61 protein-coding genes and 1 pseudogene (2 of these 62 cut by a window edge) are annotated in these 56,756 nt (G+C 46.4%); 41 read left to right on the top strand and 21 right to left on the bottom strand.

The genetic code is table 11. From position 1 onward, the window contains the following. The 5 genes from UF05_RS23540 to UF05_RS23520 form a co-directional block, all read right to left on the bottom strand. Positions 1–1,004, bottom strand: partial view of an ABC transporter permease gene (locus tag UF05_RS23540; protein ID WP_045545204.1) — the 5' portion only. Its footprint begins 148 nt before the window's first position; the window shows 1,004 of its 1,152 coding nt (coding positions 1–1,004); its start codon is at positions 1,002–1,004; the stop codon falls past the left edge of the window. After that, entirely contained in the window at positions 1,001–2,167 is a 1,167-nt protein-coding gene (locus UF05_RS23535) for an ABC transporter permease (RefSeq protein ID WP_045545203.1), read from the bottom strand. Before UF05_RS23535 ends, UF05_RS23540 begins: the two co-directional genes overlap by 4 nt. A gap of 20 nt (positions 2,168–2,187) precedes the next feature. Continuing rightward, entirely contained in the window at positions 2,188–3,168 is a 981-nt protein-coding gene (locus UF05_RS23530) for an HlyD family secretion protein (RefSeq protein WP_005500450.1), read from the bottom strand. Between the two features lie 3 nt (positions 3,169–3,171). Beyond that, the gene (locus UF05_RS23525) at positions 3,172–4,587 is read right to left on the bottom strand and encodes a TolC family protein (RefSeq protein WP_045545202.1); all 1,416 of its coding nucleotides are present in this window, start codon (positions 4,585–4,587) and stop codon (positions 3,172–3,174) included. A 134-nt stretch (positions 4,588–4,721) separates the two neighbouring features. Continuing rightward, on the bottom strand, positions 4,722–4,949 hold the full coding sequence (locus tag UF05_RS23520; protein ID WP_005500455.1) for a hypothetical protein: 228 nt from the start codon (positions 4,947–4,949) through the stop codon (positions 4,722–4,724). 495 nt (positions 4,950–5,444) lie between these two features. Between UF05_RS23520 and UF05_RS23515 the strand changes: the two genes are divergently transcribed. From UF05_RS23515 to UF05_RS23490, 6 genes are all read left to right on the top strand, one after another. Then, positions 5,445–7,064: an ATP-binding protein gene (locus UF05_RS23515; RefSeq protein ID WP_025508073.1), complete on the top strand. Its 1,620-nt coding sequence runs from the start codon at positions 5,445–5,447 to the stop codon at positions 7,062–7,064. Then, the gene (locus UF05_RS23510; RefSeq protein WP_020838957.1) at positions 7,061–7,747 is read left to right on the top strand and encodes a response regulator; all 687 of its coding nucleotides are present in this window, start codon (positions 7,061–7,063) and stop codon (positions 7,745–7,747) included. Before UF05_RS23515 ends, UF05_RS23510 begins: the two co-directional genes overlap by 4 nt. Positions 7,748–8,401: 654 nt before the next feature. After that, positions 8,402–9,904: a glucose-6-phosphate dehydrogenase gene (gene zwf / locus UF05_RS23505; protein ID WP_005500460.1), complete on the top strand. Its 1,503-nt coding sequence runs from the start codon at positions 8,402–8,404 to the stop codon at positions 9,902–9,904. After that, positions 9,901–10,617 carry a 6-phosphogluconolactonase gene (gene pgl, locus UF05_RS23500; protein ID WP_017448949.1) on the top strand — a complete coding sequence of 239 codons (717 nt, stop codon included), beginning with the start codon at positions 9,901–9,903 and terminating at the stop codon, positions 10,615–10,617. The genes zwf and pgl overlap by 4 nt, the downstream gene beginning before the upstream one ends. Positions 10,618–10,656: 39 nt before the next feature. After that, complete coding sequence (gnd, locus tag UF05_RS23495; RefSeq protein ID WP_015296824.1) at positions 10,657–12,105, top strand: decarboxylating NADP(+)-dependent phosphogluconate dehydrogenase; 1,449 nt, start codon at positions 10,657–10,659, stop codon at positions 12,103–12,105. Positions 12,106–12,335: 230 nt separating this feature from the next. Beyond that, the gene (locus tag UF05_RS23490) at positions 12,336–12,863 is read left to right on the top strand and encodes a hypothetical protein (RefSeq protein ID WP_031810517.1); all 528 of its coding nucleotides are present in this window, start codon (positions 12,336–12,338) and stop codon (positions 12,861–12,863) included. A 10-nt stretch (positions 12,864–12,873) separates the two neighbouring features. Here UF05_RS23490 and UF05_RS23485 read toward each other — a convergent pair whose 3' ends face one another. Then, positions 12,874–13,077 carry a hypothetical protein gene (locus UF05_RS23485; RefSeq protein ID WP_025795131.1) on the bottom strand — a complete coding sequence of 68 codons (204 nt, stop codon included), beginning with the start codon at positions 13,075–13,077 and terminating at the stop codon, positions 12,874–12,876. A gap of 579 nt (positions 13,078–13,656) precedes the next feature. Here UF05_RS23485 and UF05_RS26405 point away from each other — a divergent pair. Next, complete coding sequence (locus UF05_RS26405; protein ID WP_005464410.1) at positions 13,657–13,794, top strand: hypothetical protein; 138 nt, start codon at positions 13,657–13,659, stop codon at positions 13,792–13,794. Between the two features lie 60 nt (positions 13,795–13,854). On the opposite strand, the gene UF05_RS23480 is transcribed toward UF05_RS26405, so the two are convergent. Beyond that, positions 13,855–15,615: a sigma-54-dependent Fis family transcriptional regulator gene (locus tag UF05_RS23480; RefSeq protein ID WP_045545201.1), complete on the bottom strand. Its 1,761-nt coding sequence runs from the start codon at positions 15,613–15,615 to the stop codon at positions 13,855–13,857. Between the two features lie 235 nt (positions 15,616–15,850). On the opposite strand from UF05_RS23480, the gene exaC reads away from it, so the two are divergent. After that, positions 15,851–17,371, top strand: coding sequence for an acetaldehyde dehydrogenase ExaC (gene exaC, locus UF05_RS23475; protein ID WP_045545200.1), 1,521 nt, complete (start codon positions 15,851–15,853; stop codon positions 17,369–17,371). Between the two features lie 108 nt (positions 17,372–17,479). On the opposite strand, the gene exsE2 is transcribed toward exaC, so the two are convergent. Then, entirely contained in the window at positions 17,480–17,791 is a 312-nt protein-coding gene (exsE2, locus tag UF05_RS23470) for a T3SS regulon translocated regulator ExsE2 (RefSeq protein ID WP_017448952.1), read from the bottom strand. 7 nt (positions 17,792–17,798) lie between these two features. After that, a complete protein-coding gene (gene exsC, locus UF05_RS23465; RefSeq protein WP_020840558.1) occupies positions 17,799–18,245 on the bottom strand; it encodes a type III secretion system regulatory chaperone ExsC in 447 nt (148 codons plus the stop codon). A gap of 388 nt (positions 18,246–18,633) precedes the next feature. On the opposite strand from exsC, the gene UF05_RS23460 reads away from it, so the two are divergent. The 20 genes and pseudogenes from UF05_RS23460 (at position 18,634) to vopQ (ending at position 34,757) form a co-directional block, all read left to right on the top strand. Then, positions 18,634–19,050: a YscW family type III secretion system pilotin gene (locus UF05_RS23460; protein WP_045545199.1), complete on the top strand. Its 417-nt coding sequence runs from the start codon at positions 18,634–18,636 to the stop codon at positions 19,048–19,050. Between the two features lie 622 nt (positions 19,051–19,672). Then, positions 19,673–20,533, top strand: a complete 861-nt coding sequence (gene exsA, locus UF05_RS23455; RefSeq protein ID WP_005500472.1) for a type III secretion system transcriptional regulator ExsA — start codon at positions 19,673–19,675, stop codon at positions 20,531–20,533. 131 nt (positions 20,534–20,664) lie between these two features. Next, positions 20,665–21,663 (top strand): type III secretion system regulon anti-activator ExsD, encoded by a 999-nt coding sequence (esxD, locus tag UF05_RS23450; RefSeq protein WP_079400735.1) that lies wholly within the window; start codon positions 20,665–20,667, stop codon positions 21,661–21,663. A gap of 12 nt (positions 21,664–21,675) precedes the next feature. Continuing rightward, the gene (gene vscB, locus UF05_RS23445; RefSeq protein WP_045545198.1) at positions 21,676–22,104 is read left to right on the top strand and encodes a YscB family type III secretion system chaperone VscB; all 429 of its coding nucleotides are present in this window, start codon (positions 21,676–21,678) and stop codon (positions 22,102–22,104) included. Between the two features lie 92 nt (positions 22,105–22,196). Then, a pseudogene (gene vscC / locus UF05_RS23440) lies at positions 22,197–23,990 on the top strand (SctC family type III secretion system outer membrane ring subunit VscC); the annotation flags it as partial. Between the two features lie 5 nt (positions 23,991–23,995). Beyond that, on the top strand, positions 23,996–25,297 hold the full coding sequence (vscD, locus tag UF05_RS23435; protein ID WP_029837453.1) for a SctD family type III secretion system inner membrane ring subunit VscD: 1,302 nt from the start codon (positions 23,996–23,998) through the stop codon (positions 25,295–25,297). Beyond that, on the top strand, positions 25,284–25,493 hold the full coding sequence (locus UF05_RS23430) for an EscE/YscE/SsaE family type III secretion system needle protein co-chaperone (protein ID WP_015296814.1): 210 nt from the start codon (positions 25,284–25,286) through the stop codon (positions 25,491–25,493). The genes vscD and UF05_RS23430 overlap by 14 nt, the downstream gene beginning before the upstream one ends. Before the next feature lie 11 nt (positions 25,494–25,504). Then, positions 25,505–25,753: a type III secretion system needle filament protein VscF gene (vscF, locus tag UF05_RS23425; protein WP_005464566.1), complete on the top strand. Its 249-nt coding sequence runs from the start codon at positions 25,505–25,507 to the stop codon at positions 25,751–25,753. A 3-nt stretch (positions 25,754–25,756) separates the two neighbouring features. Then, positions 25,757–26,116, top strand: coding sequence for a YscG family type III secretion system chaperone VscG (gene vscG, locus UF05_RS23420; RefSeq protein WP_005477707.1), 360 nt, complete (start codon positions 25,757–25,759; stop codon positions 26,114–26,116). Next, a complete protein-coding gene (gene vscH, locus UF05_RS23415; RefSeq protein WP_045545196.1) occupies positions 26,113–26,739 on the top strand; it encodes a YopR family T3SS polymerization control protein VscH in 627 nt (208 codons plus the stop codon). Before vscG ends, vscH begins: the two co-directional genes overlap by 4 nt. A gap of 8 nt (positions 26,740–26,747) precedes the next feature. Then, positions 26,748–27,092: a SctI family type III secretion system inner rod subunit VscI gene (gene vscI, locus UF05_RS23410; protein WP_005464519.1), complete on the top strand. Its 345-nt coding sequence runs from the start codon at positions 26,748–26,750 to the stop codon at positions 27,090–27,092. Beyond that, positions 27,092–27,838 carry a SctJ family type III secretion inner membrane ring lipoprotein Vsc gene (gene vscJ, locus UF05_RS23405; protein WP_005500485.1) on the top strand — a complete coding sequence of 249 codons (747 nt, stop codon included), beginning with the start codon at positions 27,092–27,094 and terminating at the stop codon, positions 27,836–27,838. Before vscI ends, vscJ begins: the two co-directional genes overlap by 1 nt. After that, on the top strand, positions 27,831–28,496 hold the full coding sequence (gene vscK / locus UF05_RS23400; RefSeq protein ID WP_045545195.1) for a SctK family type III secretion system sorting platform protein VscK: 666 nt from the start codon (positions 27,831–27,833) through the stop codon (positions 28,494–28,496). The genes vscJ and vscK overlap by 8 nt, the downstream gene beginning before the upstream one ends. After that, positions 28,475–29,113: a SctL family type III secretion system stator protein VscL gene (vscL, locus tag UF05_RS23395; RefSeq protein WP_005464499.1), complete on the top strand. Its 639-nt coding sequence runs from the start codon at positions 28,475–28,477 to the stop codon at positions 29,111–29,113. The genes vscK and vscL overlap by 22 nt, the downstream gene beginning before the upstream one ends. Positions 29,114–29,325: 212 nt before the next feature. After that, on the top strand, positions 29,326–29,754 hold the full coding sequence (locus UF05_RS23390) for a CesT family type III secretion system chaperone (protein WP_025499831.1): 429 nt from the start codon (positions 29,326–29,328) through the stop codon (positions 29,752–29,754). Positions 29,755–29,757: 3 nt separating this feature from the next. Continuing rightward, positions 29,758–30,921 (top strand): T3SS effector adenosine monophosphate-protein transferase VopS, encoded by a 1,164-nt coding sequence (vopS, locus tag UF05_RS23385; RefSeq protein ID WP_020840565.1) that lies wholly within the window; start codon positions 29,758–29,760, stop codon positions 30,919–30,921. A 224-nt stretch (positions 30,922–31,145) separates the two neighbouring features. Further along, complete coding sequence (locus UF05_RS23380) at positions 31,146–31,595, top strand: type III secretion system chaperone (protein ID WP_045545194.1); 450 nt, start codon at positions 31,146–31,148, stop codon at positions 31,593–31,595. 10 nt (positions 31,596–31,605) lie between these two features. Next, positions 31,606–32,583, top strand: coding sequence for a type III secretion system effector VopR (gene vopR, locus UF05_RS23375; RefSeq protein ID WP_045545193.1), 978 nt, complete (start codon positions 31,606–31,608; stop codon positions 32,581–32,583). 227 nt (positions 32,584–32,810) lie between these two features. Next, positions 32,811–33,269 carry a CesT family type III secretion system chaperone gene (locus UF05_RS23370; protein WP_045545192.1) on the top strand — a complete coding sequence of 153 codons (459 nt, stop codon included), beginning with the start codon at positions 32,811–32,813 and terminating at the stop codon, positions 33,267–33,269. Between the two features lie 9 nt (positions 33,270–33,278). Continuing rightward, the gene (gene vopQ / locus UF05_RS23365) at positions 33,279–34,757 is read left to right on the top strand and encodes a type III secretion system effector VopQ (RefSeq protein ID WP_045545191.1); all 1,479 of its coding nucleotides are present in this window, start codon (positions 33,279–33,281) and stop codon (positions 34,755–34,757) included. Positions 34,758–35,176: 419 nt separating this feature from the next. Here vopQ and vscU read toward each other — a convergent pair whose 3' ends face one another. From vscU to vscN, 8 genes are read right to left on the bottom strand one after another with little or no spacing between them, the layout of a single operon-like run. Then, complete coding sequence (gene vscU / locus UF05_RS23360) at positions 35,177–36,232, bottom strand: SctU family type III secretion system export apparatus subunit VscU (protein WP_045545190.1); 1,056 nt, start codon at positions 36,230–36,232, stop codon at positions 35,177–35,179. 15 nt (positions 36,233–36,247) lie between these two features. Beyond that, positions 36,248–37,033, bottom strand: a complete 786-nt coding sequence (gene vscT / locus UF05_RS23355; protein ID WP_045545189.1) for a SctT family type III secretion system export apparatus subunit VscT — start codon at positions 37,031–37,033, stop codon at positions 36,248–36,250. Beyond that, positions 37,030–37,296, bottom strand: coding sequence for a SctS family type III secretion system export apparatus subunit VscS (vscS, locus tag UF05_RS23350; protein ID WP_005464497.1), 267 nt, complete (start codon positions 37,294–37,296; stop codon positions 37,030–37,032). Before vscS ends, vscT begins: the two co-directional genes overlap by 4 nt. 13 nt (positions 37,297–37,309) lie before the next feature. Then, on the bottom strand, positions 37,310–37,960 hold the full coding sequence (vscR, locus tag UF05_RS23345) for a SctR family type III secretion system export apparatus subunit VscR (RefSeq protein WP_005377232.1): 651 nt from the start codon (positions 37,958–37,960) through the stop codon (positions 37,310–37,312). Further along, positions 37,957–38,943, bottom strand: coding sequence for a SctQ family type III secretion system cytoplasmic ring protein VscQ (vscQ, locus tag UF05_RS23340; protein WP_079854902.1), 987 nt, complete (start codon positions 38,941–38,943; stop codon positions 37,957–37,959). Before vscQ ends, vscR begins: the two co-directional genes overlap by 4 nt. Beyond that, positions 38,919–40,259, bottom strand: a complete 1,341-nt coding sequence (gene vscP, locus UF05_RS23335) for a type III secretion system needle length determinant VscP (protein WP_045545187.1) — start codon at positions 40,257–40,259, stop codon at positions 38,919–38,921. Before vscP ends, vscQ begins: the two co-directional genes overlap by 25 nt. A 9-nt stretch (positions 40,260–40,268) precedes the next feature. Next, positions 40,269–40,730, bottom strand: a complete 462-nt coding sequence (gene vscO, locus UF05_RS23330) for a type III secretion system central stalk protein VscO (protein ID WP_005464592.1) — start codon at positions 40,728–40,730, stop codon at positions 40,269–40,271. Next, positions 40,727–42,049 (bottom strand): SctN family type III secretion system ATPase VscN, encoded by a 1,323-nt coding sequence (gene vscN / locus UF05_RS23325; RefSeq protein ID WP_045545186.1) that lies wholly within the window; start codon positions 42,047–42,049, stop codon positions 40,727–40,729. The genes vscO and vscN overlap by 4 nt, the downstream gene beginning before the upstream one ends. Before the next feature lie 186 nt (positions 42,050–42,235). On the opposite strand from vscN, the gene vopN reads away from it, so the two are divergent. The 13 genes from vopN (at position 42,236) to UF05_RS23260 (ending at position 53,188) form a co-directional block, all read left to right on the top strand. After that, a complete protein-coding gene (vopN, locus tag UF05_RS23320) occupies positions 42,236–43,129 on the top strand; it encodes a SctW family type III secretion system gatekeeper subunit VopN (RefSeq protein ID WP_005464652.1) in 894 nt (297 codons plus the stop codon). Further along, positions 43,110–43,394 (top strand): TyeA family type III secretion system gatekeeper subunit, encoded by a 285-nt coding sequence (locus UF05_RS23315; RefSeq protein WP_045545185.1) that lies wholly within the window; start codon positions 43,110–43,112, stop codon positions 43,392–43,394. Before vopN ends, UF05_RS23315 begins: the two co-directional genes overlap by 20 nt. Beyond that, positions 43,381–43,752 (top strand): type III secretion chaperone SycN, encoded by a 372-nt coding sequence (gene sycN / locus UF05_RS23310; RefSeq protein WP_017448973.1) that lies wholly within the window; start codon positions 43,381–43,383, stop codon positions 43,750–43,752. Before UF05_RS23315 ends, sycN begins: the two co-directional genes overlap by 14 nt. Continuing rightward, on the top strand, positions 43,752–44,129 hold the full coding sequence (vscX, locus tag UF05_RS23305) for a type III secretion system protein VscX (protein WP_005500522.1): 378 nt from the start codon (positions 43,752–43,754) through the stop codon (positions 44,127–44,129). The genes sycN and vscX overlap by 1 nt, the downstream gene beginning before the upstream one ends. 5 nt (positions 44,130–44,134) lie before the next feature. Further along, positions 44,135–44,479, top strand: a complete 345-nt coding sequence (gene vscY / locus UF05_RS23300; RefSeq protein ID WP_024703744.1) for a type III secretion system chaperone VscY — start codon at positions 44,135–44,137, stop codon at positions 44,477–44,479. Then, the gene (vcrD, locus tag UF05_RS23295) at positions 44,463–46,589 is read left to right on the top strand and encodes a SctV family type III secretion system export apparatus subunit VcrD (RefSeq protein WP_011105897.1); all 2,127 of its coding nucleotides are present in this window, start codon (positions 44,463–44,465) and stop codon (positions 46,587–46,589) included. The genes vscY and vcrD overlap by 17 nt, the downstream gene beginning before the upstream one ends. Next, positions 46,589–47,002, top strand: coding sequence for an LcrR family type III secretion system chaperone VcrR (vcrR, locus tag UF05_RS23290; protein ID WP_024703743.1), 414 nt, complete (start codon positions 46,589–46,591; stop codon positions 47,000–47,002). Before vcrD ends, vcrR begins: the two co-directional genes overlap by 1 nt. Positions 47,003–47,062: 60 nt before the next feature. Then, a complete protein-coding gene (vcrG, locus tag UF05_RS23285; RefSeq protein WP_005464408.1) occupies positions 47,063–47,347 on the top strand; it encodes an LcrG family type III secretion system chaperone VcrG in 285 nt (94 codons plus the stop codon). 4 nt (positions 47,348–47,351) lie between these two features. After that, entirely contained in the window at positions 47,352–49,268 is a 1,917-nt protein-coding gene (locus tag UF05_RS23280) for a virulence-associated V antigen (protein ID WP_082064096.1), read from the top strand. A 12-nt stretch (positions 49,269–49,280) separates the two neighbouring features. Next, positions 49,281–49,769 carry a SycD/LcrH family type III secretion system chaperone VcrH gene (gene vcrH, locus UF05_RS23275; protein ID WP_005464462.1) on the top strand — a complete coding sequence of 163 codons (489 nt, stop codon included), beginning with the start codon at positions 49,281–49,283 and terminating at the stop codon, positions 49,767–49,769. A 3-nt stretch (positions 49,770–49,772) separates the two neighbouring features. Then, positions 49,773–50,972 (top strand): type III secretion system translocon subunit VopB, encoded by a 1,200-nt coding sequence (vopB, locus tag UF05_RS23270; RefSeq protein WP_045545183.1) that lies wholly within the window; start codon positions 49,773–49,775, stop codon positions 50,970–50,972. Positions 50,973–50,983: 11 nt separating this feature from the next. Beyond that, positions 50,984–51,988 (top strand): type III secretion system translocon subunit VopD, encoded by a 1,005-nt coding sequence (gene vopD / locus UF05_RS23265; protein WP_045545182.1) that lies wholly within the window; start codon positions 50,984–50,986, stop codon positions 51,986–51,988. Positions 51,989–52,216: 228 nt separating this feature from the next. After that, entirely contained in the window at positions 52,217–53,188 is a 972-nt protein-coding gene (locus UF05_RS23260; protein ID WP_005464586.1) for a TAXI family TRAP transporter solute-binding subunit, read from the top strand. A gap of 127 nt (positions 53,189–53,315) precedes the next feature. On the opposite strand, the gene UF05_RS23255 is transcribed toward UF05_RS23260, so the two are convergent. The 4 genes from UF05_RS23255 to UF05_RS23240 all read right to left on the bottom strand — a co-directional run. Next, positions 53,316–54,086 (bottom strand): sulfite exporter TauE/SafE family protein, encoded by a 771-nt coding sequence (locus UF05_RS23255; RefSeq protein ID WP_020840584.1) that lies wholly within the window; start codon positions 54,084–54,086, stop codon positions 53,316–53,318. A 277-nt stretch (positions 54,087–54,363) separates the two neighbouring features. Then, complete coding sequence (locus UF05_RS23250; protein WP_005464542.1) at positions 54,364–55,890, bottom strand: tripartite tricarboxylate transporter permease; 1,527 nt, start codon at positions 55,888–55,890, stop codon at positions 54,364–54,366. Positions 55,891–55,909: 19 nt separating this feature from the next. Beyond that, a complete protein-coding gene (locus UF05_RS23245; protein ID WP_015296786.1) occupies positions 55,910–56,404 on the bottom strand; it encodes a tripartite tricarboxylate transporter TctB family protein in 495 nt (164 codons plus the stop codon). A gap of 241 nt (positions 56,405–56,645) precedes the next feature. Further along, positions 56,646–56,756, bottom strand: partial view of a tripartite tricarboxylate transporter substrate binding protein gene (locus tag UF05_RS23240; RefSeq protein WP_005464323.1) — the 3' portion only. Its footprint extends 861 nt past the window's final position; the window shows 111 of its 972 coding nt (coding positions 862–972); its start codon lies beyond the right edge, outside the window; its stop codon occupies positions 56,646–56,648.

Here is a 56,756-nt window from a genome sequence, read left to right as displayed (position 1 = left end):
AAGCCTTTTATTGCCCAAGTACTCGGGCTCAAATCGGCTATCCAAAGCAGTGGATCAGGTATCGATTCAACTGGCCAAATGAAGCCCGCTAAAAAGATGAGAGGCATTGAACTGACTAGAACCACCAAGGTGACCAGTTCTCTTCTTGGTAGTAGATAGCCAAGCCAAAAGCCTAACCCACAACAACCCAGCAAGAACGGGAAAAGCATGGTTAAGAGCTCACCTGCTTTGGCAATGTGATTCACACTCAGACGTTCGAAGCTAAAACCAAAGTAATACGCGCTCAGTAAGTAATAAATGGCAATAAACACCAACGTTCTTACCAATAACAATGACCCGGTTGATACCTGAGACCAGTAGCCTCGGCCATGACGCTGTGAACCGGTTTGCAAGCCAACTGCCATAATAAGTGTTTGCTGTAAAATCAGCACAAAGACAGCAGGAACCACATATTCGATATAGCCCATCGTTGGGTTGAAGGTCGGTTTCATATTCAGCTTGATAGCAGAGTAATTGTGGCTCGCCAAACTAAGGGGTACGCCTTCAATCACCATTTTGCTGACTTTAACTTGTGCGCCTAATGTACCGCCTGCTTGAGCTAGACCTTCAACGACCGTGCCGTAAACCAAGAAGTAAGAGGCGTCTGCGGCGTATGCAAGAGTCGGGCTTTTACCTAACATTACGTCTTTGTAGAAGTGCTCAGGGATCACTAAGAAACCCGTAATTTCGCGATTCAAAAACGCTTGTTTTGCATCCTCAATTGTATGTAAACGCGAGACGATTTTGACTTGAGGTGTCGCATCGACCATACGCTCTAGCTTTAGGCTGGTTTGGCTTCCGTCTAGGTTTACGACCGCAATTGGCTGCTCTCTAGGGGTTTGTTGTGCGTATGGCAGCGGATACAAAAACGAATAAAAAACCACGCCACCAAAAACAGTTAATGTGACGACGGGGTTGGTCAGCACAGAGCGAATCTCTGCTTTAATCAGTTGCCAGAGTGTCATGCTGCCTCCCTTTGCTGAGTCGACACTGCTGCCGCTCGGTTTTTATGAATGAATGCGGCTGTCAGTAAGAGTGGCACCACATACCAGATCATTGGCCACAAAGCACTAAACGATTGAGCGGCTGAGGCTCCGTAGCTTGCCTGACCAACCTGAACTTCGATGTAATGGGTGATAGGTAATAGTGAGCGCCAAGCATGAGCGAGCGTGTTCATGTCGGAAACTGGAAACGTAATCCCCATAAAAGCAAAACTTGGCGCAGTAAATGCACCAGCAAAACTCATTGCGCGGGCAGGGTCCATCGATAAAAAGAAAAACAGTGCGCCCATAATGATACAGGCAACAACGGTGACCAATTGAGCCAGTAACATGACTACGAGACTGCCTTCCATCGGCCAGTCCAATAACACATAAAACCAGTAGAGGAACAAGGCACCTTGCAACATAAACACTGGGATGTATTGGCTCAAAATTGCGCTGAGTTTTGTGTATGGTTTATTACCCAAAAACTCAAAGCCATTTTTGCCCCCATAAATGCGAAAGTGCGCCGCAAGGATCAAAATCGTACTCACAACGATACAAATTTGCCAAATCGCAGGCACGATAGCGGTGACCAAAAACTGCGCGTAGTTAGTGTTGCGATTAAACAGCGCGGTGATTTGGGTCGACACTGGCACAGCTTGGCCGAGCGCGGACAACGTCGTTGTATTGCCTTTGGCGAGATTGCCCATCACTTGCACCTGAGCATCAAAGTACCCTTGAGCTTGTGCCACGGCTGAATTAATTAACTTTGCCACCAAAATATATTGGCTGTTAAAAAACACTGAAAGTTGCGGTTGGCGATGCAGCAAAATGTCTTGGTCAAACTTAGATGGAATGACGGCAAAAGCGTAAATATCGCCTTCAATCATGGCATTCTTGGCTTCATTCGCGCTGGTGTAGTAATAATTCACAGACAGTGTTGAAGAGGCATCCAACGTTTGGATCAGCTTACGAGAGAGCTGCGAATGTTGTAAATCGACCACGCCAATCGGCAGGTCTCTCGCAATCCCCGCGGAAAACACGCCCCAAATGGTAAGCGAAAGCAAAATAGGCACCCAAGTTAAGCACGACAGTAGCCACTTATCGCGCCGTAACACATGCCGTTGTGAAATCTTAATCGTCATAGACTTTTTACCTTGAGCGATTACAGCTCAACCACAACGCTCATACCCATGCGCAGTTCTGGTTCTGGTTGAGTAGGGCGAGCTTCTACTTCAAAGGTACGCAGATCGAAACCTTGTGCTGCATCGGTCGCTCGCCAAGTTGCGAAATCGCCCATTACTGCAACGTGCGTGACTTTAAACTCGACACTTTTATCCAACGCTGGCAGGTATGCGTTAAATGTGGTGTCTTTAGTGAAGTGTTTAAGCAGATCCTCGCGCACGTTCAGTGTTGCCCACGCATCTTCAGTGTCGATGACGGTGACGACTGGGAAGCCCTGCGGTGCAAGCTCGCCGCTTTGTAAAAGTACTTGAGATACTTCACCGTCAAACCAACTGTAGATTTGAGTATCTTTCGCATAAGCTTCCACTTCAGCAACTGCGCCAGACGCCATACGAGCTTTCTCAGCCGCTGCCACTTTGGTTTCGCTACGAGCCCCCTCTTTCGCCATCTCATACATCTGGAAAGCGGCACTTTCAGTGTATTTAGAAGCCTGCCATTGGGTTAGCGCTTCATCACGTTTTTGCTCGGCAACCACGCCATCTTTATACAGGTTGTTCACGCGGTTATAGGTTTTTTCCATCAAATCCGCTGCGGCTTTCGCTTTTAGCCATTGATCTTTCGCGGCTTGAATTTGCTGCTCACGTGCGCCTTTTTCGGCTTCTTGCGCTAGTGCATCTGCCGCTTTTTCACCAGCCTTTGCTTGTTCCAGTTTCGCTTCGATTTCTGGGCTGTGAAGCGTAAAAATTAACTGGCCTTTTTCAACATCATCGCCTTTGCGAACCATCACTTCGTCGATGCGACCCGGGACTTTCGATGAAATGCTGTATTGCTGAGCTTCAATCAAACCTTGCAAGCGAACTGGTTCTGGCTGATAAGCTTGGTAAAACTGATAGCCAACCCAAGAAGCCACACCCAAGGCGCAAAGTGAAAGTAGAACGGGTTTTAAAGATTTTGCTGCCATGACTTATTTAACCTCTTTGGATATTTTCGCTGGGGCGTAAGCGGTATTTTGATATTGTTCGAAGCTGTTCATTTCACTGCTTAATGCTAATAGTTTGGTTAGTGAAATCAGATAGCGGAAGCGCGCCGCCGAACGTTGAGTTTCTATACTGGCGACATAAAGCTGAGCGTCAACCACATCGAGAGAAGAAGAAAGACCTTGAGTGAATGCCTTCTCTCGCAGAAGCAGGTTTTCATTGGCTAGTGCGATGCTGGATTCTAAGCCTTGCACTTCATCAATCGCTTGCTGCGCTTCTAGATACGTTTTCTGCACAAGTAAAGACAAGTCTTGTTTGGCTTGAGATTTAAGAGCATCAACTTGAGATACAACGCTTTGTGCGGCTTTAACTTTTTCGCTTCGACCTGTGGATTCAATCAATGGAATGTTAACGCCAACCCCTACGAGCCAATCCGGTTTCATTTGGCTGGCCAACGAATCGTCTTCATACAGGCTGTAATCGCCGTATAAGTAAACTTCTGGGTAGTATTTGCCTTTCTCTGCCTTAATTAAGCTCGATGCCTGTTTGTGCTTGGCATCTAAAATGTCGAGCCCAGGGTAGGTGAGTAAGGTCTGATCGATAAATGCACTCAGTGGTGGCAGGTTATCGTTAATGAACAAGGTTTCTGCTGGTTCAACAGAATCCTCTTGCGCGAGAAGTTTTCCAAGAGCAACTTGTGCAATACTCAAGTCACTGGCTGCTTTGCGTGTTTCTACTTTGGCTTTGTCTAATGAGGCTTCAGCTTGTAGGCGTTCAACGCGAGCGATCTGTCCTTGCTCTTCCAGCTTGATGGCAAAATCTCGGTGCTTTTTCAAACCTTGTTCTACAGCTTGGCGCGTAGCGAGCACTTCTTTGGCAAGTACAACTGAGAAGTAGTATTTAGAAAGGTCTTCAAAGCGAGCCTGTTGCTCCATGGCTAACTGACTTTTCGCTTCATCGGTTTTACCCGCCGCGGCAGATTGCGCAGCTGAGATTCGGCCACCAGTAAAAATAGGCCAAATCGCACGGATAGAAGAAGAGAAAATATCGCGCTCAGTAATGGTTGAGGTGGTGTTCGCTAAGGCACCAAAAATGGGTTGAAAAGCAGGTGGCACATTAATGTGTGTTCCAGTGCTATCTAGGATCTGCTTTCCTGAAAGAGTAACGTCGGTGTCCAAGCGTGTGTAGTTAGCACCAATGCTTACTTGAGGCAGATTAAGGTTGCTGGTTGCGCTTTCTTGATATTGATAGTTCTCAACATTTGCACGTTGAGCTTTAAGAGAATAGTTGTTTTCTAGTAACAACTGCCACGCAGTGTCAAACGTGATCGGTGCTGAATGGCAGGCAAGAGAAATGGAGCTACTAATAAGGCCCAATACCCAAAACTTTCCAGTTTGTTTCATAATGGCTACTTTGTTGTAGAGTATTGGCTCTAATATAAAGTAATCAACTCACGCTGTTAAGTGGTTGAAAGGAAGAATTAAGGGTAAATCAGCGCTCAGCATCGCCAATCACTGAGCGCGAGGTTGTTAAGAGTTTATTTCATACGAGGGCAGTGGAATTCCGCTCGCCATTCTAGTTGGCGAGAACCACGCATCGTGTTCAACAAATCTTTACCGCTCATTTGAGGAAACGAGAGTAACACCTTGAGATCCGAAGCATTACCTCCGTTTTTTTCATAAGCCCTGACGTGTGTAAAAGTTGAATACATATTCTCTGACAGCATAGCCTTATTCAGGCAAATTCCAAATGTATCGCGTTCCATGTTTGGTGTTCCTTCTAAACTATAAATTCACCTCTGTTTATAGTTTTCCAGTTTGCAGATGGTGTCTAAGTGTTTGTCATATAGTCAGTATTTGTATTTTTATTAAGTTATTTCCAAATTGCCTGACTTCAATGTTGAGCTAATAATAGACTTCCAGCTTCACTGCTTTCTTATAAGATGCTCTTTGTGGCTTCTTGACTAAAAATTATACGATGGAAAGTCTCAATGTGCCTCAAAAACCGCTAAATTTGGTGTGATCGCAATCATGCTTTAAAGGGCAATTTATGTATACCATTGAATATCAGCAAGGAATATTGTGCCTGATGAATGGATGTAATTTTATGTTTCACGCCGCCTATTAATTCACCATAAAAGTCACGCTTTGTTTGCCGTGTTCACAGATTTATCATCTGATCTAAGCCTTGCTGTTAACTCGATGTTAACTTAGAACAACACCACAGTGACGTGGAAGTGGGTTAACGGTAAGGATGTACCATGAGTTGGAGAACCATCAGCTTTAGAAAGCGCATGCTGGTCATTATGACGCTCTCGGGCTTGATCGAGTTACTTCTGCTCGTCGCCGCAGGTTTTACCTACCTCAAAGTCAATCAAGAACACGAAATGGGTGAAAAGGCACTCGGTGTTGCCCGTTTCCTCGCAGAGTCTGAAATCGTCATTGAGATGGTGGAAGCTCAGCAGCCAGAACCTTATCAAGAGTCCTTTCGCGCACTCACTAAAGCGATTGGTGCGGCCTTTATTGTGATTGGGGATAACCAAGGCGTGCGCTTAATTCATCCGGTAGATGAGCGAATTGGTAAGCCTATGAAAGGGGGCGACAACCAACGAGCTCTGGTCGAAGGTCAATCCTATGTGTCTACAGCGCGCGGTTCTTTGGGTTATTCCGTCCGCGGTAAAGCGGCGATATTCGACGCGCAAGGTAACATCATTGGTGTGGTATCGGTGGGGTATTTGCTCGACAGGCTCCAAGATCGCATTGAGCCATTCCTCGCTTTTTTAATTTTGATGGTTGTCGTCGTAGTGGTGGCAAATGCCGTGGTGTCCAATTACGCGTCTCGAAAATTCCAGCGCGCGATTTTAGGCTTCGAACCAGAAGAGATCGGCCGTCTGTATGGTGAACTGGAAGTCACCATGAGCACTATCAAAGAAGGTGTACTCAGCATTGACGCACAAGGTGTGCTTCGTTCCATCAACCGCAGTGCTTGCCAGATTCTCGGCATTGACAGAGATAAGGCGCTCAACAAACCGCTTACGGATACATTACGCGACAGCGACTTATATACCGTTCTTGAAACGGGTCAAGAAGATCACGACATTGAAATTTTCCTTAATCATAAGCGTTTAATTGCGAACCGCTCACCCATCTTTGTGGAAGGAAAGATTGTCGGGGCAGTATCAAGTTTTCGCTTGCGCGACGAGATCAATGAGCTTACGGAGCAGCTCTCGCAAACCAAAGAATATGCGGACTTGTTGCGTTCTCAAACTCACGAGCATAGAAACAAGCTCAATACGATCAGTGGGTTAGTACAAATGGGTGAGCTTGAGGCTGTGCAAAAGCTCATCGGACAAGAAACCGCCCATTATCAAGCCATGATCGAGTTTTTGCGAGATACCATAAAAGATCCGCTTATTGCAGGTATGTTGTTGGGAAAAACAGAGCGAGCACGAGAACTGGGTTTGCAGCTGGTGGTCGAGGAGGGCAGTCGCTTGGAGCCGCTTTCTGAATGGTTAAATTCGGAAGATCTGGTCACCATTTTAGGCAACTTGATCGACAATGCGTTTGATGCGACTTTGAGCGTTATTCGCAATGAATCCAACGTTGCATCAGAGCGTCGAAACATCGAAGTCTCGGTTAGCGATTACGGCAACGAAGTGATTTTAGAAGTCAGCGATCACGGATGTGGGTTGCCAGAGAACATTGAACCTCAAACCCTTTTCAAAAAAGGCATTTCGACAAAATCTCGACAAAATAGAGGGGTAGGTCTGCACCTAGTGAACCAATTAGCGACCCGCTATCACGGGCATGTTGAAATGCTACCAAACACAGAACATGGAACGCGAATAACCGTGTATTTGCCAAAGGAAGAACAAGTATGAACATGGCAACGCGAGTGATGATCATTGAAGATGACATTGCCATTGCTGAATTACACCACAAATACCTGAGCCAATTGGCAGGGTTGGATGTGGTTGGCATTGCAACGACGCGATTAGAAGCGGAAATGCAGCTCGAAGTGCTCAAGCCAGATCTGCTTTTGATGGATGTTTATCTGCCGGATGGTACAGGGTTGGAGATACTAAATACGCTGCGCTCAAACAATCAAATTTGTGATGTAATTTTGATTACCGCGGCTCGGGATGTCGACACACTACAGCAAGCGATGCGCGGAGGTGTGGTGGATTATCTGTTGAAACCCGTCATGTTCCCACGCTTGGAAGCGGCACTTAAAAAATACATCACTCAGCGCCAACAGCTGGATGTCGCGGAAAGCCTCGATCAAGGTTTGGTTGACCGCATGTTGCAATCAAATACAGGAACGGACAGTTGCCCTAAACGCTTGCCTAAAGGGATAGATAGCGTAACGCTCGATAAAATTCGCGACTTGTTTGTTGGGGAAGCCGCGCTAACGGCTGATGAAGCAGGAGAAAAGATTGGCGCTAGCCGAACCACGGCAAGACGTTATTTGGAATATTTGATCAGCTCGGGTGAACTAGAAGCGGATCTAAACTACGGCACGGTAGGTCGTCCGGAACGTTGTTATAAAAAAGTGATACGGTAACAAAGCGTGAGCCCAGATCGTATTTTGAGCGTATAAAATAGTTAAAGCGGTGATTTTTAGTCACCGCTTTTTTGTATCAGCTAAAAATAATCTTTAAAAGAAAAGGTTGATGAAGTTGTTTTTGACAGATGAGGGCGTAGTAGTGATTCGTCCCATGAAAACAAATCGGATTAACACATTTGCACAGAGGAAATAGATTTGGCTTATTTCACACTTATTATGTAATGGATTGCAAGTGTGGGTAAGTTTTGTCCGAATTAGAGTTTTTGCTTAAATTTTAACTAACTTAAGTGTTACTTTTTTTATCCATAAAATACAAACATTTATGACGTTTTAAGTAAGTTATTTAAACGTTTGCACAGCCAAGTGTTGATGTAAATCAAATAGTCGTAGACAATACTGCCCCGTGTCGGACTTTCCTCCACTGAGCGCAAGGTTGTGCTCTTGAGACATAAGTGACCTAAATGGCCTCAAAACGTCGTGTTTCTGATGATTAGGAGCGCAACTTCTTGAGGTTCTTTGGGCCTATAGACTTTACCTATCAACGTAATAGGTAAGACCAATTTTCTATTTTTGAGTGTCATTGATAGGGTTGGCTCATCCTTTAGCCGTATCCGGGCACACAATAAGTACCTCGTTTTTAAGGGAAAGATGATGGTAATACCAGAAAACAGCAGCATCGTTATTTTTGGTGCTTCAGGTGACCTTACATATCGTAAGCTCATTCCTGCTTTATACCACCTTTATGCGAACAAGCAGCTTCCAGAGAGTTTTGCCATTCTTGGCGTAAGTCGTACTGAATACAGTGACGAGTCCTACCGCGAGAAGCTGAAAAAATCGCTTCAAGAAATGGAAAAAACCGAGCCAGAAACGCTTGATGCATTTATCAACCATCTGCATTACCAAGCAATTAACACTTCTGACACGCAAGATTACAGCAAGCTGGCAACACGTTTAGACCAACTTGCCGACGAATATCAATTCGAACAACGTAATACGCTTTTCTACCTAGCTACACCTCCAAGCCTATACAGTGTGATCCCTGCAAGCCTTGCAGCACATGGTTTGAACAATGAGGAAGATGGCTGGAAACGTCTGATCATCGAGAAACCGTTCGGTTACGACCTTGAGTCAGCACGCACGTTGGATAAAGAGATTCACGAGCACTTCCAAGAACATCAAATCTACCGTATCGACCATTATCTAGGTAAAGAGACGGTTCAAAACCTACTTGTTTTCCGTTTCTCTAACGCGATGTTTGAACCGCTTTGGAATCGTAACTTCATTGATTACGTGGAAATCACAGGCGCTGAATTCCTTGGCGTAGAAGAGCGTGGTGGTTACTACGACAACTCTGGCGCTGTGCGCGACATGTTCCAAAACCACTTGCTACAAGTATTGGCAATGGTCGGTATGGAACCACCAGCACAAATCAACGCAGATTCAATGCGTGATGAAGTGGTGAAAGTGCTTCAATGCCTAAAACCACTGGATGAAACAGCACTACGTAACGATCTTGTACTTGGTCAGTACACTGCATCAGACGTGCGTGGCCAACACCTTCCAGGTTACCGTGAAGAAAACGGCGTAGCGGACGATTCTCGTACAGAGACGTACATTGGTCTAAAAGCTTACATCAACAACTGGCGTTGGAATGGTGTACCTTTCTATGTGCGCACTGGCAAGCGTCTTCCGACTCGCGTTACTGAAGTGGTTATTCACTTTAAACAAACACCGCACCCAGTGTTTGGCCAAAATGCGCCGGAAAACAAACTGATCATTCGTATTCAGCCAGACGAAGGCATTCAGATGAGCTTTGGTTTGAAAGAACCAGGCGCAGGCTTTAAAGCGAAGGAAGTGAAAATGAACTTCCACTACGCAGACCTGCAAGAGACTCAAATGCTAACTGCGTACGAGCGTCTTCTACTTGATGCTCTAAATGGCGATGCGACGCTATTTGCACGTAGCGATGCAGTTGAAGCATGTTGGCAGTACGTTCAGCCAATTTTAGACTTCAAACAAGATCCTCAATCACTCTTCGGATACGCATGTGGTACATGGGGTCCTAAAGAGTCTGATGACTTGCTTCAGCGTGACAACCGCGCTTGGCGTTTCCCATGTAAAAACCTAACAGATACGGACTACTGTGAACTATGATCAACCATAAGATCTATCAAACTGCGGAGCAGGTAGTAGAAAGCCTAGCTAACGACATGAAAGCGTTCAGCGAAATGGGCCGACCTGTTCACATCTCTCTTTCTGGCGGCAGCACTCCTAAAATGCTGTTTAAACTGTTGGCTTCTGAGGCTTACGCAACGTCGATTCAGTGGCAAAACCTTCACTTCTGGTGGGGTGATGAACGCTGCGTGGCACCTGATGATGCAGAAAGCAACTACGGTGAAGCAAACACATTGCTGTTTAGCCAAGTAAATATTCCTGCGGAAAACATTCACCGTATCCGCGGCGAAGATGAGCCTAAAGCAGAAGCAGAGCGCTTTGCAAAAGAGATGGCAGAGGTGATCCCGACTGAAAACGGTACACCTGTGTTTGACTGGATCTTATTAGGCGTTGGTGCAGATGGTCACACAGCTTCTTTGTTCCCTGGCCAAACGAATTATGATGATGCGAACCTATCTCTTGTAGCTGCGCATCCTGAATCGGGCCAACTTCGTGTGTCGAAAACCGCACGCGTATTAGAAGCTGCGAAACGCATTAGTTATTTAGTACTTGGCGCGGGTAAAGCGGACATTGTTGAAGAAATCAACAGTTCACCAGCTAACGTACTTCCATATCCGGCGGCGAAGATCCATGCAAAAGCGGGTTTGACGGAATGGTATTTAGATTTGGACGCAGCAGCAAAAATCGCTTAATGCGCTTGCTCGTCAATGAAAGACAATTGGAGAGAAACAATGAAAGGTGATATCGGTGTAATTGGCCTAGCAGTAATGGGTCAAAACCTTATCCTAAACATGAACGACCACGGTTTTAAAGTGGTAGCTCACAACCGTACTGCTGCCAAAGTAGACGAGTTTCTGGAAGGACCAGCGAAAGGCACGAACATCATCGGTGCATACTCTCTAGAAGAACTAGTAGAGAAGCTAGAAACGCCACGCAAAGTGATGCTAATGGTTCGCGCAGGTGACGTTGTCGATAAATTCATCGACGCTCTAGTCCCTCTACTAGACAAAGGCGACATCATCATCGACGGTGGTAACACGAACTACCCAGATACAAACCGTCGCGTTGCAGCACTACGCGAAAAAGGCATCCACTTCATCGGTACTGGCGTATCTGGTGGTGAAGAAGGTGCCCGTTTTGGCCCATCTATCATGCCTGGCGGCGCTCCAGAAGCTTGGGAAGCGGTTAAGCCTATCTTCCAAGGCATTTCTGCAAAAACTGACGCTGGCGAGCCTTGTTGTGATTGGGTTGGTAACGATGGTGCAGGTCACTTCGTGAAGATGGTTCACAACGGCATCGAGTATGGCGACATGCAGCTGATCACTGAAGCTTACCAGTTCATGAAAGACGGTCTTGGTATGTCTGCAGATGAAATGCAAGCGGTATTCGCTGAGTGGAACAACACTGAGCTAAATAGCTACCTAGTTGAAATCACAGCTGACATCCTTGGCTACAAAGACGAAGATGGTGAACCTCTAGTTGAAAAAATCCTAGACACTGCTGGCCAAAAAGGTACAGGTAAATGGACGGGTATCAACGCACTAGACCTAGGTATTCCACTAACGCTTATCTCTGAGTCAGTATTCTCTCGTTGCCTATCTGCACTAAAAGATCAACGTGTTGAAGCTGAGAAACTGTTCGGCAAGACAATCACGCCAGTAGAAGGTGACAAGCAAGAGTGGGTTGACGCACTACGTCAAGCGCTTCTAGCGTCTAAGATCATCTCTTACGCTCAAGGCTTTATGCTAATGCGCGAAGCATCAAACGAGAATGGCTGGGACCTAAACTACGGTAACGTTGCTCTTATGTGGCGTGGTGGTTGTATCATCCGTTCTGCGTTCCTAGGCAACATCCGTGATGCATACGAAGCAAACCCAGAACTAGCATTCCTAGGCTCTGATGATTACTTCAAAGGTATCCTACAAAACAGCCTAGTAGCATGGCGTAAAGTTGCAGCTAAGTCTCTAGAAGCAGGCATCCCAATGCCATGTACGACTTCTGCACTAACGTTCCTAGACGGTTACACAACAGCTCGTCTACCTGCGAACCTACTGCAAGCTCAACGTGACTACTTCGGTGCTCATACTTACGAGCGTATCGACCGTGAGCGTGGTGAATTCTTCCACACTAACTGGACGGGCACAGGCGGTAACACAGCGTCTACAACTTACGACGTGTAATCGTTTTAAGTAAACCGACTAAATGTAAAAGGATGCCCAAGTGGCATCCTTTTTTGTGTCTGTAAGATATTGAGATATTGGTAGATTTAAAAGTTACATCAAACCTTGACTCTTTTCGCACCTTCCAGAAATACGAGAGCATGCTTTATCAGTTAAGTATGTCTCTTCGAAGAGTGAAGTTAAGCTGCTCACTGGCGCATCTTCAACTTTAAGGTTCAAGGTAATAGAAAATGACACAACAGAAGCATCCATTTCACACAGCTTTCGTGTTGCTTATGTTCCTATTGCTGATCATTTATTCCATTTATCGCCTTTATCATCATTTTGCTTTCGAATCTTTACCGAGTCAGATCAGTAGTGATTTTCAAGTGGTCTACATTGATGCGTCATATGTTTTAAGTATCGCAAGCTTACTCTTTTGCCCAATATTAATGGTTTATATCCTATTTGATCGAATGACAAAGTTAATCAAAGTTCCGATTCATTTGATAACAATAAGTGTCGTTTTATCTCTTATTATTTCTATTCCAGTTCAAATTTTTGAATTTGGGCGATTGAAGTATATTGCGGAAAATAATGGTTACTCAGCGTGTCCGCCTTTCACGATTGCATCAAGTGGCATGTTTGTAGAGGCTATGGTAAAAGAAGAAAAATACTGCTTAGAACCAGAGATTAACCGTATTGGTATGTATGGCTATTTTCACGAGTTAGAACGGATTGATTACTATATCAAGTCAAAGGACAATAATATTCAATAGAAAAGAGCGCCTAGGCGCTCTTTTTTGTGGTCGTTTTCTTGTTTTGATAGAACCTGTCTTTGAGGTAGAGAATTGCGCTGACCACAAGAGCCACTACAGAAACAGTGAATAGGGCATACATGCTGAGAATCCATGCGAATGTGGCCGTCAAAAACGCAATGAAGGAAAACATTCTGCTGAAAGACATCACATGGCCAAGTTTGTTACTTTTCATAAACGCCTCCCAAAGCTGAGTGGGGATAGACAAGTGTGGTCATATTCCACACTTAAATTGTCTTCCTTTCTTGGCATTTTCACCCAAAAAAGTGGCTAAAGATTTCTCAAAAAAGGTGAAATATTGAACTGGTAGACAAATTTGTGGATGAAGTTGCAGCGATATGAGCTTATTTGATTATCACGTCAAAAGAATTTTACTGCACAGGCCAGTGACTGTTATGCATGAATTTGTAATTTAAAACGTCGCCTACCTTAATTTTATAAGGTGCAGGGGAAGTGCTTCTCATCCTGTTGATTTATAGAATCGAAAATCACTTTTCTTTGTTTAACAATACTTTATTGAATATGTGTGATTGCATCAGTTTTGAGAATGAAACTAAGGTTGCAAGAAAGGCGAAAAAGAGTGCTAGGTAAGCCTTTGAACTACGCCTATAATTAGCGCCCACATGGAGGATGTTTAATAAATGAACATCCTTTATTTTTTGAAACCAGCAACAAGGATCCAGTAAAACGTGTTTTTCTGGTGTTGTTTACGTTGACCAAGAAGGTGATTAACACAACAAATTGAGGTTCTAAGATGACTCTTAACAAGTACTTTGTTTTCATTCCGGCAGAATTGGATCAGGAAATACACAAGGACAACCAAGTGATCTCTGAGAAGGAAACTCAACGTCAGGCATTAGTAAAACAGGCGCAACAACAAGGCGGCCTGTAAGCTAGGTTTCAAATAGAAAGAGCACCGCAAAGGTGCTCTTTTTGTATCTGAGGTTATGGATTAACCCAATATGCCGAGGCTTTTCAGCTTTCTATAAATCGTATTTCGACTCACGCCAAGCATACGAGAGGTTTTACTGATGTTGCCCTGATTTGCTTGATATGTTTTAAGCAGTTTGTCTTCGACGGTTGCACGCAGTTTTAATGTTGGCTCTGCAGCGGTTGTTACGTCTTGAGCTTGGCTGAGCTTCTTACTCAGGTGAGTCGGTACGTGAGCGAGCTCCAACGTTTCTTCACCTTGCGCCATTAACGCGGATACTTTGATTAAACTATCGAGTTCTCGCAGGTTTCCTGGCCAAGAGTAAGAAAGCAGCAGAGAAAGTAGGTGAGGACAGAGTTGTTGTTCAGATTCAGCATGACGTCGATGGATATTCGCGATCAGTTGTTGCTTATCATCTCGTTCTTCAAAGCGAGGCAATTCGATGATCAAACCATTGAGGCGATAGTATAAATCTTGACGGAACAATCCTTCGCTAACCAAGCTATCGAGATCCTTATGCGTGGCCGCGATGATTTGCGTATCGACTTGAACACTTTGGTTTGAACCAACGGGAAGTACAGTCTTATCTTGAAGCACATGAAGCAAGCGGCTTTGAGCTTCTAACGGTAAGTCGGCGATTTCATCCAGAAATAAAATCCCTTTATGAGCCTGACGAATTTTACCCTGATAGCCTTTGCTGTTTGCGCCAGTAAATGCACCAGCTACGTAGCCAAACAATTCGGACTCAACCAAATCTTTCGGTAGTGCGCCACAGTTGACGGAAACCAAAGGGCCAGTTTTTCTCTGGCTGTTTTTATGTAGCGCTTTTACAAACTCATTTTTACCAACCCCAGTTTCTCCGAGAATCAGTAAACTGATGTCTTTATCGATAACTCGATTGGCTTGTTGCCAGCAATGCTCGACAGTGGAATCACCATAATGCAGATCATTGGAAGCGGTAACGGAACGAGACTTCACTTTTTTGTCGGTCAGCGGCTTTGTTTTGAACACGAAAGGATGGTCTGCACTCTGGATAGAAAGAATGTCGTCGAGCGATTGCCCGATGACGTTTTGTTGCGCGAGGAGTTGAGAAGCAACTTGGTTGTGCGCAAGAATCTGTCCATCTTCATTGGCGATGATAATCCCTTGCCACCCACTGTTCAGTAAGCCTTTCTCACACGCCAAATCCACACGAATATGCCCTTGTGGAATCAAGTTAAGCAATTGATTTTCAACCTGCTGCACCATGTTTTGTACCAGCACCTGCGTTGAGAAGTCATGTTTCTTTTGCTCGCTGGTGATATCTAATACGCCAATCAAATGACCAAGATGATCGAAAATAGGATTGGCCGAGCAGCTAATAAAACGATGGTGTTGGATAAAGTGTTGATCGCCGATGACAGAGACCGGTTTTGCTTCAATGATCGCAGTCCCAATCGCGTTGGTGCCTTTGACCTTTTCTTGCCAACACGCCCCCGAACTCAGCGCTATTTCGGTCAACTTTTCGCGGAACTTAGGTTGCCCCCAACTGCCGATGATGACGCCGTCGGCATCCGTCAGAATTAAGCGGCTGTCACTGTGAGCAAAAAGCTGATTAAACAGCGGGAGAGCAAACTGGGTGACGGTTTCCAATAAGAAGTTGAGTTGGTGACGCCTATCTTGAAGTGTCGCTGGTGTCACTCGAATATCTTCAGGGCGTCGACGCTGTTTTAAACCCGCCTGTTCACTTCGGATCCATGAAGTTGAAAGCCAATTGTTATCGCTAATGTGTTGAAGTTCCATGACTGTACCATTTTGTCACAGTGAGGGTGTGCCATTTTGGAACACTTGAACATTGGTGTTCACACCATACATCCGCTCAAACATCGCTCACTTGGTTTGTTATCGCTTGGTAATCATAGTTTTACATTTAATTAACAACAAGTGTGGCGTAGTTGGCGTGTGACTTGCGTAATGCTCTTTGTGAACAGTGCGATACGACACCGTCGTTAATGAACGAGAAACAAAAGGAAGAGTTATGATCTATGCACAGCCAGGTAGTGAAAATGCCATCGTTAATTTCAAATCGCATTACGATAATTTTATCGGTGGGGAATGGGTAAAACCAACGGGCGGTGAGTACTTTGACAATATCTCACCAATCAATGGGCAAGCGTATTGTAAAGTTGCCCGTTCTGGCGAGGCAGATATCAACTTAGCATTGGATGCTGCACACAACATCAGAGCAAAGTGGGCGAAAACCAGCGTGACCGAACGCTCTAACATCTTGCTGAAAATCGCAGACCGTATTGAAGAGCATTTAGAAGAACTTGCGGTTGCAGAAACATGGGAAAACGGCAAACCAGTTCGTGAAACCTTGGCGGCGGACTTACCTTTGGTGGTGGATCATTTCCGTTACTTTGCGGGTTGTATTCGCGCACAAGAAGGCAGTGCGGCGGAGCTGGATGAGCACACGGCAAGCTATCACTTCCCAGAGCCGATTGGCGTAGTTGGTCAAATCATCCCTTGGAACTTCCCTATGTTGATGGCGGCTTGGAAACTGGCACCGGCACTTGCGGCGGGTTGTTGTGTGGTATTGAAGCCAGCAGAGCAAACGCCAACGTCCATTCTAGTTTTGATGGAAAAAATCGGTGATCTGCTTCCTCCGGGCGTCATCAACGTTGTAAACGGCTTTGGTTCAGAAGCAGGCCAAGCGTTAGCAACCAGCAACCGTATTGCAAAACTCGCGTTTACGGGCTCAACACAAGTTGGCAATCACATTCTAAAATGTGCGGCAGACAACTTGATCCCATCGACAGTTGAGTTGGGTGGTAAATCTCCAAACATCTACTTCTCAGATATTTTCGACTACGAAGATGAGTATCTCGATAAGTGTATTGAAGGTACGTTACTTGGTTTCTTCAACCAAGGCGAAGTTTGTACCTGTCCATCTCGCGTTCTGGTTCATGAAGCGATTTACGATAAGTTCGTAGATAAATTGACGGAACGTGCGCAGTTAATCAAGCAAGGTAACCCGCTCGATACCGATACTCAAGTTGGTGCTCAGGCTTCTCAAGAACAGTTTGATAAGATTTTAAGTTACCTAGAAATCGGCCGTGAAGAAGGCGCAAAAGTGGTTTTTGGTGGCGGTGTATCAGAACAGCCAGAGTCAATCAGTCAAGGGTACTACATTCAGCCAACAATGCTGGAAGGCCACAACAAGATGCGAATCTTCCAAGAAGAAATCTTTGGCCCAGTGATTGCTATCACTAAGTTCAAAGATGAAGCGGAAGCATTGGAAATAGCGAACGACACGGAGTATGGCTTAGGTGCAGGCGTTTGGACGCGTGATGCAAACGTGGCATATCGCATGGGCCGTAATATCGAAGCTGGTCGCATTTGGATCAACTGTTACCACGCTTACCCTGCACACGCAGCGTTTGGTGGCTACAAGAAATCGGGTATCGGCCGTGAAACGCACAAGATGATGCTGGATCACTACCAAAATACTAAGAACTTACTGATTAGCTACAGCATCGACCCGTTAGGCTTTTTCTAAGTTTGATGTTTTAAGCTAAATACGAAATCAAAACCCCGAATTTTCGGGGTTTTTTATTGGCATTCATAAGTCCGAAGAAGGGATCTGTGCGTACGTGATAACTTGTGTTTACTTTTCGCTTCGAGCAATCACATCTATCTTTCGCTCAAAAAGCTTTTCGATAGCAGCGCTTTGCTTCTCAAATCCAGTTGGCTTTTCAAAATCCAACACTTGATTGCAAGATTCAAGGCTCGCGAACTGGTTTAAACATTCGCTCAGCTCTCGCTTTGAGCTCATGCGTGCCTGTTTGTTTTCTGATGAAGAGAGTAGGGTCACTTTACGACCTTGAAACGTTCCTTGTGGCACAAGTTCACGTTGTTCTACTTGCTCCAATCCGTGAATGGGTTGGCTGTTGCGTGCAGATTGGATGTCATTAGACATAAGACACCTAAACTCTCAGATCTAAACTTTGAGGCATAGCAGGCGTATCTTCGGCCACTACGTGAGCAGATAGCAACGACTCCCATGACTCGCTTTGCGTCAACAATTCCGCCAACGCATTTTCAAAATATTCATAATCCAATTGCTCGATGCCAATCAGTTTATTCAAACACAGTACGTGCCTATGATTATCTAAACTGAAAAATAATTGGTGTTCTGGCCAATGGTAATTGAACGCCAAAAAAGAACGATAAAGATCAGAATTGACAATTTGTAATCCAACAATTTCCGCTTCCAGTTGCAGCGTATTCGTTTCTGGATGAAAGATGAAATGAACCTTCAAGTGATCATCAAAAGCTAAGCTTAGTTCATTGTCCGTCAAATGCAGTTCAGGCAAGCCTATTTGATGAGCAAACTTCTGTAAAACCTCATCGATAGTTTGGCGTGCTGACATAGAAACAGTCCTTTTGAGAATTTTATCGGGAAACATATTCGATATTGTGGGGTATGTTTATCAATTTTGGTTGTTAGTTATTATATTTTGGCCGGAAACCCAGAATTGACACCTTGCTTCTATTCTTACAAATGAGTGCTGGTGCATATAAAGATTAACGGTTATTAAATTCTATTATGGTGGGATTTTGGTTTATATCGACAAGCGATGAAGAATTAGAATTGTGTTATCTCAAAAATTAAATACTATGTTAATTACGTGTTGTACGTGGAACGTTATTGCTGTCCATCTGTAGAATAAATATAAGCCGAAAATTTAAACGTACACATAAGAAGTTGTGTAAAAATAAATCATAATAAGACGATAAAAATAATTTATGGGAGCCTAAATGAAAAGCAGTAAGTGGGCCGGTCTTATCGGTTTAATGTTATTGACTGGATGCGCTCAGTCCGTGGGGACTGCACAGCCATTTTCCGTTCAGAGCCAAGCGAATGTATATGGGTGGATTTCTGTCGAAGGATACCATCCTCCAGTTTCGACCTATATAGAGGTGGAGATGTGTCAAACTTTTGAAAATCAATGTCTTACTGTTGCTTCTCAGCAATATCAAGGTGTTCAGTTACCAGTTCAATATTCTTTTCTTATTGCGCCAATTCAAGCCGGGAAAGGAGAAATGAAAGTGATAGGGAAACTCTATTCTCAAGGTCAAATTATCGCCCAAAATGAGCAGAAATATATATTCAGAGAGGGAAGTCAGAAAGTGGATTTAAGACTTTTTCCTATAGAAATAGAAACAAAAAAGTAATCGGTTACATTTGATTAGCGCTATCTAATTTATTAAATGTGAATAGAAATAGCCAATTCAATGTGAAAGAATTGTTGAGCGTTTTTATAAATAAAATTGCGAAAAATGAGTCATCGGGACAGTTGGAAATTATATTAATAACTATTGCCACAAGCGTGTGATTTATGATTATATCCTACGCCTTGAACACGTTGGCTTGGCGTTTTGGATTAAAAAACAAACAATTTGAAGGTTTTGGAAATGTGGTTTTCCTAATTTTCATTATCATATTAGTAATTTAATTTATTCTAATATAAAAACAAAGTCAGAGTTTAAATAGCATAACGTTATTTAATAAAAAATAGACTTATAAGAAAGTAAAAGCGCTATCTGAAAATAAAAAAACTACTCATTCAGAAGCCTGTATTTGAGCTTAGGCTGCTTAATTCCTCGAAGGAATGGCGGTTTCTAAGCTATTCGCTATTGATTTCGGGGGGTATGGTAAGTGATATGAACTTCTATGCTCTTTTCTTTGCTTCTTTAATTGAAATTGTACTGCTTAGGAAATAACAACAAACAAAGTAGTGCTTTGACAGTTTCTCTTTTACACACGAGAGAAATTAAAAATTATGAAGGGTAGAAAATGGATGTGTCAGGCCAACTAAACACAGAAACGGTCGGCTCTAGCTTGCGAAAAATTCGCAGTTTTTCTCACTACGAAAAACATGACGAAGTATTTCACTCAGACCAATCTCATATTGTTGTCGTTCACAATGGTCAATTACGAGTTCAAACTGGCGATTGCACCATAGATGTCGTTGCTGGGAATGGGGTATTTCTCTCTCAAGGTGACTACTTGTTAGAGTATTCACCACAGGGTGGGAATTATCACTCATCTATCATTGAATTCGACAATGAGCTAGTAAGCCAATTACTGCAAAAACACAGCGATCTTCTCATGACGTTGCCAAAAGTGGACAAACTCAACTCGGGTTTGTTTTCTTTTGGTTTGAACATTCTCATTGAGCAAGTGCTTTCCGGCATGAAAACGCTGGAGGAGCAGTCGTACCCAGACGCCATCATGCGTTTGAAGTACGAAGAAATGCTGATTCTATTGCTGCACAGTCAAGGGGGTGAAGTCCTCTATGCCTTGCTATCGCAGCAAACTAACCGAACCTCAGACCGCTTACGCCGCTTTATGGAGCAGCACTATTTGAAAGAGTGGAAACTGACGGATTATGCTCAAGAATTTGGTGCCAGTCTCACAACCTTTAAAGAGCTTTTTAATGAGCACTATGGCATCTCTCCAAGAGCTTGGATCAGTGAGCGTCGCTTATTGCACGCACACAAGCTTTTGCTGACGAGCAAAATGAGCATTGTTGACGTGGCAATGGAAGCGGGATTTTCCAGCCAATCTTACTTTACTCAAAGTTATCGACGTCGCTTTGGCACTACGCCAAGTAAGGTCCGTTCCGGTGATGAGCAAGTCGCCATCGCTAATTGAAATGACTTATGACTAAAATTTTCTGACTAATTTTGAAAGTCACCGACGGACATAAAATTCTATTATGTTCAGCGTAAGAACGAATAATTCAAATTTATTACATCCCTTTCATTCTGGAGTGTTCGAAAGGGATGCGGAGAAGAACACAAATGAAAAAGCAGCATTGGCGACGCCGTTCGCTTTTTCCTGACAGCATTGTGACGCAAAGGAAAGTCACTGTTTTGCAAAGAGGAGCACGATATGAGAGTGCGTCTCAGCCATCACAGGATCTCAATGTTGTCCACGTGAATCACCGACAGCTGTTGAGTGAAGGTGTGCTGAATGACGACCAGTTATCGTTGTTGCAACGCTTGTTGGACAGAAGTGTGGTGGACAGTTTGTGCGCCAGCCAATTGGTGAAAACGTATTTGAGACTAGGCACATCGATTGACCGTTTTGCCATGCGTCTGTTTTTAGAAATTGGCGCTCAGTTAAGTGACAGTCAACGAGTAGCAACCTTTGAGCAAAGGCTCGAATACATCAACTCTCGATTGGGCTTCCGCTTTAACTTGGCCACGCCAAAAACGCTGATCCTTTGTTGCTACTTGGCGTTGACCGAATGGATTCATCGACAAACCGACCAAAGTGCGTTGCACGCCTCGGTCAAAGTGGAACAACTGATGAATCAGCTGGATATTCAAAAAGAGTACTGGTCGAAGTTATCGGGTGAAGACACCAGCGCGATTTTTGTTGAACAACAACTTGCGTTGATTGAGAGCCAGCAAACGCAGTTAAAAGCGCAGCTAAATACACTGAACGAGCAGCAATCACAAGTAATTGAATCTCATAAAGCGTTGGTCGATAAGTGGCAACCGTCGTTAAGCAACTTGAAAAAACTGGCGGACTACACTTCAACGACGGATATCTTCATCTCTGATTGGAAAACGTGGTGCTCTGAGGCTCGTTTACAAGCACCGGATCTCAATGAAGTATGGGATGCATGTGACGTGGTTTATAACGACCTCAATGCCGTTGCTAAAGTGTGGCAATGGTTTAAAGACATGCAGATCGTTGGCGATGTTGATCACTACTATTTTGATATTCAAAGTGGCCAATGCGGTCAGGCTTGTAACCATCTCAGCCAGATTTAAATAGGGCAGTATATGTTAGATAAAATGATGAAATCTCTAGCGAAAACGCTAGGGATAGGGCCTTTTATTGCCGGAGAAAATGGCGCTTACACCATCGAAGTAGACCAGTTAACACTGACAATCAAACAGCACTCATCATGGATCTTATGGGAAACTGCCTTACCACTTCGATTCAATGAACATCTCAATTACCAACAAGAACAAGCATTAAAACGTTGTATGCAGCTATCACTAAAAACGCTTAGAGATACGCCAAGCGTGCTCACCACAAACGCTGATCAACAATTGATTTTGCAAGGCAAATCGATGATAGAAAACACTTCAAATGAGCAGTTTGCAGAACTTCTTGCGCAACATGCCAACGTGTGTGAACGCTACATGGAATTGCTTGAACACGAGCGTGTTAATCACACCATCAGTCATCATGTGTGGTTACCGTAATGCGAACTCTCATGCCAAAAATAGGGCGCATTGCCGCCAAAATGACATTGTGCGCGCTGTGTGTCGCTCCGATGTGTTCTGTACAAGCGACAGAGCTCAATTGGCCAGAACAACCGTTTCGTTACTATGCCGATAACGATTCGCTGAAAGATCTGCTTAACAACTTTGGTGCCAACTACCGAGTATCGGTGTCGGTGAGCGACAAAGTGAATGACCGAGTGAGTGGTCGATTCACGCCAGAAGATCCAGCGGAGTTTCTCGACTACCTAGCGCAAGTTTATAACTTGATGTGGTACTTCGATGGCGCAGTGCTGCACGTTTACAAAGCGACAGAAACGCGCTCCCGGTTGCTGCAATTGGAACTGCTTACCGCACGCGAGCTTCGCAGTACCTTGATTTCTACCGGTGTTTGGGATGCTCGTTATGGTTGGCGCGCTGCCGAAAATAAAGGGCTGGTCTATCTAGCTGGGCCACCACGTTACGTTGAGTTGGTGGTGCAAACCGCAGAAGCGTTAGAGAGCCGATTGCTGCAAAAGTCCAACTCGACGGATGAGCTATTTGTGGAACTCATTCCGCTTAAATATGCCTCAGCAACGGACAGAAGTATCTCGTATCGCGACCAAAGCATTACCGTTCCGGGGATTGCTTCGGTATTGAGCCGTGTGGTTGGCGGTGTTCAAACTCAAATTACGGATTCTGCGTCTGTACAAACATTGTCTGTAAATGGATTACCCGCAGAAGCAGCGAAACCTCGTGGCAAAACTGCGTCTGTGCACGGCGGTGCAACCGTAGAAGCGGAGCCGGGGCTGAATGCGATCATCGTTCGCGATACCCAAGCAAGACTGCCGTTATATCGCAAGCTGGTCGCTCAACTCGATCAGCCACAATCTCGTATCGAGGTTGCGTTATCTATTGTGGACATCAGCGCAAACGATTTACGTCAGCTCGGTGTGGATTGGCGTGCGGGTGTATCGGTTGGAAACAACCGCATTGTCGACATCAAAACAACCGGCGACGTTGATAACGGCGATGTCACATTGGGCAGTGGTCAGAGTTTCAAGTCCTTGTTGGATTCGACCAACTTGAACTACTTGTTGGCACAAATTCGTTTATTGGAATCGAAAGGCAGTGCGCAAGTCGTTTCCAGACCGACGCTGCTCACGCAAGAAAACGTCGAAGCGGTGCTAAACAACAGCAGCACGTTTTACGTCAAATTGGTTGGCAAAGAGACGGCGGCTTTGGAAGAAGTGACGTATGGCACCTTGTTGCGCATTGTGCCTCGTATCGTCGGCGACAGATTCGCGACGCGACCAGAGATCAACTTGAGCCTTCATTTAGAAGATGGCGCAAAGATCCCAGATGGTGGTGTGGATGATCTCCCATCGGTACGTAAAACCGAAATCAGTACGTTAGCGACGGTAAAACAAGGGCAAAGCTTACTCATTGGTGGCGTATACCGAGACGAAGTTAGCCATCAGCTACGTAAAGTCCCGCTGTTGGGCGACATTCCGTACCTAGGTGCTTTGTTCCGTAGTAATACCAACACAACGCGCCGCACAGTTCGCATGTTCATTATCGAGCCGAGAATCGTGGTTGATGGCATTGGCGACAGCGTGTTGATAGGTAACGAGCATGATTTGCGCCCGAGTATTGGCCAGCTCAACAACATTTCGAACAACAGCGCAGAATTTAAATCGGTTGTTGAAGTATTCAGCTGTACGTCAAAAACGCAGGCAGAACGTTACCAACAAGACTTACTGTCACAGCAAAAGTCCTCGCTGCTAACTCAATGTCAATTGCCGTCAGGGCAAGTAGGCTGGCGAGTCAAAGTGGCGGAATGTGACCTTTCACAGGCCGAATGTGTTCGCCCTTCAGAGGAGCCATAACCGAAATGCAGCAATGGAAAATTCGTATTTTATCCGGCGTGCATTCCGGGGTTGAAGTCACACTGCCAGAAGGCGCATTGGTTTTAGGTAGCGACGACTTTATCGCAGACCTTGTGTTATCGGATGCTGGCGTAGAAGCCAATCACTTCACTTTAGTGTGTGACAGTGAATCGGTGATGTTGCGTGGATGTCAGGACGTAACCATCAACGGTGAAAACCGAGCGGTTGGTGAATCGGGCATCGAGCTAGATCGCCACGCGGTGGTCTCTGTTGGTGTGGTGAAATTTGCACTGGGTTACGTTGAAGACGAGCTGATTGTCACCAACGTTACGGATGCTCAAACCAAACAAGATGCACCAGTCGTTACTGCGCAAAGCACAAGCTGGAAAAGAACCGCACTGATCGCCGTGCTGTGCAGCGCGATACCAAGCGCGATATTCGCTGGCATGTGGTACAGCCAAGCCAATGGCAATGACAGTGAAGTTGTGGCAGAAGCCGAACCGATTGTGTTGGTACGCAATATTTTGAATGAGCTTGGGCTCAATGATGTGCGTGTGGAGTGGAACGCTACTGCTCATCAAGCGGTTTTAGAAGGTTATGTCGAAGACAGAACGCAGAAACTGCAACTGCTGGGAAGAATCGATGTTCTGGGTATTAACTACAAAAGTGACCTAAGAACGATGGAAGAAATCCGCCGAGGCGTGCGCTTTATTCTTCGTAACCTTGGCTATCACCAAGTGAAAGTCGAGAACGGGGATGAAACTGGCACGTTGCTGCTGACGGGCTACATCGATGACGCCAGCAAATGGAACCAAGTCGAACAAATTTTAGAACGCGATGTACCCGGTTTGGTCGCTTGGAAAGTCGAACTGCAGCGTGCAGGGGCGTACATGGACACATTAAAAGAGCTGCTCACCAACGCGGAGCTGCTTAAAAAAGTTCAATTAGTGACAAGTGGTGACCGCATTGAAGTACGTGGTGAATTAGACGACATCGAAACCACACGCTTTTACGGCGTGACTCGGGATTTTCGTGAGCAGTATGGTGAAAAGCCGTATCTGGTTTTGAAATCGATTCCCAAAGTCAGCAAAGGCACGGACATCGACTTCCCGTTTCGTAGCGTTAATTTTGGCCAAGTGCCGTACGTCATTCTTACCGATAACGTTCGCTACATGGTAGGGGCTCGCACTCCGCAGGGTTATCGCATATCCAGCGTAACGCCAGCCGGGATTGAGCTGGTGAAAGGCGGGCGCGTTATCACTATTGAACTTGGATACGAAGGCGAGAAAAACCATGACAAATCTTGAACAGATTCTAAATAACGACCTAAGTGGCATTGAAGTGCAAAACATTAAGAGCAAGCTCTTACAAGCACAGGCAGCGGTAAAGCGTCAGTTGGACTTGGGATGTCCTCCGCAGCAGTATCAATTGCTACTAAAACAGTATGAAGCATACACAGCGGCACAGGTTGTGATTGAAGCATACGAAGCTAACCAAAAATAAAGGGAAATCCTATGTCATTTTACGATGCGACCAACAGTGTAAACCTTGATGACGTTAAAACGAAACTTGAGCAACAAGCGAAAGACGCGAATAAATCCGTCACTGATGCAATTAAAAATCTAGAAACCAACGCGGACGATCCATCTAAGCTGGCTGAACTTCAGCACGCTATCAACAAATGGTCAGTGGTATACAACATCAACGCAACCACCACTCGTGCGATCAAAGATGTAATGCAGTCGATCCTGCAGAAGGTGTAATGCATGGAACGAGAATTACGCCAGCTGTTGGCTGAAATTGCTTTGATGGCGACGGGGATGCATCGTCATCAAGAGGCCAATACGATTGCTGATTGCCTTGAGGAGACTTCGAACTCTGAAGAAGTCGTAGTAATGATTCGTGCGATGAGCCTGATGAACAAAGGCGCGTACGAAGAGGCACATCGATTACTTGAGCCACTTTGCACCGCATATCCTGACCTGATCAGTTTGGCGGCGCTAGCGGCTGCAAAAGCAGGGTTACTAAGCCAAGCTGAACGTTGGATGGAACTGGCAGCTCAAGGCAGCGAAGAAAGCCAAGCTTTTGCGGCGAGCTTCACCCAAGACATTAGGAATCTTGGATGAGAGTCGACCCTAACTTTGTCGGACAAACGCCCGCTCATTCAACCGATGTTCGTCACTATGAACGCGACGATGCGAAGCGAATGAGCGAGCTTATGACACGAGAAACTACGGCCGAAGTTTCTCGCCCAGCTCCCAAAGACACGCTGACAAAAGTAGAAGAGAAACTCAACGCAATTAAAGATTGGTATGCGTCGGTCAAAGAAGCAGAGACTGTCTCTAAACAAAGCGTGCTTTCTTCGTTAAAGGACGTTTTTTCTGATCCTCAAACGCAAAAAGAAGCGCTGTGGTACGCCTTTCATCAGGCGAAAAGCGCCAAAGGAACGGATGATGCCGTTCCAGAATTATTGAGCGTTCTGAAACAAGAGTTGCTCGGCGATTTTGCAGGCCAGTTAATGGCTGAGCCGCCAACAGACAGAGCAGCATTAAAAGCGATGCTTGCGCAAAGCTTCCCACTTGGCGCTCAGAAAGAACAAGCGCTTTGGCATTGTTGGGCAGAGCTAAAGTCTTCGCCAGAGATGACATCAACAGTCGATTTAGTACGTGAAGAGCTGAGTTTTGTTATCCAAAAAAACGCGATGGTGAAGAACATCATGACTCACAGCCATAAGTTAGATTTGTCGTAGGAGTACACATGATCAATACACAGTACACCGAGGTGATGCAAACCAACCTTGAGAAGTTGCAAGATGCTCAAGTCGAAGACGGGCTGAGTGAGCGTTTTGAACAAGCTATGTCTATTCCGGAGGGGAACAACGGTTTAGAAGGCGGTTTGCTAGAAAACATCAGCGAACTAAAAAACACCATCGACAACGCGAAAAGCAGTCTACAAGACAGCATGAAAATGGTCGGTGACGATCCAGCGCAACTGTTGCAAATGCAGTGGGCGTTAACTCGAATCACGTTTCAAGAAGAGTTGATCGCGAAAACCGTGGGTAAAACCACACAGAATGTCGAAACGCTTTTGAAGGCGCAGTAATGATGAAGAATAAAATGCGCGCGCTTTGCCTTGTATTGGCGCTGTTTTTGGTGGGTTGCCAAACCGAGCTTTACACCAATGTGAGCCAAAAAGAAGGCAACGAAATGCTGTCGATCTTGTTATCGGAAGGCGTGGTGGCGACCAAAGAACCGGACAAAGACAACAAAGTAAAATTGATGGTCGATAGCTCGCAAATCGCGTTTGCCGTTGATGCATTAAAACGCAAAGGCTACCCACGAGAGCAGTTCTCGACGTTAAAAGAAGTGTTTCCAAAAGACGATTTAATCTCCTCGCCATTGGCGGAAAGAGCGCGTTTGGTTTATGCAAAATCGCAAGAGTTGTCATCAACGCTGTCGCAAATTGATGGTGTGCTGGTGGCGCGAGTCCACGTGGTACTAGAAGACCAAGATCTTCGCCCAGGCGAGCGTCCGACTCCTGCTTCGGCATCGGTGTTTATTAAACATGCTGCCGATGTGGCATTGGACTCTTACGTTCCTCAAATCAAATTGTTGGTGAACAACAGTATTGAAGGGCTGAATTACGACCGCATTAGCGTCGTGATGGTGCCATCTTCGGAGGTGCGAGTGACGACTCAAAGCAACCAATTTAAAAGTATTTTGTCGGTGCAAGTTACCAAAGAAACGGCGAACCATCTCATCGGGATTTTAGTGTTTATGGTACTGCTACTGATTGGCTCGAATGTCGCGACGTTCACGTGGTGCCGCAGGAGCGCAAAGCGTGGTTAAACCTGAAACACCGATGGCTCAGGTGCTGCATCAGTTCAACTACTGCCCATGTCAGTACCTAGAGCAAAACTGGATCGTGCCAAAACAACCTTGGCTTCTTAATCTGGATGGCTGGCGAGATAACCCAAACTTCAACCTTTGGTGTTTAGAAGAGTGGGCGCTTGCGCCTGTTCCAGAAACGGCTTTTAACAAGCCACACCATAGCTTGGCTCTGCTTCCTCCTGATGCGCTCAGTGCGTTAATGCTCACCATTGGCGGGGCGTTGCACAGTTTTGCGATGCGTCAAGTGGTACTTAAAAAGCCCAAGCAGTGTTTGAACAACGTGTTTGGTTTGGATATCGCCCGTTTTCTTATTCAGCAAGGGCCGATGTTGTTGTCACAATGGCCGAAAGGTTGGCAAAAAGCGTTACCAGACATGATGAAAGAAGACGAAGTTGAACGTCATATGCTCAAACAGGGCTACGCATGGATGAAGTTCATCTTAGCGAGCTCTTCTCACGATATTTTGCTCCGTTGGCAGTTCAAGCTCGATCAATCACTTAGCCAAGTGAAAGAAAACACCTCTTGGCTCGTTGAAGAGCAGCGTGATCTCGCGTACCGACTCACCAAAAAAATCGCAAAACAGGTTATTCCCCAATGGTTTCATTTGTTGAAATAAAAACCGACAACTTGCAGTTAGCGCCAGGTTTAAAGGTGCTCAAAGCCAAGGATTACGTTAGTTATCTCGATTCACAACATTTGGTTGAAGCGGCGAATTCGAAAGCCGACAGCATCATTGCTAAAGCGCAGCAAGCGTATGAAACCGAAAAGCAGCGCGGCTATCAAGATGGTTTGGAGCAGGCGAAAATAGAAAATGCGCAAGCGATGGTCGCTACTTTGGCTCGCTGCAATGAATATTACCTGCAAGTTGAGCACAAAATGACGAACGTCGTCTTAGATGCGGTGCGTAAAATCATCGACACATTTGATGACGTTGACACCACGATCAGCGTGGTCAGAGAAGCGCTGCAATTGGTGAGTAATCAAAAGCAAGTGATCTTACACGTTCATCCTGAGCAAGTGGTTGACGTGAGAGAGAAAGTTGCTGGCGTTTTGAGTGATTTTCCTGAAGTGGGTTATGTCGATGTGGTTGCCGATGCGCGCCTCAAAAACGGTGGCTGCATACTGGAAACCGAAGTCGGCATTATTGACGCCAGTATCGATGGACAGATTCAGGCGTTAAAGCAAGCGATGGTGAAACAACTCAGTGAGCGGAAAATGACGTCACCAGAGTAGAGCGTCACCGCCAAATCAATCGAACACAAAGCTCAGCACATTGCTGAGCTTTGTTGTTTTCAAACGTCTTAAAACGAAAAAAATCCGACCATCTTTAGCATATAAATCGCGCCGAATGATGAAAAATAACAGCATCAAAACGGCCTGAGTCACTCTGTTTTCACGACTCGTCCGCCGAATTCGTAACAAGCACTATAGGATTATTCATTCAAATGGCTAATGGATTTATTACCGCTTTGATGACGGATTTTGCTCACCGTTGCCAAATAGAACAACTGGTTTTTGATGGCGACGATTGCTGTCATCTTTTGATTGACCAAGACACGGCAATCACTGTGCGTGCTGAGGATGATCGCCTGACGCTCATTGGCTTGATTTCTGGCGACAAACCAGAACATGACGTGATGCTGCAATACATGAAAGCGTCGCTCACTCAAGGCTCACCAGCCGTTTATTGGGACGAGGAAGTCGGTTTTGTTGGCTTTGTTCATCTAAGTCAGCAATGGCTGGATGCAGCGATTTTGGATGAATCTCTCGGCAATTTCATTGAGTGGTTAAAAAGCACGAGCAACTCAACAATCAGTGACGAGCCAAGCGCGCCAGTGATGGATGCTAACCAATTCTCTACATTAAGGGTGTAAATCATGATCAGTTTTGGAAATGTGAGTGCATTGCAAGCGGCGATGCCACAAGCTCGTAATGAGATTCTAAATGAAGGCAAACTCAGCATTGGTGGTAAGGAATATACGATCAATGCTGCTACTCAAGAGTTTACACGCGCAAACCCTACAAGTGGTGCAGTCGCGCGTTTCTTTGAAGCTACTGGGAAATTATTTCGTGAAGGCAGCACGCAGTCTGTGGCAAAAGCGATCACAAAAGCAGTGTTTGACAACGAACAGGGACAAGCTCAACGTTTGCAAACATCGTCTTCTGTCGAGCATGGTCAGATGTTGTTTAAAGACGCGAACCTCAAAACGCCTTCAGATGTTCTGAATGCGTTTGCGAAGTTGGACAGCAAAATGGTGAAGTCTCACGCTGCTGAGCTGAGCCAACTTGCCGAACGAGCCATGACAGAAGTGATGCTAGAGACGGATTCTGGCAAGAAACTCAAAGCGCTGATTGGTGATGATGCCGTTAAGTCGCTCGCGGTGCGCGTGGTGAAAGATTACGGCGGTGGCGTGGCGGCTGCTCAGAAAAATCCAGAAGTACGCATCAACCAAATGCAAGCTGTCTTTGACATGGAGGTGATGCACCTAAAAGCAGCGCAGCGACATATTGAAGGGCTCGCAAGTACGGATTTAGACCAAGGCGTGTATGCAGAAGGTCTTCCTGAAGACGCTTTCAATAAAGCTGGCGTGACCAACAATGTTGAACGCGCAGCGGCTTGGATCATCAATGCTTCAAACTCAAAAGGGAACGATGCGGAAAACATCACGTCATTATTGAAAGAGTACGCGACCAACGGTAAAGACTTGCTGAATATGGACAACCTAAAAGAGTTGCATGCTCGTTTGGTACCAAATGTAGAACGCGATTACCGTGGGCCAAATATCTCTGGTGGCACATTACCATCTAGTATTGGTGGGGAAGGCATGTTGAAGCAACACATTGAAGGCTTTTTGAAAGAGAATCCAGTTGCAGACAAAGACCTCGGTAAACATTTGTTTGCTGGTGTGATTGGTTATCACGGCTTTACCGATGGCAACGGACGCATGGGGCGCATGCTTTATGCCATCGCTGAACTGCGTAATGACTCGTTCAATCCTTTGGCGATGAATGCCGAAAACAGTCTTCACGGCATTAAATAACTCAGCGATTTTTTGTGGTGGTATTTGTATGTTGGTAAGAGCGGCGAGTGCCGCTCTTTTGTTGCCTCTGTTTATGCGATTCAATCATATCAACTTTTAAAACGGCTAATAGCGCTAAAATTCAGACGTTTAAATAAAGTCTAACTTGGAAGCTCACCTTAAAATGTCCCTCATCGTTATGGGCTTATTTCAATAAGCCGTCATCAAATTTAACAGGACACAACATGGATACCGGAAAGATCAATATTCTTCTCGCAGAGCTAGGGGATTCACTCAACCTTGAGCGCGTTACCGAGTTTGAGCATCAAATGTGGTCGCTCTGTTTTAGCGAGGATAACGCGATCGATGTGCAATTTGTGCAAGAGAAGAACGAGGTGCTTGTCTCAAAAAGCCTAATGGTAGAGAAAGATATTCTCACCGCCGACAAGCTTCAATTGCTGCTGGAATACAACTTTTTGTATCGCGAAACGGGCGGAGTGCAGTTTTGCATCAACCCAACTACCAAAGACATTCTGCTTCAAATCGCCATCACGGCAGACACCGAGATCAGCCAATTAGCCAACGTGATCAGTCAGTTGAATGAGTTGAGTGACACTTGGGTGCAACTGTTCCAAAACAACACGGTTGTCGATTTTAGCCAACAAACTGGCTCACACCCGTTTATTCAAGTTTAAGGTTTTTTACATGGTTAATATCAATACGTCACACATGCAGTCGTTGAGCCAGCTGACGTCACATCTGGCGACACAGAATCAAGCGGACGATAAAGAGATTCGAGCACACAACGGCAAAGACATTTTCGTCAAAGAAGGTGCGCCAAAAAACAAAAGCGTGAGCGCTCGTATTAGCCATCAGAACAAAGCGAAAGACATCGTGGTGAATCTGCTCACCAAGCAGGGCATTCCAAAAGATGTGGCGAAGCAGATGCTGCAAAACGTGCTCAATGGCGAAAACAAGCTGACGCTCGGCAATTTGAAAAATCTAGAAAGATTGTCGTCTGGCCCAAGTTCGCATTGGCCTACCGCACAAACCGTAACCTCGTCTTCCAAAGCCAGCAAAGCCTCATCCAGCGTGGCGCTGATCAACGAGCACAAAGCCAACCTTCAAAAGCTGGGGGATTTTGCATGTACAGACTTAAATACGTTTGGTCAAAAAGGGTCGCAGTTTTATGAAACAAAAGGCGCGCCAAGGCTAAACGCACTTTACGCGAACCAAGCGCGAATCATGCAAGATCAAAGAGCAACCATGTCTGCCAGCGCAGTTCAAGCCGCCGCGCAAAGAGGCAATGCGCCGCAATTAAGCACGTTACAGAACATTGCTAAGTCGGTCCAAAATGCCAAGGCGGGTTGTTGTACCACATTTGCTTTTGCCGCTGCTGCGGAAATGATTCAAGGCATGTCAGGCACACCAGAAAACCAGCCCAAAGTAGAAGTTGTGGCGTTTAAAAAAGGCCATTCTGGCACGCACCTTTACGTATTAGTGGGGCGCCAAGAAGGCAGCGACATTAAAGATCCATCGACGTGGAATAAAGACGTAAAAATCGTCGATCCTTGGGCGGCGTCAGCGTTTGGTGCGACCATGTTTGGTGATGCCCAACGCCCGCCAGTATCGAACATGTTCCCGCCAACAGAAGTGATTTTCGATAGCCACAAACTTGGTTAATTGAGGTTTGCCGCGCAGATTAAACTTCGAAGATGAAAACCGAATCTGAGAGAAAAGAGCAGCCGAGTGTTGCTCTTTTTTTATTTACAAACCAGATGGTTAAGTTTCGGTTGCGTCTGAAGTGAACACCGCAAAGAACGGTAAAAGTGACAAAAATAAAACCATTAGCGACATCGTCAAAATGGGAATCGGTGTTCAATAGAGTAACGGAAACAAGAGGAAAGATTATGAACACGATTCAACCACTACTCGATGAATTTTGTCGTTTAAATGAGTTACCACCGCTCATTTTTGAGGATGGAAATCGTTGTCAGCTTCTCGTTGATGATCGATTCGTGCTGTATTTCACCGCCACAGAAGACGACGCCTTAATGCTCTCTGTTGCGTTTGGTGGCTTAGAAAAATCGGGAGAGTTGCGAGTAAGAGGGCTAGAGCTGTTAGCCCGCGCAAACTACCAAGGGTTAGGCAGTGGTAACTTAACGTTATCGCTTGCACCGAATGGTCGACAACTAGTCTTAGCGGGACGCCAACCTAGCGAGCATCTTAACTCAGCCAATCTGACCGCTTGGTTCCACGAAATCATCGAACAGACCGAACTTTGGCAAGCGCGTTTTGCCATGTTGGAGCAAGATCTTTCAGCCATTTCAAGCCATGAACCAAGTCATGTTCAGCCACTGCGAGTGTAGGAGGAAGGTATGGTGAATACAACGCAAAAAATCAGTCAAAGTCCAGTACCCGATTTGGAACAGTTTCGTGCCATTGCCGCGCAAAAAGATGACCGAGTAATCAGCAAAAGAGGCGAAGTCAAAGAACCGTCCACGTTCCATAAAGGCCACAAGTTTACTTCTGTTAGCGAAGGCCTATTAAGAAAAAAATACACCAAGTTCTTTCAAGAAAATATCAAAACGCACCTCGACTTAAAGCAGGCGTTGCTTAAAGAAGAAAAGCCAGAAACCGCGCTTTTAGCTTATTCATTAGTCAGTCCATCAGGTTACCGTGGTGAGCCATTAACCGAGCGGAAAATTTTGGAAGTGGTGAGCCTACTTGATGAAGTAAAAGTCGACAGCGACAGCTATCAACAGCTCAAAAATACGTTTGATTCGATCAGCAAAGATCCGCGTATGCAGGTCAGCTTGGAGCACCAGTATCCGGGCAAAATGGACGGTTTCGGCGCGCAGTTACTGGAAATGGGAAAGGAAAAACTGAAAGGTTCGGGCGTCAACGCAGCCATTAACTTGGCGTTACCCGGCGTGGGCTTGCTGGTCGCAACAGGGCGCGAACTTCATAAAGCCGCCGTTAATGGGGATGCAGAAGCGTATCATCACCAACTCGAACAAATCTCGCAACTGCCGGGCAGAGAGCAACGCTTATCGATGCCAATGCAACAAACGTTAGCCATCGGTCATGCGATGTTGTCGGCTGAAGGTGCTGTTGGTGCCACACTTGGCATGGCAACGGGCAGCTTGGGTACGTTTGGCGTAAGCTCGGTAGGGACGGCTGGCGTGTTACCGGCAGCAAAAGAAGCGATTGGCACGGTAGAGGCTTCTGCCATGATTAGCGGTGGTGGTTTTGCTGCTGGCCAAGCTGGGGCGTATGGCCTAAACAACGAAGTGCAAGACCAAATCAAGCAAGGGCCAATGTCCGGCGTGTTGCCGCGTTTGGAAATTTCAAACGTGAAGGGCGACTTCACTTTTAGCATGCAAGAGCCGGCGGCAGTTCGAGCGCTGATGGCGTATCTTGGTCCAAAAGAAGATACTTTAATGAGCTCGCCTAATGCGCCAAAAGAAGCGCAAGAGATGGAAGCCGCGCGTTTAACACTTAAGCAAATGCTTGGCTCAAGCCCGAGTGAACATCTCGTTCCAGATGTCGACTCACTGCTTAAACTGAGCGATGAAGACATGCCAAGTCAGACAGAGTCTACGGCGAACGGTGCATTTAAAAAGCTGTTAAATGAAGATTGGGACTGGCTGATGCCTGCTGTTCGAGCCATGGATAAAGGCGAAGCGAATCAGATCAACGAGAAGCTGACGTACAAGTTGCCTTTGGACGCCACCAACGGACGTGTGTATCTCGATAAGTGCCCGAACTTAAGTGACGCCCAGCTTGATGCATTAGATAAACTCGGCTCACCAAGCCAATTACGACTAATGTACTTAGCCGAAGGCTGGATTTAAAAGAAAAGGGAGCACTCGTTCCCTTTTTGCTGATTACATCGCAGCTGGAACAATGCCAGTTTAGCGTGAACTCATTATTCGAATTTCATAAAACTGTCCATTTGTTTTGTTGGCAATATGTTCGGACAGAGCGTCTGTATTTTCTGAGCGAGCGAAAACAACATATGCGTTGCACCGCCTTCAGCCTGTCCGCGAGGTGTTTAGTGGTCAGTAGCCTCAAACACATTGCGCTCCTTTAGACCATTTTCTTTGGCAAACTCTAGGCTTGGTAGAGGTAATTCATTGGCTCATAATTCACCGTTGCGAGCTTTTGCGATACGTAGCTCCGCCATTGCTCCTAATGTACCAGTATATTAAGAATTAGGTACGACCTGAGTTGCATTGAGGTCAGAGCGACGCACTTTGCCTTTTGAATAAAACTACCTTTGAGTACCATCAGATTCCAATGACGCCAACCAACGGAGCACTTCGGCAGTGGCTTCAATTAGTTCGCTTGGGATGTATTGGTCAACGTTGCCGTCGGCATAAAGCGCACGCGCCAATGGCACTTTCTGCATTACTGGCACGCCTTCTTCACGTGCAATTGCAATCATGCGTTTAGCCATCGCATCGGTTTCCATCAGAGTGATCACAGGCAACGGTGTTTCGCCTTTTTTGTAGTACAGACCAACCGCGATGTGAGTCGGGTTAGTTACTAAGACGTTGGAGCGCTTAACGTTTTCGCGTTGATTAGAAGCTTGAAGTTCTTGATGAAACTGACGGCGTTTACTTTTGATTTCCGGGCTGCCTTCCATCTCTTTGTATTCGCGTTTCACTTCGTCCTTGCTCATTTTGAGCTTCTTCGTGTGGTCAAACTTCTGGTAAGCAAAATCTGCTGCAGCGATCACGACAAAACCAACCGATGAAATAATCATCAATTGTTTAATCATAACTCCCGTCACCGCAGGGACGCATTCCAATCCACAAGTTGGAATTTGCATCAAGGTGTTGATGTTGCCCCGCAACGTAACCCAAATGATGCAGGAAAGCAGAGACACCTTGAGTATCGACTTGATGAACTCAATGACGCTTTTTAGCGAGAAGATGCGCTTTGCGCCCTCGACAGGGTTGATTTTCTTAATGTCGGGCTTGACAGACTCGCCACTAAAAAGAAAACCAAACTGTCCCATGTTAGAAAAAATCGCGATAAGCGCTGCGACCAAAATAATTGGAGCGAGCAGGTAGGCCATCTCTTTGGCGATAGCGATGGCAACATCGATCAACGCGTCTTGAAAGCCTTGATATGCGAGCTCGCTTGGCAGCAAAAGTAGGGCAGAGATGTGCGACATGTAGTAATCGGCAAAGGCGAACAGCACGGCGATGAGTGCCAGAATTAACGCCGAAGAGACGATCTCTTGGCTCTTTGCGACTTGCCCTTTTTGGCGGGCGTCGCGGAGCTTTTTGGCGGTGGGTTGTTCGGTTTTTTCACCACTCATAGAACATCCTAACCTTTATTTCCAAATCGTGTTGAGCTGCTCGCCAAAACGAGTGATGCCATAAAATAGTGCTTCAAAGTGAGCCATCATTAATCCGAGATAGACGATCAATAACACACTCGCGATGGCACTTTTGATCGGCATCGCCAAGAAGAAAACGTTGAGTTGTGGCGCAAAGCGGCTGATCAGCGCAAGGCCAAATTCGGCTAAGAACATCGCTAGCACAAGTGGCGCCGACATTAATACACCATGCCACATTAACTGTTGGAACTGATCATAGAAAAAGCCTACCCACGCGTTCGTGACCATCGGGAAAAAGCCGAGTATTGGCCAAGTGGTGTAGCTTTTAAACAAAGCGTAGATAAATGCAACAAAGCCACCGCCAGAGAAGAACAAGGTGATCAACGTTTGGGTGAGTAACACCGCCGTTGGGGTGGATTGAGAACCCAGCGTTGGGTTGAACATGCTCGCCATCGCCGCACCGCGTTGGTTATCCACCAAAAAGCCAGTGGCTTCAATCGCCCAAAAAGGAATGGCAGCGACAAAGCCAATCAGCATACCCAGCAAGACTTCTTTACCTAGAATCACAATCAACCAAAGGCCGTCAGTTTCGGCGGGCAATGCTTGCTCGTTTACGACGGGAAAAATAAACAACGCAAGTGAGCAAAGTACGCCGTTACGGATCATTGCGCCGCCAAGCATCTGTTTACTCAAAATAGGCAGAAAGATAAAGCACGCCATGAGCCTTGGTAGCGTCAAGCTATAAAGAAACAAAGCTTGGTGTAAATCGTCGTAACTCATCGTATTTGTGGAATTTTATCCAGAGCGAGTGAGGCAAAAGCGTGCAGCTCTGCACCTAGCCACTGCGTTGTGATGAACAGGGTGATGATCACGGCAATGAGCTTCACGACAAACCCTAACGTTTGCTCTTGTACCTGAGTCAGTGCTTGGATCAGCGACACTAAGGTGCCGACTAATGCTGCGACCAAAATTGGTGGTAGCGACAAGAACAGAACCAAAGTGAGTGCTTGCGTTGTGAAATGGATGATTTCTGCAGGGTTCATTCTCTCTCCTTCATCAACCGTAACTCAGCACTAAGCCGTGCGTGAGTTTTGTCCAGCCATCAAGCAAAACGAAAAGCAGTAACTTGAAGGGTAGAGAAATGGTCATCGGTGACACCATCATCATCCCCATTGCGAGCAGAATATTGGAAACAATCAAATCGATAGCGATAAACGGCAAGTAGAGTAGGAAGCCGATTTCAAAAGCCCGCGTTAACTCGCTGACCGTAAATGCAGGCAGCAACAGCAATAAGCTGTCGGATTCCAAACGGTCCACGTATTTTTGTGGCCACAGCGTGCGTGCTGCGTCGGTAAAAAATATCGCTTCGGTTTCACGGATGTGCTTTTTCAAAAACTCGCGATACGGCTGTAAACCACTTTCAATCAGGCCCTCAACGCTGGCAGAGTCTTCCAAAGAAATGTCGTGCTGTTTTACGTAGTCGTACGTTTCAAAGCCAACCGGTGCCATGATGAAAATCGACAAAATGATCGCCAAGCCATACAGCGCCATATTCGGCGGAATCTGTTGTACGCCAAGCGCATTTCGCAGCAGCGAAAACACGACCGCGAGTTTCACAAATGAGGTCGCCATCATGGCGATAAACGGGATCAATGCCAGCAACGCTAGGCTGACAATGAGGTTTAGCTCATCAGGTAACTGAATCATGCCGGCTCCTGAGTGCCGCCGAATAATTCAAGCACACGTACACCTAAATGATCGTTGACGTTTACCAGTTCACATTCACCAATGATTTTACCATTCGCGCGCAGTGTCACGGGCTTGGACACCGGTTGGTTGAGCTCGAAAACGTACCCCGGTTGCAGTTGGTTGAGTTGCTCCAGCGTGACGGTTTGGTGGCCGATGTCGAACGTGAGTTCCACAGGCAGTTGCTGGTGGTCTGTGAGTGTTTCGGATGTGTTTACGTCATTCATATTGGTTTCTTTCTCAATTATGTAGAGGGTGTTGTCTTCAAGTTGACAACGCCACAGATTCTTATTGGATACCTGAACAATCGCTTGTTGCTGGGCGATGTAGCATTGGTCAAAAAAGATCACGTCTCCAAGCTCTAACGAATGGAATTGATTTAAGTCCAGGTGCGTTTTGCCAAGGCTTAGCCAGACAGGAAGGGCAATATGCTGAGTCAGTTGCGACGAGCATGGCGGCAGCGCATCAACTAAAACGCTTTGACCTTCACTTACCCACAAACAAAGTGATGCGCTCGGTTTGTTTAGCGTCAGCATTAAGGTATTGCGCTGCGTTTCGATTTGTTCCAGCGGTTGTAATTTGCTGAGGATCGGTAACTGACCAAATAGGCGTTTGAACGCGTCAGCATGAGGCTCAATCTGCGTACTGAGCAGAGCTAACTGCAACGAGTTTGGGAGAGATTCAAACGCTGTCGCATTCAAAGTTGAGTGAAGCCATTGCTGCAGTTGCGCGGAACAAAAATCGACTTGAATGGTTTGTCCACCAACCAGAGTGGTCAAGCGGTAGCCAGAAAATTCCGGTTTTTGCGATGCGGTTATGGAGATGCTGTGCTCGTCACGTCCTTGAAAGTGGCATTGTTTAGCGCAGAGCTGATTGGTCAGCGCAATGCTCTCGGCATCGACTGTTGGGATGGTTAATTTCATTGATCCGCCTCGGGTTGCCATTCTTCATAAACGCTACGTTGTTGGCGTGATTGTTGTTGATCTTGCTGTGTGTGACCGTGTTGCGACGTCTGCTCGCTGATCGAGACGCGCAAAGGCTGTTCAAAGCCCATGCGGTTTAAACGTTCTGCCAGATCTTGCCTCGCTTGTTGATTGATGATGGAAAGCGCATGCTCTTGTCGAATCGTCACGCTATAACCTTGCGAATCTAACTTGATGTGGATTTCGCCACCTTTGAGTTGACCCTCGCTTAGAAACAATCGTACTTCTTTCTCATTCGATGCCGTTGGTAGGGCAACGTACACTTTATCCACCAATTGCTGAATCAGTTGGCTGACTTCACGAGTTGGTTGAGTAGGTTGTGGAGTCGAGATGCCTTTCAAAATCACATCGCCTTGAGTGATCGGTGTCGTGACTGGTTGATGCATCGGCTTGTCATTGCTTTTTTCTGAATCCAACATGGCTTTATCTAGCAACGTGCGCTCACCCTTGCTCGCTTTGGGATGTTCATCATTAGGGAATGGTGTTTTCAAATTACGCGAATTAAAGCCAAGTGATGAGTCACCCTCATGCTTGTTTACTTCAGTTTTAGTTGCAGTTTTGTGCACAGTTGAAGTGACAGGATGAGAGGCGAGTGACGCAGAAGCCGCAGACGCGACGGTTGTTGATGCTAATGTTGACGCTAAAGCGTCGGATACCGTTTCAATTGTATCCGGCTTCGTTCCCGCAGTAGGAATGTGCTTAGTCTCTTTCGGCGACTGTGTCGACTCGTGTAACTCTGCTGTTTTAGCAGCCGCGAGTTCGGTTTTAGAATCATCATGATCTTCGGCCAAGCGTTCAAATGCGTCTTGCTCGTCAGCGTTTTTCTCACGCTTATTCGAAGGCTCCATTGGTAGTTTCTTATCACCGGTAGTAGGCATTCGAATTTCAGATTTCATGTGTGCGTCCATATCGCTTGGCGTTTTGTCTTGGGTGTTCAGAGCGATAGGTGACGACGTATCTGATTCGTTGTTTATATTTTCTGTGACGACGTCACCACTTTGAGCAAAAGCAGATTTCTCAGCCGTCTTACGCTGGTTGCTACCTGTCGAATACAGTGACGCAAGAGAGCGCTCTGAGTAATTTTCAGTAAACGGTTTTTTAGCTTCTAAAGCCGCTTGATTATTGGTTTCATTTGGCTGTGGTTTGGTTTGGTCTGGGCTTTCCTTTAGCGCATGCTCAAAACGCGATTGAAGCATGGCATGATCGTCAATCGGCATTGGAGATTGTGGTGAATGAGGCTGCGTACTTGGGGTATCCGTACTTGGTTTAATGCGCATGATGAACCTTTAGATAATATCGACAGTGCGAAACTCTTCTTGCTCGAGTTCTTCTTGGTACTGTTGTTGGCGCGATTGTTCCGCGATTTCTTGTTGTTGCAACTGAACGAATTTTTCTTTGGTTTTATGGGCTTGAAGGGCCTCTTGTTGTTTTTGTTTTAGCAGAGTGCGCTCTTGTTCTAACGTCACTTTTACTTCTGCTACCCGCTGCTTGAGCTCGGCTTCCCGTTCTCTAAGTAGGGCGATTTCTTGTCTGAGCGTTTCCAGCTCTTTAAGAAGCACGGTTTGCTGTTTGGCTTTCGCGAAGCGGCGTTCTTCTTCTTCCTGACGCCAAACGTGATAGTCCGCTACCGAGCGTTCTGCTTTTTGCAGTTCTGCCGCCACGTTGGCAACTCGGTATTCTTGGCGTTGAACGGCTTTATCGGCGCGGTCTGCACGAATTTTCTTAATTTCTAATAATCGTTCGATCATTGACCTGCGATGCCTTTGAGTTGAGCGACAGCACCTTCAAGGTCGCTTGGCTCATGGGTACCTTGACGTAAAAAGGCGCGAATATCGTCACTTTGCGCGATTGCCAGATCGGCTCGCGGGTCAGCGCCATGTTGGTACTCGCCGATTTTGATAAGCAGCTCGACTTCTTCATATTTCGCCAACATTTCACGCAGATGCGCGGCAGAAGCTTGATGATTCGGCTCGACAATCTGGTTCATTACTCGGCTTGCAGAGCGGAGCACATCGATGGCCGGGTAGTGGTTCATCGCCGCCAATTTCCGCGAAAGGATAATGTGTCCATCCAGAATGGAGCGCGTTTCATCTGCGACAGGCTCGGTCATGTCGTCACCTTCGACCAATACGGTGTAAAGGGCAGTGATAGAGCCTTTGTCCGATTGACCGGCACGCTCCATTAGTTTTGGCAGTGCGGCAAAAACAGAAGGCGGATAACCGCGTCGAGTTGGTGGTTCACCAGCGGCAAGACCAATTTCACGTTGGGCACGAGCAAAACGCGTGACGGAGTCCATCAGCAGCAAAACGCGCTTGCCTTGGTCTCGAAAATATTCGGCGATAGAAGTCGCAACGAACGCTGCTTTTGCGCGCTCCATGGCTGGTCTGTCGGATGTCGCAACGACCAGCACTGAACGCGCCATACCTTCTTCGCCCAAGTCGTGTTCGATGAACTCTCGCACTTCTCGTCCACGTTCGCCAATCAGAGCAAGAACGGTTACGTCCACGTCCGCAGAGCGAATCAGCTTCGCCAGCAAGGTACTTTTACCGCCGCCAGCCGCAGCGAAAATGCCCATACGTTGGCCTTCACCGCAGGTGAGCAAACCATCTATGGAGCGAACGCCAAGAGAAATTGGTTTTTCGATCAATTTACGCTGCATCGGTGGCGGGGCATCACGATAAACGGGATACCAAGCGCTTGGCTCTTGGCTTTGTGCACCATCGAAAGGGCGGCCCAGTCCATCGAGGATTTTACCCAGTAAGTGATCGCCAACACCGACTTCGTGCATTTTCCCCATCGGGCTCACCTCGGTGTTGGATGAAATGCCAAACATGTTGCCAAGTGGGGTAAGCAGCGCGTGATGTTGTTGAAAGCCGACGACTTCAGCCAACAACGATAAGGTTTGGTCGGGATTGCGAAGCTCACACAACTCTCCAACGCGTACGCCCGGCACCACAGCCTTGATGATGGTGCCGGTTACTTGAGTAACGCGTCCGCGAATTTGGATCAAACGCGTTTGTTTGATCGCAGATTGCTGAATATCGGTGATGTATGAGAAATCGTTCAATGTAAAAAATATGCGCAATGATTGATGCTGGGAGAATAGAAAGGATGGGTTGGTATTTATAGTGAATATTGGTCGGGAGTTTTTAGAAAACTGAAAACGCCCTAAAAAAACACGTCTGATTTTGACAGCTTGATAAAAACGCACTTCATATAATTCGCTTGTATTGTACGAAAGGAGTGCAAGTGAATGAGCATTATCAATAGTCAGATAGCAACCAACACCAAGTTTGATGCATCGGTCCGAAATGGATTGGAATCGTCTCGTGCGGACAGTGCCGTAAAAGGCAGTTATCGAGGTGAGACAGTGCGCGTGCACAACGCCACTCAATCGCTTTTTGACGCGATGGAAGAGCTCACATCACTTGGCTCCGAAAAAGCAGAAAAAGATCTCACCAAACGCAAAATAAAAGACGGTGGCGTTCGCGTTAACGAAGCACACGAGCTGGTTTCTGATTACCTCAGAAAGGTGCCCGATCTAGAGAAAAACCAAAAAATCAAAGATCTCGCGGCCAAAATGGCGGGTGGCAACATTTCGACCATCGCTCAGCTTCAAGCGTATTTGAACGGGTTTTCGGAAGAGAAAAGCCACCAATACTTAGCTCTAAAAGCGGTGAAGAAATACTTATCGGCCAATCCGGAAAGCAAACACTTATTGGCGCTGATTGACCAAGCGATCTTGAAAATCGAGCAGAACCCGGATTCTTGGTCGCAAATCGACACCGAAATCCGTGTTTCTCATTTCGCTGATGAGTTTAGCAAAGAGCAAGAGTTCAGCTCTCTGCACCAATTGCGCGGCTTTTACCGCGATACGGTACACAGCTATCAAGGGCTTGGCTCTGCATATCAGGATGTTGTCGAGCGTTTTGGTGAGCAAGAAGTCTCAACTGCGGTGGACTTCATGCTGCAAGGCATGAGCGCCGACCTTAGCGTTCAAGGCAGCAACATTGACTCCGTCAAATTGCAGCTGCTGATGTCCGACATGCAAAAACTCAAAACGTTAAACACCTTGCAAGATCAGGTAGGGCGGCTATTTCAAATGTTCAAACCAGAAAGGATGAGTCATGGCTTATCAGGCTTCTGATTTGATGGCAGACGTAATTGCTCTGGTCGAGCAACGTTGGGTCAGCAGTGAAGAGATTTGGAAGATCGCAACATCAATGGAGTTGGTGGCAATAGAACAGAAAATCGATTTTTTTCGAGAGCTGCACAAGTTGATACGACACATCCCCGTTGATGTATTTGCTGACGACGAACAGAGACAAAACCTAATACTAGCCGCACAAAAGGCGCTAGACGAAGCCATTGATTTAGAAGAAGAGGAAGCGTGGGACGATGAGTTGGATTGATGCATCAGTCGATGAGTTTTGCCGAGGAATGGGTTTAGATGCGGTGGATTTTTCTGCCGCAGGACGTGTGCAGTTGAGCTTTGAGCAAAGCGGCACATTGCACATAGAAAAACATCATGATCGACTTTTCCTTATGTTGGCGCGTGCGTTGTCGTGGCATCAGTCGAGCGAGCGTATTCAGCATGCGCTGCGTTTGTGCCATGCCGAACAGGGTTGGCCATTTGAAATGAAAACTGGTTTGCTCGACGACGAAACCTTGGTGTTTTCCGCCAAAATTGAAGGCGATGAAGTGACGCTGCCGACACTCGAACAAGCGTTCGCGCTTTTAGTGCGTCTTCACGATGAAGTGGCAAGTTGATGACCCGAGTTAGTACGTTAAATGTCGGCATTGAAGCCTTTACTCACGTTTCCCATGGTGAAGTCGAAACGGATTTCCCCAAACGATTTCAGTTACTGCCGGATGGGCAAGCCGTCGCTACTCATTTGGAAAAACTGTATGACCTAAGACCGTCCGATCAATATTTGTTGGCGTTAGCGAAGCCAAAACTGAACCATTGTGAACTGCTTCGTCCAGAAAAGTACCGCCAGCAATTCGACAACACTTTAGCTCGTGTTCAGCAACTCGCACAGGAATCAGGCTCGGCGAACCTTGCTAAAGCCGCCGAAACGCTACAAAGCACACAACTGGACCAGCGTTACCTCACCATGGCGCTCAATCTTCTTATTCAGGTTTAACCCACATGCTAAGCACCAAAGATATTGAACTGCTGCTGGTTCACGCTGCGCTTCAAGTTCAATACCAACAACCCGATCAAGCCATCGCGATACTAGATGCCGTGTTAGAACTCGAACCAGAACGCGAAGATGCGTTACACACGCTCGCGGTCGCGTGTTTGCAAACTGGCCGTTACACCCGTGCTATTGCGGTATGTGAAGGCTTACTGAAGTCGCAATCGCAGTCTGTGCAAGCGGCGGGAATTTGGTTTTGCTTGAGCCAAGCGCGCTGGAAACAAAATGACGTCGAGGGCGCACGCCAAGCGCATCGACGCTATCTGCAATCTTTACATAGTGAATCTCATGAATAAGTTGATCGATATTCTAAACAAGGTAGGGCAACGCAAAGACATCATGCTCGCAGTGATGTTGCTGGCGATCGTCTTTATGATGATTTTGCCTTTGCCAACCGCACTAGTGGATGTGCTGATCGGCGCAAACATGAGTATTGCTGTCGTGTTGCTGATGTTGGCGATTTACATCACCACGCCACTGGAGTTTTCGGCGTTTCCGGCAGTATTGCTGATCACGACGCTATTTCGTTTGTCGCTGTCTATCACCACGACACGCTTGATCCTGCTTCAAGGCGATGCGGGTCAAATCGTTTACACCTTTGGTAACTTCGTCGTTGGCGGCAACCTTGTCGTTGGTATCGTGGTCTTCTTGATCATCACTATTGTACAGTTTATGGTGATCACTAAAGGTTCGGAGCGTGTTGCTGAAGTTAGTGCTAGATTCTCTCTTGACGCCATGCCGGGCAAACAGATGAGTATCGACGGTGATATGCGCGCTGGAGTTATCGATGTTCACGAGGCGCGTCATCGCCGTTCTCTGATCGAGAAAGAGAGTCAAATGTACGGCTCGATGGACGGTGCAATGAAGTTCGTAAAAGGCGACTCCATTGCGGGCTTGGTGATCATCATCGTGAACATCTTGGGTGGCGTCACCATTGGCGTCACGCAAAAAGGCATGAGCGCGTCAGAGGCGCTTGAGCTGTTTGCGATTTTGACCGTAGGCGATGGCTTGGTATCGCAGATTCCTGCGCTATTTATCGCGATCACCGCTGGTATTATCGTTACGCGTGTTTCCCACGAAGACTCGGCCGACTTGGGCTCCGACATTGGTGGGCAAGTCACGGCTCAGCCTCGAGCACTGTTGATTGGTGGTGTGCTGCTGGTCTTGTTCGCTCTGATCCCTGGCTTTCCGAAAATTACATTCCTAGTGCTGGCTTTGGTGGTCGGTGGCGGCGGTTTTTACCTCTTCTATCAACAGAAAAAACAAACCGAATCTGAAAGCAGCGATCTGCCGAGCTTTGTCGCGCAGGGAGCGGGTTCTCCTGCCGCAAAACCCAATAAACCAACGCCGTCTCGTGGTAGCAAAGGCAAATTGGGCGAGCAAGAAGAGTTCGCGATGACAGTGCCACTGCTTATCGATCTGGATTCAAGCTTACAAGAAAGCCTAGAAGCCGTCGCACTGAACGACGAACTCGCCAGAGTAAGACGCGCGTTGTATCTCGATCTTGGCGTACCGTTTCCGGGAATTCACCTGCGTTTTAACGACGGGATGAAAAACGGCGAATACTTGATTCAGTTGCAAGAAGTGCCCGTTGCACGTGGTCGCATTGAGAAAGACAAATTGCTGGTCACAGAAGGAAGCGACCAGATTGAGTTGCTTGGTGTGCCGTTTGAGCAAGATGACGACTTCCTCCCGGGAGTCTCGAGTCTTTGGGTCGCACAAAGCTATCAAGAGAAGTTGACTGCGAGCCATGTCGGCTTCCTTACACCAGACCGTATTTTGACGTTCCATCTATCACACGTATTGAAAGAGTACGCGCAAGACTTCATTGGGATTCAAGAAACTCGCTACCTACTTGAGCAAATGGAAGGCAGTTATTCTGAATTGGTGAAAGAGGCGCAGCGCATCGTCCCGCTACAAAAAATGACGGAGATTTTGCAACGTTTGGTGTCTGAGGACATTTCGATTCGTAACCTTCGCGTCATTTTGGAGGCCATGGTCGAGTGGGGACAAAAGGAAAAAGATGTCGTCCAGTTGACGGAATACATTCGTTCAAGCTTAAAGCGTTACATCTGTTACAAGTACGCGAGCGGTCAGAACATGCTGCCGGCGTACCTTCTGGACCAGAGCCTCGAAGACACGATTCGCAGCGGTATTCGACAAACCTCGGCGGGCAGCTACTTAGCGCTTGATCCTTCGGTTACGCAGCAATTTGTTAGCGATGTAAAACAGACCGTAGGCGATTTAAGCCGTATGCCGAACAAGCCTGTTCTGGTGGTTTCAATGGATGTACGTCGTTATGTTCGAAAGCTGATTGAGTCCGAATATTACGATTTGCCCGTTCTGTCGTTCCAAGAGCTTACTCAGCAGATCAACATTCAGCCACTTGGACGGGTAGGGATGTAATGAACGCAGCACTTGTACAATCGTTTGAACAAACGGGGATCGAAGTGACGCCGTACTTTTGGCAAAAAAGTGCGATTCAACTTGGTTATCGCATTGAAGTTGATGGCATGGAGCTGGTATTTCGTGTCGAACAAGGGGAAATCATTATTGTACTCCTCAAACGTGTGAGTCCGAATTTGGGGTTAAGTAACCCCTTTTCTTGCCTATTTCTTTTGGCTGAGCACGCCATCCCTCTTTTTCCTTCTGATTGGGTTATCCGCGGTAACGTTGATGTGTTGCGTGGTAGCAACATGAGTAGCCAACGCCTGGCTCAATTCTACTTACGCGCCTGTGGCGCTAGCCACGATCAACAAGCCGACTGGTATTTTTTGCGGCTTGCAGACTATCGCCCACTGAAAAAGAGAAAAATGTAAAAACTCTCGACTGTTACTGACAGCGCCAATGAGAAGACACGCTTTAAGATAGGAATCAATATGAAGCAACCCTTTACCCAAGCTATTGAAAATGCAGAGTTAGCCATTCGAAATGCGGATGAAAGAAATGACATTTTTAGTGAGCTATTAGAAGGACTCGGTGTTGGCCCCGTAGCCGGCGAAGTTCTGCTTGGCGGTTTAAACGCCTCGCCGAAGTTAATGCAACACGCCGAGCAAGAACTCATCGAAGAAGTTCAGCGCCGCAGGCAGCAACAGCATCAGTTGCAAGGCGTGCAGGGTAAAAGACGAAAGCGACCAACCATGATGCGCGGTATGGTGATCTAGAGGTTTGGATATGACGAATATGACAACAACGGGCTCAGCAACCGGAGCGGCAACCGCCGCCGCAAGCAGTACGCCACTGCCAACGTTTGGACAAAGCCTAACAGAGCAATTGACCCCAATTTTAGGTGATGCGGAAACTCAGCAGCTTGCTTCACTGATCGCACATTTACCAACCATTAAAGGTCAAACTGACGAACAGAGCATCGCACTTTACGTCGATACGCTGACTCAATTGAAAGAGAAAAACAGCGCATTTTCGGGTGCAGCGCTCAGCGAAAGCGCATCTATTTGGATGAGGTCGCTACAAGGCGCGAGTTCAAGCGGTGAAGTGGACGCCGCCGAGCTTACGACGCAGATGAACAATGCATTGGCAAGTCAGTTCCAAACTTGGTTTGCCGACCAGCTTACGGACAAAGTGGATTCGTCATTGCCGACTCAGTTTGTGAGTCAATTTCAGCTTGGAAACGAAAGTACGCAAGCGCAGCAGATTGCAAAGTTAAGCGCTGAAGAGCTGAAATCAGAGACTGGGGATATTGCCTCATTTGTTGATGATTTGGCGCGTCAAATGAGTTCTAGCGTGGTTCGTGAGAGCGCATCTTCGTTCCTTCGTAATGCGTTTGCTCATTTGCCATCGATGAATCTGGCCCAGCTCAAAGCATCTGATTTTCTGCTAACCGAAGCGAATTTTGTTACGAACGTCTCGACGCAATTGCAGAACGCTTTTAACCAGATTGGTATCACTTTAACTAAAGATGACGCGGACCAATTAGCGAAAAGAATTACGTGGACGCCAGGCATTTCTAAACAGCAGCTTAGCGAAGCGTTAAGCGAAATGGCGACGCAAGTGAAAGGTCAGTTTACCGCGGCTTACGGTGAAACCGCTGGGACTGAAAATTTACGAAAAGCGTTAGATGCCATCATCAAAAGCTCGGATTCTTTGACGCTTTCAAGCTCGTTTGCGAATTTTGCTGTAAGTCTGATTCACACCGAAATCGATGATTTTTACAGCGATAAAGCGATTGTCGATATCCAAAAAACGCAAATCTCTGCGGATCAGGTTGAGCTGATAAAAAACAATACGGAACGAGACATCCGTTTCCAGTTTGAAAAAATGCTGAAGGGTGAGTTGACAGGCGCTTCGTTTATCGAACGTTACGAAACATTACGCAAGAACTTAGGTGCGTTGAAAGATCGTCTACTCAATATCACCGAGCAAGAGAAAAAGGATCTTGAGGTTCGCGCAGAGCACTCTTTGACGGCTCGCGATTTGTTGGCTGTTGTTGAGTCCAGTATTGGTGATCGTTTTGATGAGCAAGTGCTGTTTGCATTAAACGAGCGTCGCGTGAATCGCTTAGAAAAACGCGATCAGCAAAAGTTAGAGTTAGAAGAGCTTACCACGAGGCTAAAAATATTTGGTCAAGTTCAGTCTTTTATGAGCACTAAATTAAGTGAAGAAGTTGATTCTGGTATTTCGTTAGTAGGCGGAACTGTTTCGTCAGGAGGCGAAACATGGCATACGGGACATTATCGTCCACAAGATGTCAGGTTTACGTATAAAGATTTTGGTTATGATGATCAAAGTTCTTTTGAGAATGGTAAAGAATTTAAATACTTAGAGGCCCACTTAAGCCCTAATATTGATCCAAAATCGGGTGAAAAATTTTTCACACACAAACAATTCATAGTAGACGAAGGTATTGCGGTTACAAACGACTCTTATTGGAAAGATGACGACCTTGATCGTTTAGGAAACTTTGCTACTTCAGTATCAGATAAGTCGAAGCTTCTCAATGATGATGTCCAGTTAAAAACCACCGAGCTAAACGACACCAGCTCGCAATACAACTCGACCGTTGAAGCGATGAACAAGTTTGTTCAGAAGTACCACAGTATTTTACAAGAAATCCTACGAGCCATTTAAGGATAACCAACCATGACTAAAACAAACGCGACCGATCCATCTCAAATGCAAGCAGAAGAGCTGCTGTCTTTTCTGGAAGAGGGAGGCACGCTGAAAATGTTGCACGATGTATCGGCAGATACCATCGAACACATTTACGCGGTCGGCTACAACTTCTTCCAATCAGGAAAGATTGAACAAGCCGCCAAAGTTTTCCAACTGCTTAGCATGCTGGATCATTATCAGGCGCGATTTTTCATTGGCCTTGGTGCTGCTCGTCAGGAACTGGGTGAGTATCTGCAGGCGATTGATGCCTACAGCTACGCAGCGCTCGTGGACATTAACGATCCACGCCCACCTTTCCACTCTGCGGAATGTCACCTGAAATTGGAACAACTGACAGAAGCAGAGAGTGGGTTTTACAGCGCGAAGGAGATGTCTGCCGGTAAATCACAATATGCAGACTTGCATCAACGTGCAGGCATCATGTTAGAAGCGGTGAGAAACAAAAGGAGTAATTAGACTATGAGTTCTATTGCACTTGACCGCACTCAGACGCAGGTTTACATCCCTGAGCCTGGCCAAACTACGTTAGAGAACGTACAGAAAACGGCGTCTACTGCGACGTCTTCTGTAACGGTTGAAAACGTAAAGAGTAGAGATGCTGAAACTCTGAACACAGGTAGAGTGAAAGTTCAGCTAGATGCCCCAAATGCTGCCGTGAGCGATAAAGTGACAGACTTGACGCTAAAAGCCATGGCTCAACTGCAAAAGATCGTCGATACCATCGCCAAAGCGCTACATGCTGTTGCCAATCAGACGGGTTCGATCGCAGTTAAAATCATCGCAGGTTCTGCAGACGATTTTGAAGTGGAGCTTGCGGCGATTACAGACAAACTGAAAAGTGCTCAGAACGAGCTGAAAATTCAGGAAGTGAAAGTCGCAAAAGCCAAACATGAACAAGAAATGGCAGAGAACCAAGAGAAAATCAAGGAATCAGAAGCCGCTGCGAAAGAGGCTCAGAAATCGGGCTTAGCGGCGAAGATCTTTGGTTGGATCAGCGCGGTTGTCTCCATTGTGGTAGGTGCCATCATGGTTGCTACTGGCGTTGGCGCGGTAGCTGGCGCGCTTATGATCGCCGGTGGCGTCATGGGTGCAGTCAGCATGGCACTGCAAGAACCAGCCGTTCAAGACGCGCTAAAAGAAGCGGGTGTGAATGTCGATGTGTTGAACAAAGTGGTGATGGCATTAGAAATTGCTGTCGCTGTCATCGGTGCAATCGTGACCTTTGGTGGCGCGGCGGCTGGTGGTATCGCGAAACTTGCCGCGAAAAGTGCCAGCAAAATTGCGCAGAAAGTGACAGATATTGCCACTAAAGCTGCAGCCAATATGGCAAAAGTTGCGGACATGGGTTCTAAAGCTGCGACAACCACAGCCAAAGCGATTCGCTACGGCGCTGAAACGGTCGACCTTACGGTTAACATAGGTAAGGGCGCAACGGACAGCGTTCACGCTGCCAACAATGCGAACGTTACGGAAATACAAGCCGATATTACGGATCTTCGCGCAAAAATGACGTTGAGTCAGGCCGTCATCGACAAGCTAAAAGAAGAAATTGGCAAGTTGATGGAAGATTTCCAAGAGCTGATGAGCATCATCATGCAAATGATTCAGGCGAAAAGTGAAACCATGCAAACGGTGTTAAGCCGTCCTGCGACGGTTTAAGGAGCGTAAATATGTTGGATAAAATTGGTGGAACGGGTCGCGGTGAACTGTACGGTTTGAGCGACACTATCAAAACAACCAAAGCAGAAAAAACACCAGAGACCAAATTGGAAGCGGGTGCAGTAAAAAGCAACGGTGAGTCAAAGGTTTCTGGTGCAGGTCGTTATCAATTAGATGGGCCGAAAGCTCCTGCGATCAGTAATCAAGCACAAGTGGTTGCGAACCTGATGGGTGAGCTTGCACCAACGATTGATCTACTGATGAGCACTACCGCGAAAGTGCTGAACGGTGAAGAAGTGATCAAATCACCTTCGGACGCGGTTTCTCAATCGCTGTCTTTGTTGACGCTGCTTTACCAAGTGTCGAAGCTAAGCCGTGAACAGCAAGTGCTTCAACGTGAAATTGCGGTTGAAGCCAACGTTGCGAGTTTGCAAAGCCAAGCGGCAGAGCTGAACAACTCTGCTAGCGCGATGATCGCGATGGCGGTTGTATCTGGTGTGTTAGCGGGTGCTACAGCAATTATCGGTGCGCTTGGTTCTTTCAAAGCGGGTAAAGAAATCAAGACCGAGATGGCAAGCAACAACGTGCTGAAAACGCAAAAGGCGGGCTTCGATCAAGTAGAAGAGTTGATGAACAACGGTAACTTCTCAAAAACTCAACAAGATCAAGTAAAACGCGCACATTCGCTAGCGAAAGACAGCATTGCAGACACCACGGCTCAATTGACTAGCGGCGGTCGCAAGTTCGATAAACTGATGAGCTCAAACCAAGCGAAGAACGCGATTCTTCAAGCTCTTGGACAGATGGCAAACTCAGCATCGAACGTTGAACAAACTAAAGCGCAAGCTCGCAGCAAGGACGATGAAGTGCAAGCGACGCGTGCTCAAGCAGCGAAGCAAAAAGCAGATGAGAACATCGGCTTCCAAGAAGGGTTGCTTAAAGAGTTGCGTGAGCTGTTCCGTTCTATCTCTGATAGTCAGAACCAAGCGTGGCGCGCATCTATCCCGACAGTGTAATTGCGGTTTCATTTTAGTACTGACAAAGCGTTGTTTATACAACGCTTTTTTTGTGTTTAAAACGATAGAATAAAAAATACTCTTTATATATCAGATTATTATGTGGTTTTGTAAATCATTCTCTAATCGGGTGTGAGAAGTAAAGTTCAAGGATGAGAACTCAAACGTTATCAAATTGTTAACGCTTGCTATACTTAAACCGTCATAAACAAAGGAAAAGGACGTTCAATGTTTAAGTTTAAGCACATCGCGCTAGCTGCGTCACTTGCAGCGTTGACTGCCGGCTATTCTGTTGCCGCCGAAGAGACTTTCGTCACCATAGGTACGGGTGGTGTCACAGGTGTTTACTATCCCACGGGTGGGGCTATCTGTCGCTTGGTGAATAAATCTCGAGCAGAGCACGGCATTCGTTGTTCGGTCGAAAGTACGGGCGGTTCGATATACAACATCAACACCATTCGCGCAGGCGAGTTAGATTTGGGTATTGCGCAATCAGATTGGCAATATCATGCGTACAACGGCACCAGTCAGTTTGCTGAAAATGGTCCGTTTAAAGAGCTGCGCGCGGTATTTTCTGTTCACCCAGAACCGTTTACGGTGGTTGCCCGTCAAGATTCAAATATCAAAACGTTTGATGACTTAAAAGGTAAACGAGTCAACATTGGTAACCCTGGTTCTGGTCAGCGAGGCACTATGGAAGTGTTGATGAAGGAATATGGTTGGAGCAACGATGATTTCAAACTGGTTTCGGAATTGAAAGCGGCAGAACAATCGAAAGCGCTTTGTGATAATAAAATCGACGCAATGGTTTACACCGTTGGTCACCCAAGTGGTGCGATTAAAGAAGCAACCACATCGTGCGACAGTAACATCGTGACAGTCGCTGGCCCAAAAGTGGATAAGCTTATCGCCGACAACAGTTTTTACCGCGTTGCTACCGTGCCTGGCGGCATGTATCGCGGCTCGGATAACGATGTGATGACATTCGGTGTTGGTGCGACGTTTGTTTCATCTACTGCCGTACCTGAAGAGGTGGTGTATAACGTCGTGAAGGCCGTGTTTGAGAACTTCGATGATTTCCGTCGTCTTCATCCTGCGTTTGCGAATTTGAAGAAAGAAGAAATGGTGAAAGATGGTTTGTCTGCGCCACTTCATCCCGGTGCGCTTAAATACTACAAAGAAGTTGGGTTGATTAAGTAAGTCGTACTCCGTCTTAAAACGGTTTTCTAAACTCACTTTTTCACGTTATTTAATAAACTTCTTTTTAGAAACCTTTATTGAAAGCCGCAAAAGCGCCATTAAGTTGATGGCGCTTTTTCTGTTTGGGTTAGGCGTAAACGTCAATAAAAAAGTAAATGGTGATGATAATCGAAGAGAGAGCGACAAAGCCTTTAACGTGGCTCGGATTAAGCTGGCGAGACACACGCGCGGCGAGGTAGCCGCCAACTAATGTCCCGACCATTACCACGCTGCCTTTACTCCAATCGATAGAGCCGTTCGCAACAAAAATGACGATTGCGATGAGAGACACACACGTTGAAACCAGAAGTTTAAGCCCATTCATCAAGTTGATGTCTTGATGGCCCGCCACGACGAGGTAACTCAGAACAATCACGCCTAATCCGGCATTAAAAAATCCGCCGTATGCAGAAACACCGACCAACAACAAACTCAATGCGATTAAGCCTAACACGCCAGCGTGTTTATGTTCTTTGGTGATGGATTTGATGATCATTGTTAACCGAGAACCTGTAAGAAACAGCACCGTAGCAAACAAAAGTAGCCAAGGAATGGCTTCCAAAAACAGTGACTCTGGCGTGTTGAGAAGAAGATACGCGCCAACTGCGCCACCGACTAAGCTGAACGAAACGGTGAATAGCAGTTCTTGTTTGTTTTTCAAAATTTCTTCCCGAAAACCCACGGCACCGCTTATGTATCCCGCGCACGCCGCGTAAGTGTTGGTGGCGTTAGCCATGATGGGCGGCACTCCAACCGCCATTAGGGCGGGGAAGGTGATAAAACTCCCTCCTCCTGCTATCGAATTCATGATTCCACCTACCACGCCTGCAGCAAACAACAGAGCCAATTCCAGCAGCATAAACAGTCCTTGTTATGTTCTTATTGGTTATTAGAGTCTTAGATTTTGAGAACGCATGTTCTAACGTTTTTATGAGATTTACTTTACATGCTCCAAAACGAAATTGTTCAGTTCCGTTGCGGTTTTGATAACGTGAACCTCTTTCTAGCGAAATTTTTCTCTTGGCCGTGATATTAATTCATCGTAGCTCTATCATAGAAATCGTAGAAAGATCGAAGAAAGAAAAAGCCACCGCGAGGGTGGCTTTTAGGGGCTATCAAGAAGGAGGAATCGACGATTATTGCTCAACTTTTACAGGTTGCGCTTTAAGCTTTTGAAACAGCTTCACAAACAGTGGGCTACCCAGCACTAATACTGCCAGCACAGTAAACGTCAACGTAATCGGACGCTCCCACAAGAAGCTCAACTCACCGTCAGAAATCATCAACGCTCGGCGCAAGTTTTCTTCCATCAAGCCGCCGAGGATGAAGCCAAGCAGCAATGGTGCGAGCGGGAAGTTTGCCAGTCTAAGGGCAATGGCAGCCATCGCCACAAGTAGCATCACAAACACATCCATCGTATTGAACGAAACTAAGTACACACCTGTAATTGAGAAGAACAAAATCATCGGTAGAAGCACTGTTCTTGGAACGGCCAGTAGTTTCGAGATGTAAGGAATCAACGGCAAGTTAAGAATCACAAGCACGATGTTACCAAAGTACATTGAGATGATGACTGACCAGAAGACATCCGGGTGTTCAACAAACAGGCGAGGGCCAGGTTGAATGCCGTAGGCGATTAACGCACCAAGCATAATTGCGGTGGTGCCTGAGCCTGGAATACCCAGCGTTAACAATGGAACGAATGAGCCACTTGATGCGGCATTGTTCGCAGATTCTGGCGCAACTAGACCACGAATGCTGCCTTTTCCGAACTCTTCTTTTTTCTCTTTTGGAGCCAAGTTGCGCTCTAAGCCGTAACTTAGGAATGCCGCGATTGTTGCGCCAGCGCCCGGAAGTACGCCAGTAAAGAAACCTAGGATAGAAGAGCGGATCGATACCGGAGCGACTTCTTTAATTTCCTCTTTGGTGACTTTCATCGAGCCGATGTTGCTCAATTTGTCTTGCTCTTCATCACGAGTATCGTTTGAAGGTTTGAGGATCCCCATTAAGGTTTCGCCCAAAGCAAACGTCGCCATTGCAAGAAGTAGGAAGCTAAAGCCGTCCATCAAATCGGTTAAACCAAAGGTGAAACGCTCGACGCCCACGCCTTTATCGATACCGACTGTCGATAGCATCAAGCCAAGAATGGTCATCATCCACGCTTTAATGACCTGACCTTTACCAGCAAAAGCCGCAACGGCAGACAAGCCGAGCAACATCAACGCAAAGTAATCAGAAGATTGAAAGCTTAATGACACGTTAGCCAAGGCTGGCGCAGCCACGAGCAGCATGATGGCCGAAAGCGTGCCGCCAGTAAAAGAGGAGTAAGCGGCTAATGCTAGCGCTTTACCCGCTTGACCTTTTTGCGCCATTGGGTAGCCGTCAAATGCGGTTACGACCGTTGAAGAGCAACCCGGTGCGTTGATCAAAATTGAAGAGGTTGAACCACCAAATACGGCGCCGTAGTAAACACCCGCCATCAAGATGAGGCCCGATGAAGGCTCTAAACCATAAGTAATCGGGATCATCAACGCGATGGCCGAAATTGGGCCAAGACCCGGCAGCATGCCGATAAATGTGCCGACGAAGCAGCCAACAATCACCATCATGATGTTCATTGGCATCACCGCGGTGGATAAACCTTGTAGAATTCCATCTAACATAATTCAGTCCTTTCTTTGGCTACCAGATGGTGAAAATCAAACCCGGTTCGAGATAGATATCCAAACCTTGAGTGAGCAATAAATAAAAGGCGATAACGAATGGGAAAGAGGCACCAAACAATACGGGTTTGCGTCTTTCTCCAAGCAGATAGAAACCCGCAAGCAAAAAGAAACCTGTCGCGAGTACAAAGCCCAAGTAGGTTAGGCCCAAGCCGTAAAGGGCCATCAGCACTAAGAACGAGATCAGTAACTTCCAGTTGAAGGTTAAAACGGCGCCGCTCTTTTTATCTGGTTGGCCAGTAACAAGAAGCAAGAGAGAAAGCCCGATGCCGATATAAGTCAGAATGGTTGGCAAGGTGCGCGCAGTAAACGGTTCATACTCATCGCCCGGAAACAGTGCGATTTGAGACGTTTGATAACCGTAGCAAAGGCAGAAGAGCAGGAAAATCATGGCGCCAACACGGTCGCGGCAGAGTAGATATTCTTTGGTAAAAACGTTGGTTGAACGAGACATATTCAACTCCTAACAAGAATAAAAAAGACCGTATATGAACGTTAATGTGCAAAGTAATCCATTAACAAGTAAGCATTTCGCTGCTAGTCGATATGCTTAACAATCAATAAACAAAGGAGTGTGTATGCCGAGTGTCGACAATGTCCATATACGGTGAAACTTAGAGTGCAAATGCCGTTGGGGCGAATAGCAACTCAGGTTTTACGCTAAGTTGCTATCGGAGGGAGCCCCGGAATAACGGTTATTTCAGGAAGCCTAGCTCACGCATCAGGTCACCCATTTGCTTCTCTTGATCTTCAAGGAACGCGAAGAACGCTTTGTCCGCTTTGTAGTTGTCTATCCAACCATTGCG

Origin of the sequence: Vibrio sp. S457-15, assembly GCF_000960545.1 — a bacterium.
GTDB lineage: Bacteria > Pseudomonadota > Gammaproteobacteria > Enterobacterales > Vibrionaceae > Vibrio > Vibrio parahaemolyticus.
This window is presented reverse-complemented; position numbering and strand designations above follow the sequence as displayed.

Excerpts from the sequence above, each read along its gene's own strand:
- UF05_RS23535 (WP_045545203.1), bottom strand. The coding sequence starts at position 2,167 with ATGACGATTAAGATTTCACAACGGCATGTGTTACGGCGCGATAAGTGG.
- UF05_RS23530 (WP_005500450.1), bottom strand. The coding sequence starts at position 3,168 with ATGGCAGCAAAATCTTTAAAACCCGTTCTACTTTCACTTTGCGCCTTG.
- UF05_RS23525 (WP_045545202.1), bottom strand. The coding sequence starts at position 4,587 with ATGAAACAAACTGGAAAGTTTTGGGTATTGGGCCTTATTAGTAGCTCC.
- UF05_RS23520 (WP_005500455.1), bottom strand. The coding sequence starts at position 4,949 with ATGGAACGCGATACATTTGGAATTTGCCTGAATAAGGCTATGCTGTCA.
- UF05_RS23515 (WP_025508073.1), top strand. The coding sequence starts at position 5,445 with ATGAGTTGGAGAACCATCAGCTTTAGAAAGCGCATGCTGGTCATTATG.
- UF05_RS23510 (WP_020838957.1), top strand. The coding sequence starts at position 7,061 with ATGAACATGGCAACGCGAGTGATGATCATTGAAGATGACATTGCCATT.
- zwf (WP_005500460.1), top strand. The coding sequence starts at position 8,402 with ATGGTAATACCAGAAAACAGCAGCATCGTTATTTTTGGTGCTTCAGGT.
- pgl (WP_017448949.1), top strand. The coding sequence starts at position 9,901 with ATGATCAACCATAAGATCTATCAAACTGCGGAGCAGGTAGTAGAAAGC.
- gnd (WP_015296824.1), top strand. The coding sequence starts at position 10,657 with ATGAAAGGTGATATCGGTGTAATTGGCCTAGCAGTAATGGGTCAAAAC.
- UF05_RS23490 (WP_031810517.1), top strand. The coding sequence starts at position 12,336 with ATGACACAACAGAAGCATCCATTTCACACAGCTTTCGTGTTGCTTATG.
- UF05_RS23485 (WP_025795131.1), bottom strand. The coding sequence starts at position 13,077 with ATGAAAAGTAACAAACTTGGCCATGTGATGTCTTTCAGCAGAATGTTT.
- UF05_RS26405 (WP_005464410.1), top strand. The coding sequence starts at position 13,657 with ATGACTCTTAACAAGTACTTTGTTTTCATTCCGGCAGAATTGGATCAG.
- UF05_RS23480 (WP_045545201.1), bottom strand. The coding sequence starts at position 15,615 with ATGGAACTTCAACACATTAGCGATAACAATTGGCTTTCAACTTCATGG.
- exaC (WP_045545200.1), top strand. The coding sequence starts at position 15,851 with ATGATCTATGCACAGCCAGGTAGTGAAAATGCCATCGTTAATTTCAAA.
- exsE2 (WP_017448952.1), bottom strand. The coding sequence starts at position 17,791 with ATGTCTAATGACATCCAATCTGCACGCAACAGCCAACCCATTCACGGA.
- exsC (WP_020840558.1), bottom strand. The coding sequence starts at position 18,245 with ATGTCAGCACGCCAAACTATCGATGAGGTTTTACAGAAGTTTGCTCAT.
- UF05_RS23460 (WP_045545199.1), top strand. The coding sequence starts at position 18,634 with ATGAAAAGCAGTAAGTGGGCCGGTCTTATCGGTTTAATGTTATTGACT.
- exsA (WP_005500472.1), top strand. The coding sequence starts at position 19,673 with ATGGATGTGTCAGGCCAACTAAACACAGAAACGGTCGGCTCTAGCTTG.
- esxD (WP_079400735.1), top strand. The coding sequence starts at position 20,665 with ATGCGGAGAAGAACACAAATGAAAAAGCAGCATTGGCGACGCCGTTCG.
- vscB (WP_045545198.1), top strand. The coding sequence starts at position 21,676 with ATGTTAGATAAAATGATGAAATCTCTAGCGAAAACGCTAGGGATAGGG.
- vscD (WP_029837453.1), top strand. The coding sequence starts at position 23,996 with ATGCAGCAATGGAAAATTCGTATTTTATCCGGCGTGCATTCCGGGGTT.
- UF05_RS23430 (WP_015296814.1), top strand. The coding sequence starts at position 25,284 with ATGACAAATCTTGAACAGATTCTAAATAACGACCTAAGTGGCATTGAA.
- vscF (WP_005464566.1), top strand. The coding sequence starts at position 25,505 with ATGTCATTTTACGATGCGACCAACAGTGTAAACCTTGATGACGTTAAA.
- vscG (WP_005477707.1), top strand. The coding sequence starts at position 25,757 with ATGGAACGAGAATTACGCCAGCTGTTGGCTGAAATTGCTTTGATGGCG.
- vscH (WP_045545196.1), top strand. The coding sequence starts at position 26,113 with ATGAGAGTCGACCCTAACTTTGTCGGACAAACGCCCGCTCATTCAACC.
- vscI (WP_005464519.1), top strand. The coding sequence starts at position 26,748 with ATGATCAATACACAGTACACCGAGGTGATGCAAACCAACCTTGAGAAG.
- vscJ (WP_005500485.1), top strand. The coding sequence starts at position 27,092 with ATGATGAAGAATAAAATGCGCGCGCTTTGCCTTGTATTGGCGCTGTTT.
- vscL (WP_005464499.1), top strand. The coding sequence starts at position 28,475 with ATGGTTTCATTTGTTGAAATAAAAACCGACAACTTGCAGTTAGCGCCA.
- UF05_RS23390 (WP_025499831.1), top strand. The coding sequence starts at position 29,326 with ATGGCTAATGGATTTATTACCGCTTTGATGACGGATTTTGCTCACCGT.
- vopS (WP_020840565.1), top strand. The coding sequence starts at position 29,758 with ATGATCAGTTTTGGAAATGTGAGTGCATTGCAAGCGGCGATGCCACAA.
- UF05_RS23380 (WP_045545194.1), top strand. The coding sequence starts at position 31,146 with ATGGATACCGGAAAGATCAATATTCTTCTCGCAGAGCTAGGGGATTCA.
- vopR (WP_045545193.1), top strand. The coding sequence starts at position 31,606 with ATGGTTAATATCAATACGTCACACATGCAGTCGTTGAGCCAGCTGACG.
- UF05_RS23370 (WP_045545192.1), top strand. The coding sequence starts at position 32,811 with ATGAACACGATTCAACCACTACTCGATGAATTTTGTCGTTTAAATGAG.
- vopQ (WP_045545191.1), top strand. The coding sequence starts at position 33,279 with ATGGTGAATACAACGCAAAAAATCAGTCAAAGTCCAGTACCCGATTTG.
- vscU (WP_045545190.1), bottom strand. The coding sequence starts at position 36,232 with ATGAGTGGTGAAAAAACCGAACAACCCACCGCCAAAAAGCTCCGCGAC.
- vscT (WP_045545189.1), bottom strand. The coding sequence starts at position 37,033 with ATGAGTTACGACGATTTACACCAAGCTTTGTTTCTTTATAGCTTGACG.
- vscS (WP_005464497.1), bottom strand. The coding sequence starts at position 37,296 with ATGAACCCTGCAGAAATCATCCATTTCACAACGCAAGCACTCACTTTG.
- vscR (WP_005377232.1), bottom strand. The coding sequence starts at position 37,960 with ATGATTCAGTTACCTGATGAGCTAAACCTCATTGTCAGCCTAGCGTTG.
- vscQ (WP_079854902.1), bottom strand. The coding sequence starts at position 38,943 with ATGGCAACCCGAGGCGGATCAATGAAATTAACCATCCCAACAGTCGAT.
- vscP (WP_045545187.1), bottom strand. The coding sequence starts at position 40,259 with ATGCGCATTAAACCAAGTACGGATACCCCAAGTACGCAGCCTCATTCA.
- vscO (WP_005464592.1), bottom strand. The coding sequence starts at position 40,730 with ATGATCGAACGATTATTAGAAATTAAGAAAATTCGTGCAGACCGCGCC.
- vopN (WP_005464652.1), top strand. The coding sequence starts at position 42,236 with ATGAGCATTATCAATAGTCAGATAGCAACCAACACCAAGTTTGATGCA.
- UF05_RS23315 (WP_045545185.1), top strand. The coding sequence starts at position 43,110 with ATGGCTTATCAGGCTTCTGATTTGATGGCAGACGTAATTGCTCTGGTC.
- sycN (WP_017448973.1), top strand. The coding sequence starts at position 43,381 with ATGAGTTGGATTGATGCATCAGTCGATGAGTTTTGCCGAGGAATGGGT.
- vscX (WP_005500522.1), top strand. The coding sequence starts at position 43,752 with ATGACCCGAGTTAGTACGTTAAATGTCGGCATTGAAGCCTTTACTCAC.
- vscY (WP_024703744.1), top strand. The coding sequence starts at position 44,135 with ATGCTAAGCACCAAAGATATTGAACTGCTGCTGGTTCACGCTGCGCTT.
- vcrR (WP_024703743.1), top strand. The coding sequence starts at position 46,589 with ATGAACGCAGCACTTGTACAATCGTTTGAACAAACGGGGATCGAAGTG.
- vcrG (WP_005464408.1), top strand. The coding sequence starts at position 47,063 with ATGAAGCAACCCTTTACCCAAGCTATTGAAAATGCAGAGTTAGCCATT.
- vcrH (WP_005464462.1), top strand. The coding sequence starts at position 49,281 with ATGACTAAAACAAACGCGACCGATCCATCTCAAATGCAAGCAGAAGAG.
- vopB (WP_045545183.1), top strand. The coding sequence starts at position 49,773 with ATGAGTTCTATTGCACTTGACCGCACTCAGACGCAGGTTTACATCCCT.
- vopD (WP_045545182.1), top strand. The coding sequence starts at position 50,984 with ATGTTGGATAAAATTGGTGGAACGGGTCGCGGTGAACTGTACGGTTTG.
- UF05_RS23260 (WP_005464586.1), top strand. The coding sequence starts at position 52,217 with ATGTTTAAGTTTAAGCACATCGCGCTAGCTGCGTCACTTGCAGCGTTG.
- UF05_RS23255 (WP_020840584.1), bottom strand. The coding sequence starts at position 54,086 with ATGCTGCTGGAATTGGCTCTGTTGTTTGCTGCAGGCGTGGTAGGTGGA.
- UF05_RS23250 (WP_005464542.1), bottom strand. The coding sequence starts at position 55,890 with ATGTTAGATGGAATTCTACAAGGTTTATCCACCGCGGTGATGCCAATG.
- UF05_RS23245 (WP_015296786.1), bottom strand. The coding sequence starts at position 56,404 with ATGTCTCGTTCAACCAACGTTTTTACCAAAGAATATCTACTCTGCCGC.